At 73.1% G+C, this 47,789-nt stretch carries 44 protein-coding genes and 1 riboswitch (1 of these 45 only partly in view); of the genes, 14 read left to right on the top strand and 30 right to left on the bottom strand.

Annotation, left to right across the window (positions count from 1 at the left end):
• Positions 1–148 precede the first annotated feature (148 nt).
• The 5 genes from ACIF8T_RS03745 to ACIF8T_RS03725 all read right to left on the bottom strand — a co-directional run bounded on the left by ACIF8T_RS03745 (position 149) and on the right by ACIF8T_RS03725 (position 4,358).
• Entirely contained in the window at positions 149–1,102 is a 954-nt protein-coding gene (locus ACIF8T_RS03745; protein ID WP_400030747.1) for an ROK family glucokinase, read from the bottom strand.
• A gap of 110 nt (positions 1,103–1,212) precedes the next feature.
• Positions 1,213–1,716, bottom strand: coding sequence for a DUF5304 domain-containing protein (locus ACIF8T_RS03740; protein WP_400030745.1), 504 nt, complete (start codon positions 1,714–1,716; stop codon positions 1,213–1,215).
• 57 nt (positions 1,717–1,773) lie between these two features.
• On the bottom strand, positions 1,774–2,943 hold the full coding sequence (locus ACIF8T_RS03735; RefSeq protein WP_400030743.1) for an ArsA family ATPase: 1,170 nt from the start codon (positions 2,941–2,943) through the stop codon (positions 1,774–1,776).
• A gap of 81 nt (positions 2,944–3,024) precedes the next feature.
• On the bottom strand, positions 3,025–3,468 hold the full coding sequence (locus tag ACIF8T_RS03730; protein ID WP_400030741.1) for an SRPBCC family protein: 444 nt from the start codon (positions 3,466–3,468) through the stop codon (positions 3,025–3,027).
• A gap of 134 nt (positions 3,469–3,602) precedes the next feature.
• Positions 3,603–4,358, bottom strand: coding sequence for a metallophosphoesterase (locus ACIF8T_RS03725; protein WP_400031484.1), 756 nt, complete (start codon positions 4,356–4,358; stop codon positions 3,603–3,605).
• Positions 4,359–4,696: 338 nt separating this feature from the next.
• Here ACIF8T_RS03725 and ACIF8T_RS03720 point away from each other — a divergent pair, with 338 nt between their 5' ends.
• On the top strand, positions 4,697–6,493 hold the full coding sequence (locus ACIF8T_RS03720) for an AMP-dependent synthetase/ligase (RefSeq protein WP_400030739.1): 1,797 nt from the start codon (positions 4,697–4,699) through the stop codon (positions 6,491–6,493).
• A gap of 593 nt (positions 6,494–7,086) precedes the next feature.
• Here ACIF8T_RS03720 and ACIF8T_RS03715 read toward each other — a convergent pair.
• Entirely contained in the window at positions 7,087–8,229 is a 1,143-nt protein-coding gene (locus ACIF8T_RS03715; protein WP_400030737.1) for a glycosyltransferase family 4 protein, read from the bottom strand.
• Positions 8,230–8,374: 145 nt separating this feature from the next.
• Between ACIF8T_RS03715 and ACIF8T_RS03710 the strand changes: the two genes are divergently transcribed.
• Entirely contained in the window at positions 8,375–9,610 is a 1,236-nt protein-coding gene (locus ACIF8T_RS03710; RefSeq protein WP_400030735.1) for a glycosyltransferase 87 family protein, read from the top strand.
• 99 nt (positions 9,611–9,709) lie between these two features.
• Positions 9,710–9,973 (top strand): hypothetical protein, encoded by a 264-nt coding sequence (locus tag ACIF8T_RS03705; RefSeq protein ID WP_400030733.1) that lies wholly within the window; start codon positions 9,710–9,712, stop codon positions 9,971–9,973.
• On the opposite strand, the gene ACIF8T_RS03700 is transcribed toward ACIF8T_RS03705, so the two are convergent.
• From ACIF8T_RS03700 to ACIF8T_RS03680, 5 genes are all read right to left on the bottom strand, one after another.
• On the bottom strand, positions 9,949–11,151 hold the full coding sequence (locus ACIF8T_RS03700) for a hypothetical protein (protein WP_400030731.1): 1,203 nt from the start codon (positions 11,149–11,151) through the stop codon (positions 9,949–9,951). The genes ACIF8T_RS03705 and ACIF8T_RS03700 overlap by 25 nt on opposite strands.
• Before the next feature lie 20 nt (positions 11,152–11,171).
• The gene (locus ACIF8T_RS03695) at positions 11,172–12,188 is read right to left on the bottom strand and encodes an NlpC/P60 family protein (protein WP_400030729.1); all 1,017 of its coding nucleotides are present in this window, start codon (positions 12,186–12,188) and stop codon (positions 11,172–11,174) included.
• 211 nt (positions 12,189–12,399) lie between these two features.
• Positions 12,400–13,440 carry an NlpC/P60 family protein gene (locus tag ACIF8T_RS03690; protein ID WP_400030727.1) on the bottom strand — a complete coding sequence of 347 codons (1,041 nt, stop codon included), beginning with the start codon at positions 13,438–13,440 and terminating at the stop codon, positions 12,400–12,402.
• A 293-nt stretch (positions 13,441–13,733) separates the two neighbouring features.
• A complete protein-coding gene (locus tag ACIF8T_RS03685) occupies positions 13,734–15,083 on the bottom strand; it encodes an NYN domain-containing protein (RefSeq protein ID WP_400030725.1) in 1,350 nt (449 codons plus the stop codon).
• 36 nt (positions 15,084–15,119) lie between these two features.
• A complete protein-coding gene (locus ACIF8T_RS03680; RefSeq protein ID WP_400030724.1) occupies positions 15,120–15,359 on the bottom strand; it encodes a hypothetical protein in 240 nt (79 codons plus the stop codon).
• A gap of 157 nt (positions 15,360–15,516) precedes the next feature.
• Here ACIF8T_RS03680 and ACIF8T_RS03675 point away from each other — a divergent pair, with 157 nt between their 5' ends.
• Both ACIF8T_RS03675 and ACIF8T_RS03670 read left to right on the top strand, forming a co-directional pair.
• Positions 15,517–16,260, top strand: a complete 744-nt coding sequence (locus ACIF8T_RS03675) for a rhomboid family intramembrane serine protease (protein WP_400030722.1) — start codon at positions 15,517–15,519, stop codon at positions 16,258–16,260.
• Positions 16,257–16,538, top strand: a complete 282-nt coding sequence (locus ACIF8T_RS03670; protein ID WP_400030720.1) for an Lrp/AsnC family transcriptional regulator — start codon at positions 16,257–16,259, stop codon at positions 16,536–16,538. Before ACIF8T_RS03675 ends, ACIF8T_RS03670 begins: the two co-directional genes overlap by 4 nt.
• A gap of 99 nt (positions 16,539–16,637) precedes the next feature.
• On the opposite strand, the gene ACIF8T_RS03665 is transcribed toward ACIF8T_RS03670, so the two are convergent.
• The 6 genes from ACIF8T_RS03665 to ACIF8T_RS03640 all read right to left on the bottom strand — a co-directional run bounded on the left by ACIF8T_RS03665 (position 16,638) and on the right by ACIF8T_RS03640 (position 23,758).
• Positions 16,638–17,999, bottom strand: coding sequence for an aminotransferase class V-fold PLP-dependent enzyme (locus tag ACIF8T_RS03665; protein WP_400030718.1), 1,362 nt, complete (start codon positions 17,997–17,999; stop codon positions 16,638–16,640).
• 166 nt (positions 18,000–18,165) lie between these two features.
• Positions 18,166–18,282, bottom strand: a riboswitch (SAM riboswitch).
• 84 nt (positions 18,283–18,366) lie between these two features.
• On the bottom strand, positions 18,367–19,431 hold the full coding sequence (gene trpD, locus ACIF8T_RS03660) for an anthranilate phosphoribosyltransferase (RefSeq protein ID WP_400031482.1): 1,065 nt from the start codon (positions 19,429–19,431) through the stop codon (positions 18,367–18,369).
• A 124-nt stretch (positions 19,432–19,555) separates the two neighbouring features.
• Positions 19,556–21,193, bottom strand: coding sequence for a cytochrome bc complex cytochrome b subunit (locus tag ACIF8T_RS03655; protein ID WP_400030716.1), 1,638 nt, complete (start codon positions 21,191–21,193; stop codon positions 19,556–19,558).
• On the bottom strand, positions 21,190–22,248 hold the full coding sequence (locus tag ACIF8T_RS03650) for a Rieske 2Fe-2S domain-containing protein (RefSeq protein ID WP_400030714.1): 1,059 nt from the start codon (positions 22,246–22,248) through the stop codon (positions 21,190–21,192). Before ACIF8T_RS03650 ends, ACIF8T_RS03655 begins: the two co-directional genes overlap by 4 nt.
• Complete coding sequence (locus ACIF8T_RS03645) at positions 22,245–23,054, bottom strand: c-type cytochrome (RefSeq protein ID WP_400030712.1); 810 nt, start codon at positions 23,052–23,054, stop codon at positions 22,245–22,247. Before ACIF8T_RS03645 ends, ACIF8T_RS03650 begins: the two co-directional genes overlap by 4 nt.
• A gap of 83 nt (positions 23,055–23,137) precedes the next feature.
• Positions 23,138–23,758, bottom strand: coding sequence for a heme-copper oxidase subunit III (locus tag ACIF8T_RS03640; protein WP_344608606.1), 621 nt, complete (start codon positions 23,756–23,758; stop codon positions 23,138–23,140).
• A 145-nt stretch (positions 23,759–23,903) separates the two neighbouring features.
• Between ACIF8T_RS03640 and ACIF8T_RS03635 the strand changes: the two genes are divergently transcribed.
• Positions 23,904–24,305: a hypothetical protein gene (locus ACIF8T_RS03635; protein WP_400030710.1), complete on the top strand. Its 402-nt coding sequence runs from the start codon at positions 23,904–23,906 to the stop codon at positions 24,303–24,305.
• Between the two features lie 85 nt (positions 24,306–24,390).
• Here ACIF8T_RS03635 and ACIF8T_RS03630 read toward each other — a convergent pair whose 3' ends face one another.
• The 4 genes from ACIF8T_RS03630 to coxB form a co-directional block, all read right to left on the bottom strand.
• Positions 24,391–25,653: an Ig-like domain-containing protein gene (locus ACIF8T_RS03630; RefSeq protein WP_400030708.1), complete on the bottom strand. Its 1,263-nt coding sequence runs from the start codon at positions 25,651–25,653 to the stop codon at positions 24,391–24,393.
• A gap of 131 nt (positions 25,654–25,784) precedes the next feature.
• Complete coding sequence (locus ACIF8T_RS03625) at positions 25,785–26,183, bottom strand: cytochrome c oxidase subunit 4 (RefSeq protein WP_400030706.1); 399 nt, start codon at positions 26,181–26,183, stop codon at positions 25,785–25,787.
• Positions 26,180–27,916: a cytochrome c oxidase subunit I gene (ctaD, locus tag ACIF8T_RS03620; RefSeq protein ID WP_400030704.1), complete on the bottom strand. Its 1,737-nt coding sequence runs from the start codon at positions 27,914–27,916 to the stop codon at positions 26,180–26,182. Before ctaD ends, ACIF8T_RS03625 begins: the two co-directional genes overlap by 4 nt.
• Positions 27,913–28,872, bottom strand: coding sequence for a cytochrome c oxidase subunit II (gene coxB, locus ACIF8T_RS03615; protein ID WP_400030702.1), 960 nt, complete (start codon positions 28,870–28,872; stop codon positions 27,913–27,915). The genes ctaD and coxB overlap by 4 nt, the downstream gene beginning before the upstream one ends.
• A gap of 300 nt (positions 28,873–29,172) precedes the next feature.
• On the opposite strand from coxB, the gene ACIF8T_RS03610 reads away from it, so the two are divergent.
• Positions 29,173–30,552, top strand: coding sequence for a cysteine desulfurase/sulfurtransferase TusA family protein (locus ACIF8T_RS03610; protein ID WP_400030700.1), 1,380 nt, complete (start codon positions 29,173–29,175; stop codon positions 30,550–30,552).
• Positions 30,553–30,559: 7 nt separating this feature from the next.
• Here the strand turns inward: ACIF8T_RS03610 and ACIF8T_RS03605 are convergent, their stop codons facing one another.
• Positions 30,560–31,534 carry a carbohydrate kinase family protein gene (locus ACIF8T_RS03605; RefSeq protein WP_400030699.1) on the bottom strand — a complete coding sequence of 325 codons (975 nt, stop codon included), beginning with the start codon at positions 31,532–31,534 and terminating at the stop codon, positions 30,560–30,562.
• A gap of 130 nt (positions 31,535–31,664) precedes the next feature.
• Here ACIF8T_RS03605 and ACIF8T_RS03600 point away from each other — a divergent pair, with 130 nt between their 5' ends.
• Both ACIF8T_RS03600 and ACIF8T_RS03595 read left to right on the top strand, forming a co-directional pair.
• A complete protein-coding gene (locus tag ACIF8T_RS03600) occupies positions 31,665–31,874 on the top strand; it encodes a hypothetical protein (protein WP_400030697.1) in 210 nt (69 codons plus the stop codon).
• A 680-nt stretch (positions 31,875–32,554) separates the two neighbouring features.
• Positions 32,555–34,072 (top strand): hypothetical protein, encoded by a 1,518-nt coding sequence (locus ACIF8T_RS03595; protein ID WP_400031480.1) that lies wholly within the window; start codon positions 32,555–32,557, stop codon positions 34,070–34,072.
• Positions 34,073–34,184: 112 nt separating this feature from the next.
• On the opposite strand, the gene ACIF8T_RS03590 is transcribed toward ACIF8T_RS03595, so the two are convergent.
• On the bottom strand, positions 34,185–34,541 hold the full coding sequence (locus tag ACIF8T_RS03590) for an iron-sulfur cluster assembly accessory protein (protein WP_028422454.1): 357 nt from the start codon (positions 34,539–34,541) through the stop codon (positions 34,185–34,187).
• A 380-nt stretch (positions 34,542–34,921) separates the two neighbouring features.
• Here ACIF8T_RS03590 and nadA point away from each other — a divergent pair, with 380 nt between their 5' ends.
• On the top strand, positions 34,922–36,106 hold the full coding sequence (nadA, locus tag ACIF8T_RS03585) for a quinolinate synthase NadA (RefSeq protein ID WP_400030695.1): 1,185 nt from the start codon (positions 34,922–34,924) through the stop codon (positions 36,104–36,106).
• A 70-nt stretch (positions 36,107–36,176) separates the two neighbouring features.
• Here nadA and ACIF8T_RS03580 read toward each other — a convergent pair whose 3' ends face one another.
• The 5 genes from ACIF8T_RS03580 to ACIF8T_RS03560 form a co-directional block, all read right to left on the bottom strand.
• Positions 36,177–39,305, bottom strand: coding sequence for an efflux RND transporter permease subunit (locus ACIF8T_RS03580; protein ID WP_400030693.1), 3,129 nt, complete (start codon positions 39,303–39,305; stop codon positions 36,177–36,179).
• A 167-nt stretch (positions 39,306–39,472) separates the two neighbouring features.
• Positions 39,473–40,156, bottom strand: coding sequence for a response regulator (locus tag ACIF8T_RS03575; RefSeq protein WP_400030691.1), 684 nt, complete (start codon positions 40,154–40,156; stop codon positions 39,473–39,475).
• A complete protein-coding gene (locus ACIF8T_RS03570; protein ID WP_400030689.1) occupies positions 40,153–41,373 on the bottom strand; it encodes a sensor histidine kinase in 1,221 nt (406 codons plus the stop codon). The genes ACIF8T_RS03575 and ACIF8T_RS03570 overlap by 4 nt, the downstream gene beginning before the upstream one ends.
• 263 nt (positions 41,374–41,636) lie before the next feature.
• Positions 41,637–41,918, bottom strand: a complete 282-nt coding sequence (locus ACIF8T_RS03565; RefSeq protein WP_400030687.1) for a hypothetical protein — start codon at positions 41,916–41,918, stop codon at positions 41,637–41,639.
• A gap of 40 nt (positions 41,919–41,958) precedes the next feature.
• On the bottom strand, positions 41,959–42,762 hold the full coding sequence (locus ACIF8T_RS03560) for a PspA/IM30 family protein (protein ID WP_400030685.1): 804 nt from the start codon (positions 42,760–42,762) through the stop codon (positions 41,959–41,961).
• Positions 42,763–43,041: 279 nt separating this feature from the next.
• Here ACIF8T_RS03560 and ACIF8T_RS03555 point away from each other — a divergent pair, with 279 nt between their 5' ends.
• Together ACIF8T_RS03555 and ACIF8T_RS03550 are read left to right on the top strand one after the other, a co-directional pair.
• Complete coding sequence (locus ACIF8T_RS03555) at positions 43,042–43,671, top strand: DUF3043 domain-containing protein (protein WP_400030683.1); 630 nt, start codon at positions 43,042–43,044, stop codon at positions 43,669–43,671.
• Between the two features lie 83 nt (positions 43,672–43,754).
• Complete coding sequence (locus ACIF8T_RS03550) at positions 43,755–44,456, top strand: class I SAM-dependent methyltransferase (protein ID WP_400031478.1); 702 nt, start codon at positions 43,755–43,757, stop codon at positions 44,454–44,456.
• A 107-nt stretch (positions 44,457–44,563) separates the two neighbouring features.
• Here ACIF8T_RS03550 and ACIF8T_RS03545 read toward each other — a convergent pair whose 3' ends face one another.
• Entirely contained in the window at positions 44,564–44,776 is a 213-nt protein-coding gene (locus ACIF8T_RS03545) for a hypothetical protein (protein ID WP_400030681.1), read from the bottom strand.
• 115 nt (positions 44,777–44,891) lie between these two features.
• Between ACIF8T_RS03545 and ACIF8T_RS03540 the strand changes: the two genes are divergently transcribed.
• On the top strand, positions 44,892–46,091 hold the full coding sequence (locus tag ACIF8T_RS03540) for a bifunctional adenosylcobinamide kinase/adenosylcobinamide-phosphate guanylyltransferase (protein WP_400030679.1): 1,200 nt from the start codon (positions 44,892–44,894) through the stop codon (positions 46,089–46,091).
• 34 nt (positions 46,092–46,125) lie between these two features.
• On the opposite strand, the gene ACIF8T_RS03535 is transcribed toward ACIF8T_RS03540, so the two are convergent.
• On the bottom strand, positions 46,126–47,211 hold the full coding sequence (locus tag ACIF8T_RS03535; RefSeq protein ID WP_400030677.1) for a class I SAM-dependent methyltransferase: 1,086 nt from the start codon (positions 47,209–47,211) through the stop codon (positions 46,126–46,128).
• A 177-nt stretch (positions 47,212–47,388) separates the two neighbouring features.
• On the opposite strand from ACIF8T_RS03535, the gene cobT reads away from it, so the two are divergent.
• On the top strand, positions 47,389–47,789 hold the 5' end (the start) of the coding sequence (cobT, locus tag ACIF8T_RS03530; protein WP_400030675.1) for a nicotinate-nucleotide--dimethylbenzimidazole phosphoribosyltransferase. Its footprint extends 745 nt past the window's final position; the window shows 401 of its 1,146 coding nt (coding positions 1–401); the start codon lies at positions 47,389–47,391; its stop codon lies off the right edge, out of view.

Raw genomic sequence — 47,789 nt, 5'->3', positions numbered from 1 at the left:
ACGGGGGGGGGGGGGGTGGGGGGGGGGGGGGGGGGGGGGGGGGGCGGGGGGCCCCCCCCCCCCGGCCGGCCCGCCCCCCCCCCCGGGGGGGGGGGGGGGGGGGGGGGGGGGGGGGGGGGGGGGGGGGCACTCCGCGCCCGCCGGGGTGTCACATGACCGGGTCGGGCTCCCGGGCCAGGTCGGCGGCGCCGACCAGGCCCGCCTTGTTGCCGAGCTGGGCGGCCAGGACGTCGGCGACCGGGCGCCAGTTGCCGCCCACCAGCCAGCGCTTGTAGGACTTGCGGATCGGGCCGAGGACCAGCTCGCCCTCGTCGGAGAGGCCGCCGCCGACGATGAAGGCGGACGGGTCGAAGAGGGAGGCGAGGTCGGCCAGGCCCGCGCCGACCCAGCGGGCCAGCTCCCGGTAGGAGTCGACGGCCACCCGGTCGCCCTGGCGGGCGGCCATGGAGATGTGCTTGCCCTCGATGCCGTCGGGGGTGCCGTCTCCCATGCCGAGCAGCACCTCGGCGTTCTCGGGGGTGGCGTTGGCGCGCTGCTTGGCGTACCGGACCAGGGCGCGGCCGGAGGCGTACTGCTCCCAGCAGCCCTGCGAGCCGCAGCCGCACAGCAGGCCGTCCGGCACCATCCGGATGTGGCCGAACTCGGCGGCCACGCCGAAGTGGCCGCGGCGCAGCTTGTTGCCGATGATGATGCCGCCGCCGAGGCCGGTGCCGAGGGTGATGCAGATGACGTTGCGGTGGCCCTTGCCCGCGCCGAACTTGTACTCGCCCCAGGCGGCCGCGTTGGCGTCGTTCTCCACGACGACCGGGAGGCCCACGCGGGCCTCGACCTTCTCCTTGAGCGGCTCGTTGCGCCAGTCGATGTTGGGCGCGAAGTAGACCTCGGAACGCTGCCGGTTGACGTAGCCGGCGGCGCCGATGCCCACGCCGACGATGTCGTGACCGGCGCGCGCGCCCTCCACCGCCGAGGCGATCGCGTCCACGATGCCCTCGGGCGTGCCCGGGGTCGGCACCTTGTGGGTCGAGAGGATGTTGCCTTCCTCGTCGACCACGCCGGCCGCGATCTTCGTGCCGCCGATGTCGACGCCGATGGTGAGTCCCATGAATCCCTCAGTTTCGGTCGAGCCCCGCTACGGCCAACCGTACCCGAGGCCCTGCCGTCGGGGGCCCGTCGTCCGCCGGGCGGACGGGCCCGGTGGACGCCCCGGGGCGGTCAGTCCAGGTCGATGCGCTCGCCGGGACCGGTGCCGTCGTCGCGGCCGCGGCGGTCGCCGAGGTCGCGGGCGTCGTTCCCGCGGGCCGTCCAGCGCCGCTCCTGGGCCTCGACGGCGGAGCGGTAGGCGGCGAGCAGTTCACTGCCGGCGGCGGCCAGGTGGTCGAAGACGTCCGGGTTGCGCTCGATGACGGGTTCCACGGCGGCCTTGGCCTGCTGGACGACCTGGCGCACCACCTCCTGGGCGGCGGGCCCGGCGACCGCGCCGAACAGCGGCGACTGCGGCCCGGAGAGCTTGTCGAGCTTGTCGGCGACGGCGTCGACGAGCTTCCTCAGCTCCTCGGCGGCCGATCCGGGCGGCGGGCCGTCATGGCCGCGGCGGCGGGCCTTCTCCGCTGCCAGGTCCTCGGCGCACGCGGTCGCCCAGGCGTCGGCGTCGGCGGTCCGCGTCTCGTCCACGGTCTCGTCCCCGGCGGCGTCGGACGGGGGGAGCTCTTCGCTCATGACGGACTCCTGACTACGGTTCGTCCCTACGACGTTACCCGAACGGGCGCAGGCCGTTCACCGGCCGCGCGGCCACAGCCGCGGATCCGGCGCGAAGCGGATGCGCAGCTCGCCGTCGCGCAGGGCCGCCCCGGCGACGGTGCAGCGGCGCAGGGCGGACGGCAGCGGAACGATCCGGCGGAACGGCCCGGCGGTGACGACGAGTTCGTCGCCGCGCCGCACGAGGTCCAGGTCGTCCCGGGCGGCCCCGGGCAGCGGCAGGTGCCAGACGAGCACGCCGTCCTCGGCGAGCCGGTCGGTGACGGGCCAGTCGACGGGACCGGCGGGAGCGCCGGCGCCCGGGACGGCGAGCGCGGCGAGGTCGTCGGCGCCGCGCGGGTCGCGCCCCAGGTGGGCGACGGTCCGCACGTCGTACGCCTCCTGCCAGGCGTCCAGGACCTTGCGCTGCTGGGCGACGGGCCCGGCGAGCCAGGTGTCGCCGGACGCCTCGGGCAGGACCCGGTTGGCCACCAGCACGTCGGTGCGCAGCCCGCGCAGGGCGAGGCCGAGCGCGGCGGCGCGGACGGCGTCCTCGCCCGCCGGTCCCGGCTCGGCGACCAGCCGCACGACGGTGTCCCGGTCGGCGACGACCGCCTCGACGGCGGCGAGCTCCACGTCCCAGCGGGCGGCGGTCTCGTACAGCCACTCCGCGGGCATGGGGACGCCGGCGAGCCGGCCCAGCACGGGGCGCAGGGCGCGGGCCGCCTGCCGCTCGGGCGGGAGCAGGCGGCGCAGGTAGCGGCGCAGTTCCTCGGGCAGGGACAGCAGGTCGAGGGCGTGCGGGGCGGGCGGCAGGTCGACGACGAGCAGGTCGTACGCCTCCGACAGGGCGGCGTCCCGCAGGGCGCGCAGCAGGGCGAGTTCCCCGGCGCCGGGGAGCGGGGTGAGCTCCTCCGGGTCGAGGCGGGAGGCGCCGAGCAGGTCGAGGGCGGCGGTGGCGCGGTCCTGGAAGGCCGCGAGGTCGGCGCGGAAGCCCTCGGCGGCGTCGGGCCGCCAGGCGGTGAGGTGCTCGGCGGCCCGGACCGGGGCGGCACCCGTCCCGACGCCGAGCGCCGCGCCGAGGGTGTCGGTGCGGTCGGCGGACAGCACGAGGGTGGCCGTCCCCTCGCGGGCCGCCCGCAGGGCGGTGGCCGCGGCCACGGTCGTGCGGCCGCTGCCGCCCGGGCCGGTGATCAGGAGGGTGCGCATGGGGGTGAACGCTACCGGTCGGCGGCGGGGCGGCCGGGTCCGGCGCCGGCGGCGGGTCGGGCCCGCGGCCGGCGCGGCGGGTCATCTGCCCCCGGTCTCCACCCGCTTCTTCAGGCCGGCCAGCGCCCGGTCGATGATGACCTTCTCCGCCTTGCGCTTGATCATCCCGAGCATCGGGATCTTGACGTCCACCGTCAGCCGGTAGGTCACCTCGGTCGACCCCGCCCCGGCCGGCTTCAGCAGGTAGGTGCCGTCCAGCGAGCGCAGCATCTGGGACTTCACCAGCGTCCAGGACACCTCGTGGTCCCCGGTCCAGGTGTAGGCCAGCGTCTGGTCGTCCTTGATGGCACCGGCGTCCATGACCAGGCGCACCTGCTCGGCGCGGCCCTGCGCGTCGGTCCTGAGGACCTCGGCCTCCTTCACCTCACCGGTCCACTCCGGGTAGCGGGCGAAGTCGGCGATCACCCCCATGACGTCGTCCGGTGCCGCCTCGATCGTGATGCTCGAGCTGGTGTGTTCCGCCATCGGCGTGGCTCCTCCGGATGCGGGCCGGTATGAGGTCGTGGTGTGCACGTGAGTGCAGCGTGAAGGCTACCGCGCGGTGCCCGTACCGACCGCACCGCTACCTGCGCACACGCCGTCGGCCGCCGGGCCGGTGCTCACCACTGGAGCGCCCACGGCTTCCCGGTGCTCGCGAAGTGCCCCACGTTGACGCACTCGGTCGCCCCGATCCTCATGCGCCGCGCCAGCGGCTGGTGCACGTGCCCGAAGAGGGCGTACCGGGGCCGGGTGCGGCGGATCGCGTCGAGCAGGGCCCGGCTGCCGCGTTCGAAGCGGCGCGCGACGGTGTCGTAGACGAGTTCCGGGACCTCCGGCGGGATGTGCGTGCACAGCACGTCGACCTCGCCGACGGCCTCGATCTTCGCCGCGTACTCCTCGTCGTCGATCTCGTACGGCGTCCGCATCGGGGTGCGCAGCCCGCCGCCCACGAAGCCGAACACCCGGCCGCCGATCTCCACGCGCTCCCCGTCGAGCACGGTGGTGCCGGGCCCGGCGTACTCCGGCCACAGGGACGGCACGTCGACGTTGCCGTAGGTGGCGTAGGTGGGGGTGGGGAACGCGGCGAACAGCTCGGCGTACTGCCGGCGCACCGCCTTCTCGACGACGGCGGCCCGGTCCTCGCCGATGCCCGCCCACAGCCGGGCCCCGAACTCCCGCGCCTCCTCGAAGCGGCGCGCGGTGCGCAGTTCGACGATGCGGTCGGCGTTCTCGACGCCGAACAGGTCGGGGAAGATGCCGCGCGCGTGGTCGGCGTAGTCGAGGAAGAGGACGAGGTCGCCGAGGCAGATCAGGGCGTCGGCGCCCTCCATGGCGGTGGCCAGGTCACGGGCGTTGCCGTGGACGTCGCTGACCACGTGGACGCGCGTGGTGCGGTCACCGGCTCGTGTGGATGCCATGTCGATCAAGGGTAGGGCTGGGCGGCACATGTGAACAGAGGTGTCCTGACCTGCGCTCAGTGGCCAGTTTTCGGCCCTCTGGACTACTGTGCGCGAGGAAACACCCATCTGTGTGACGCAGCGAACATCTCGCCGGGACCCCCTGTCGAAGAAGCCATACCGACGGGTAACGTCCGGGCAGTCCAGTCGTGCTCAGGTTTTCAACAGCTGAATTCCCGAGCACTTGCCCGAGCCTTGGACCGTACGGCCGCATCACACAACGTCGTGGCGCCGGCGCCCTATGAGGAGCAGCAGTCTTGCGCGAGTTCAGCCTTCCGGCTTTGTACGAGGTCCCTGCGGACGGCAATCTGACCGACATCGTCCGCAGAAACGCCGCGCAGCACCCGGACGTCGCCGTCATCGCCCGCAAGGTGGGCGGCACCTGGCAGGACGTGACGGCCCGCGCCTTCTTCGCCGAGGTCCGGGCGGCCGCCAAGGGGCTGATCGCGGCCGGCGTGCAGCCGGGCGACCGGGTGGGCCTGATGAGCCGCACCCGTTACGAGTGGACGCTGCTGGACTTCGCGATCTGGAGCGCGGGCGCGGTCACGGTGCCGGTGTACGAGACCAGCTCGCCGGAGCAGGTGCAGTGGATACTCGGCGACTCGGGCGCCACCGCGTGCGTCGTGGAGACGGCCGGGCACGCCGCCGCCGTCGAGTCGGTCCGCGAAGGGCTGCCCGCCCTCAAACATGTCTGGCAGATCGAGGCCGGCGCGGTGGAGGAGCTCGGGCGGCTCGGCCAGGACGTCACCGACGAGACGGTCGAGGAGCGCGGCTCGATCGCGAAGGCCGACGACCCGGCGACCATCGTCTACACCTCCGGCACCACCGGCCGCCCGAAGGGCTGCGTGCTCACCCACCGCAGCTTCTTCGCCGAGTGCGGCAACGTCGTGGAGCGGCTGCGCCCGCTGTTCCGCACGGGCGAGTGCTCGGTGCTGCTCTTCCTGCCGCTCGCGCACGTCTTCGGCCGGCTGGTCCAGGTCGCGCCGATGATGGCGCCGATCAAGCTGGGCTGCGTCCCGGACATCAAGAACCTCACCGACGAACTGGCCGCGTTCCGGCCGACGCTGATCCTCGGTGTGCCGCGCGTCTTCGAGAAGGTCTACAACTCGGCGCGGGCCAAGGCGCAGGCCGACGGCAAGGGCAGGATCTTCGACCGGGCCGCGGACGCCGCGATCGCGTACAGCCGGGCGCTGGACACCCCGTCCGGCCCGTCGCTCGGCCTGAGGCTGAAGCACAAGCTCTTTGACAAGCTGGTCTACGGCAAGCTGCGCGCGGTCCTCGGCGGACGCGGCGAGTACGCGATCTCCGGCGGCGCCCCGCTGGGCGAGCGGCTCGGCCACTTCTTCCGCGGCATCGGCTTCACGGTCCTGGAGGGCTACGGCCTGACCGAGTCCTGCGCGGCGACCGCGTTCAACCCCTGGGACCGGCAGAAGATCGGCACGGTCGGCCAGCCGCTGCCCGGCTCGGTGGTCCGCATCGCCGACGACGGCGAGGTGCTGCTGCACGGCGAGCACCTGTTCAAGGAGTACTGGAACAACCCGGGCGCGACGGCGGAGGCGCTGGCCGACGGCTGGTTCCACACCGGTGACATCGGCACGCTGGACGAGGACGGGTACCTCAGGATCACCGGCCGCAAGAAGGAGATCCTGGTCACCGCGGGCGGCAAGAACGTCGCCCCGGCCGTCATCGAGGACCGCATCCGGGCGCACGCGCTGGTCGCGGAGTGCATGGTGGTCGGTGACGGGCGGCCGTTCGTGGGCGCGCTGGTCACCCTCGACGAGGAGTTCCTCGGCCGCTGGTGCGCCGACCACGGCAAGCCGGCGGGCTCCACGGCGGCGTCGCTGCGGGAGGACCCGGACCTGCTGGCCGCGGTGCAGGCCGCGATCGACGACGGGAACGCGGCGGTGTCGAAGGCGGAGTCGGTGCGGAAGTTCCGTGTCCTCGCCTCGCAGTTCACGGAGGAGTCGGGGCATCTGACGCCGTCGCTGAAGCTGAAGCGGAACGTGGTGGCGAAGGATTACGCGGACGAGATCGAGGCGATCTACGCGAAGTAGCCTGCGGCGCTTCGGGAGTGGCGCTTGAGTGCCGTCGGCGGGTGCGGGTGGGTTGTGGTTCTTCGCGCAGTTCCCCGCGCCCCCGAAAGGCGTCCCGCGAGAGCCGCCTGAGCGCCGTCGGCGGGCGCGGGTTCACTGGGGGTCTTCGCGCAGTTCCCCGCGCCCCCGAAGAGCGTCCCGCGAAGGCCGCCTGAGCGGCGTCGGCGGGCGCGGGTTCACTGGGGGTCTTCGCGCAGTTCCCCGCGCCCCCGAAGAGCGTCCCGCGAGAGCCGCCTGAGCGGCGTCGGCGGGCGCGGGTTCACTGGGGGTCTTCGCGCAGTTCCCCGCGCCCCCGAAAGGCGTCCCGCGAGAGCCGCCTGAGCGGCGTCGGCGGGCGCGGGTTCACTGGGGGTCTTCGCGCAGTTCCCCGCGCCCCCGAAAGGCGTCCCGCGAGAGCCGCCTGAGCGGCGTCGGCGGGCGCGGGTGGGCTGGGGTCTTCGCGCAGTTCCCCGCGCCCCCGAAAGGCGTCCCGCGAGAGCCGCCTGAGCGCCGTCGGCGGGCGCGGGTTCACTGGGGGTCTTCGCGCAGTTCCCCGCGCCCTTGAGGGTGTCGGGCTACAGCAGGTTTTTCAGTTGCTCCGCCAGGAGGTCCCAGCGCCACTTCTCCTCGATCCAGGCGCGGCCCCGTTCGCCCATGCGGCGGCGGAGTTCGGGGTCGGCGAGGAGGGTGACGATGCGGTCGGCGGCGTCCTCGGGCGCGTCGCCGCGCACGACCCAGCCGGTCTCCCCGTCGAGGACGGCGTCGGGCGCTCCGCCGGAGTCGCCGGCGACGACGGGCAGCCCGGTCGCGGAGGCCTCCAGGTAGACGATCCCGAGCCCTTCGACGTCGAGGCCGCCGCGGCGGGTCCGGCAGGGCATGGCGAAGACGTCCCCGGCGCCGTAGTGGGCGGGCAGCTCGGACCAGGGGACGGAGCCCGTGAAGCGCACGGACCCGGCGACTCCCGTCTCGTGGGCCAGCCGGCGCAGCTCCTTCTCGTAGGGGCCGCCGCCGACGATGAGCAGCACCGCGTCCGGCTCGGCGGCCAGGATGCGCGGCAGGGCCCGGATCAGCGTGTCCTGCCCCTTGCGCGGCACCAGCCGGGAGACGCACACGACCACGGGCCGGTCGGTGAGCCCGAGCCGCGCCCGGACCTCGTCGCCGCCGGACGCCGGGTGGAAGGTCTTCTCGTCGACCCCGGGCGGCAGCTGCACCATCCGCGCGGCGGCGTCCGCGGTGAGCGCCCCGGCGATCCGGGAGCGCGTGTACTCGCCGAGGTAGGTGAGCGTGTCCGTGGCGTCCCCGATGCGGCGCAGCAGCCGCCGCGCGGCGGGCAGCTGGGCCCAGCCGGCCTCGTGCCCGTGGGTGGTGGCCACGATCCGCTCGGCGCCCGCCCTACGCAGCGCCGGCGCCATCAGCCCGAGCGGCGCCGCCGCCCCGAACCACACCGACGTGCAGCCGTGCTCCCGCAGCAGCCCGACGGCCCGCCGGGTGGCCTGCGGTGTCGGCAGCAGCATGGTCGTGCGGTCGCGGACGACGGTGAAGGGCTGCTCGGCGTCGAAGGCGGCGGTCGCCTCGGCGCCCTCCCGGCCGCGCTTCCAGGTCGAGGCGTAGACGACCAGCCGGTCCGGGTCCAGCCGCAGCGCCATGTTGTGCAGGAACGCCTGGATGCCGCCCGGCCGGGGCGGGAAGTCGTTGGTCACGATCAGGGTCTTGTGCATCGCCGCAGACCCTACCGAACGGTTACCGTCGGACGACGGCCGAACCCGCTGCTCACAGCAGGGCGTGGCCGTGTCCATGGCAGATGAACAGCCGGCCGGGTCATCATGGCCCCCTCACGGCGGCGGCGGACGGGCAGGGATCACGGTGAAGACGACGGGCGTGCGGCGGTCCCCGGCCTGGCCCCTGCTCACCTGGGGCCTGACGAGGGCGCTGCTGCTGCTGTTCGTCCTCAAGGTGTACGTCTTCCCCGGCCCGGACGTCACCAGCGACGTGTCCGGGATCTACCGGGGCTGGTACGAGGTCCTGCGCACCGGGACGTTCCCGCTGGAGGACGTCACCTGGCAGTACCCGCCGGCCGCCGCCCTGGCGATCCTCTCCCCCGCGCTGCTGCCCTTCCTGGAGTACGCGACGGCGTTCTTCGTCCTGGCCTGCCTCGCCGACCTGGTGGTCCTGGCGCTGCTGCTGTACGCGGGCCGGCGCCCGGGCCGGACGCCGCGCGGCGCCTGGGTGTGGGTGGCGGGCCTGCCGCTGCTCGGGCCGACGGTGTACGCCCGTTACGACGTGATGGTCACGGCGGTGGCGGTCGCCGCGCTGCTCGCGGGTGCCCGGCACCCCCGGCTCATGGGGGTGCTGGCGGGCTTCGGGGCGCTGCTGAAGGTGTGGCCGGCGCTGCTGCTCCTGGGCGCCCGGCGGCGCTCCGCCTGGGGGGCCGCGGCGGCGGCCGGCGCGGGCGTGGCCGTCGTGTTCGCCGTGGCCATGCCGGGCGCGTTCGCCTTCCTGACGTTCCAGCGCGACCGGGGCACCGAGGTGGAGTCGCTGGGCGCGCTGGTCTTCCACGTGGCCCGGCACCACGGCTGGCAGGGCGAGGTGCTGCTCAACTACGGCTCGGTGGAGTTCCTCGGCCCGTACGTGGACGTGGTCAGCACGGCGGCGCTGTTCCTCACCGGGGCGGCCTTCGGCTGGCTGCTGCTGTGGCGGCTGACGGCCACCCGCTTCGAGGCCCACACGCTCGCCGACGCGGCGTTCGCGGCGGTGCTGATGTTCACCACCACCAGCCGGGTGATCAGCCCGCAGTACCTGGTGTGGCTGGTCGGTCTGGCGGCGGTCTGCGCGGGCTTCCGGACCACCCGGATGCGGCTGCCCGTCGCCCTGGTCCTCGCGGCGTCCCTGGTGACGGTGCTGGAGTTCCCGGTCTGGTTCGCGCACGTGGTGGCCAGCGACGGCCTCGGCGTCACCCTGCTCGTGGTGCGCAACGGCCTGCTGGTGGCCGCCACCCTCGTCGCCGCCCGCGCCCTGTGGCGCGCGACGGTCCCCCGCCCCGCCCCGGCCCCCCTGCCCGCCCGGCCGGCCCGCGCCGACGAGGCGCCCGTCTCCTCCTGAGCCGGGGCCCCCGCTGCCCTCGAGGACCCCGCCGAGCGCGGCCGCGAGGAACTCCGGGAGCGGCTGCGCCACGGAAAGCAGGCCGGGGTCACCGGCCAGGTGCGGTTCGGCGCGCTGCCGGCGTCCCTGTGCCGCCGGCCCGGCCCGGGCGAGCAGGCGGCGGTGCTGCGCCGGCGCCCGGACTTCCCGGAGACACCGGCGGGCCTCTTCCGCCGCGGCGGCCGGCCGGTGCGCGCCGAGGAGACGGACGACCCGTTCCGGCAGGGTCCGCCGCGGTCCGCGCGGGCGGCCGGGGAGGCCGAACGCGCCTGGCTGCGCGGGGCGGTCGCCCTGCCGGATCAGCCCAGCCGGGCCCGCAGGTAGTCCTGCCACCGCGCGGTGAACTCCCCGGGCGTCGTCCCGAGCACCGTCCGCATCGCGTCCTCGACCGCCCCGGACCGCTCCTGGTGCGCGCCGACGGCCCGGTAGAAGGCGACCAGTTCCGCCTCGCCCCACTCCTCGGCGATGAGCCGGCAGGCCGTCCAGCCGCTCTCGTAGGCGCGCGCGAGCCGCTCCCCGTCCCCGGAGAAGCCGAACTCCCCGTCGCCCGGCAGGCGGTCGGGCACCTCGCCCCGGCCCACCGCCCGGGCCAGTTCCGGCGCGGCCTGGGCCGGCGTGCGCCCGCTGCCGCGGTAGCCGACCCAGTCGGCGTACCCCTCGGAGAGCCACAGCGGGGTCGCGGCGGTGGTGGCGGCGCGGGTGGCGACGTGCGTGGTCTCGTGGGTGAGGACGACCTGCCTGCCGAAGGCGCCGAGCACCCCGTAGGCGTCCGGGTTCAGGATGACGCGGTCCGCGGGCGCCCGCTCCGGGTCGCCCGTCTCGCCGGTCGTGACCGCCGCGATCCCCCGGTAGGAGGAGGCGGGCGAGCCGAGCAGCCCGGCCATCGCCTCCAGCGACGCGGGGACGAGCACGACGACCCGCCGGGCCCAGTCCGTGCCCCACGCGCCGGAGACCGCCGGCACCGCCCGGTCGGCCAGGTCCGCGTACCGGCGCAGCGCCCCGGCGGACTGCCCGACCCCCAGCACCAGGCTCCGCGCACCGCGCACGACGCGCACCGCGCCCTGGTCCCACAGCTGCTGCGCGGACTTCGCGCCGGGCCGGTCGGAGTCGACGTACCAGCCTCCGTCGTCCCGCCGGGTCAGTGCCAGGACCCGGCCGACGGTGACCGGGGCCCTGTCGTACCCCTCGACGCGGTAGCGCAGTTCGGCGTCGGCGGTGGCCCGGTCGCCGCGGCGGTGCAGGGCGGTCAGGCGGTACGACCAGTCCGCGAGCGGCACCGCGCCCAGGTTGCCGAACCAGCCCGGCGCGCCGGTGCGCGCGAACGCCGCCCGGTCGCCGTCGAGCACGGCCCGCGCCCGCCGGTCCAGGGTGCGCTGCACGTCCACCGCGGCCGCGTCGGCGGACCGCCCGCCGCACCCGACGAGCGAGGCGAGCAGCAGACAGAGCACCACGACCCCGGACACCACGACTCCGGAACCCGGCACCCGCCCTCGACCAGCCACCTGCCGATCGTACGGGCGCGTCAGACTCTTGTGACCGACGAGACCGGCATCATCCCGACCGGGTCGTAGCGCACGGGCGCGCCGGGGTAGGGCGCGTGGATCACCTGGCCGTTGCCCACGTACATCCCGACATGGCTCGCGTCGGAGCGGTAGATCACCAGGTCCCCGGGTTGCGCCGCGGACAGCGGGACCTGCCGGCCGGCGTACCGCTGGGCCTGCGAGGTGCGCGGCAGGGCCACCCCCGCCTGCGCGTACGACCACTGCATCAGCCCCGAACAGTCGAATCCGCCGGGCCCGTTGGCGCCCCACACGTACGGCCTGCCGAGCGCGGAGCGGACCGCGGCGACGGCGGCTCCCGCGCGGCCGGAGGCCGGGGCGGCGTCCCCGGGAGCGGGCACGGCGGACCGGCCGGAGCGGGCGGCGCGGTCGTGGGCGGCGCGCTCGCCGTCCGGAAGGGAGTTGAGCAGCCGCCGCGCCTCGGCGAGTTTGCGCTCCACGGTCTTCTTGTGGGCGGCGACCGCCGTGCGGCTCCTCTCCAGCGCGCGCAGGACGCGGGACGCCTCCGCCCGTTCCTGCGCCAGGTCGCGCATCGCCGACTGCAACTCCCTCAGCTCGCCGGCCTGGTGGACGGTGATCCGGTCGAGGGTGGCGGCCTTGTCGAGGTAGTCGTCCGGGTCCTCGGAGAACAGCAGGGCCAGGGACGGGTCGATGCCGCCCGCGCGGTACTGGGCCCCGGCGAGCGAACCGAGCTTCTCCCGCATGGTGTTGATGCGCTCCTGCTGGCGGGCGATCCGGTCCTGCGCGGAGCCGACCTTCCCGCGCAGCGCGTCGGCGCGCTCGTCGGCCTTGTTGTAGGCCTCCGTCGCCTTCTCGGCCTCCGCGTAGAGGCGGTCCACCTCGGCGCGGGTGTCGTCGTGCGGCGCGGCCACGACCGCCGGTGCGGCGGCCAGGACGGCGGCCGCGAGGGACAGGAAGCCGACCGCGACGCTGGCGCCCCGGTCGAACCCGGACGATGCACGGCGGCGATGGAACCCCACGGGAAGCCGCTCTCCTTCCGCTGGCGGACTGGAAACGCGGCAGACAGTAACCCCGCGGCGGGGTGCCGACCAACGACCGCCGTGCGCACGCACGGTGACGCCCCGCCGCTGACGCAGGTCATCGGCGGGGCGTGGCATCAGGGCCCGGTGCCGTGATTCGCCCGAACGGCGGACACGGCGTCCCGGCGTGCGGGAAGGTCCGGAGGAGGACTCAGACGCGGACGCCCCACATGAAGGGGCCGCCGATGGTGTTCATCGACTCGTACCGCACGACCGTGCCGGTGCGCGGGGCGTGGATGATCTGACCGTTGCCCGCGTACAGGCCCACGTGGTGCAGGTCGTTGAAGAAGAAGACCAGGTCGCCGACCTTCAGGTCGCTCACCGAGTAGATCTTCGTGCCGTAGCCCGACTGCGCCTCGGAGGTGCGCGGGATGCCGACGCCGGCCTGGGCGTAGGCCCAGGAGGTCAGGCCCGAGCAGTCGAAGGAGGACGGGCCGGTGGCGCCGTAGACGTACGGGGTGCCGAGCTTGCTCTGGGCGGCGGCGAAGGCCGCGGCGGCCCGGCCCGAGCCGGTCGGGACGTCGGCGGTGAGGGCCTCGCGCTCGCTGGTGCGGCTGGCGCGGTCCTGCTCGGCGGCGAGCGCCGCCTTCTCCTGCGCGGAGAGGCTGTTGAGCAGCTTCTGCGCGGCGGCGAGCTTGTTCTGGACTTCCTTCTTCTTCTTGCCGAGTTCCTCGCGGGTGGAGGCGAGGTCCTTGAGCTTGTCGGAGGCCTCGGCGCGCTCCTGGGCGAGTTCGCGCTGCTTCTCCTGGATCTCCTTCAGCGCCTCGACCTGCTGGCTGCTCAGCTGGTCGAGGGTGGAGGCCTTGTCCAGGTAGTCGTCGGGGTCGGACGAGAGGAAGAGCTGGACGGAGGAGTCGATGCTGCCGGTGCGGTACTGGGCGGCGGCCGCCAGGCCGATGCCGTCGCGGAGCTCGTTGAGCTCCTCCTGGCCGCGGGCGACGTTGTCCTGGATGGTGGAGATCTCCTTCTGGAGCTTCTCCTGCTTCTCCTTGGCCCCGTTGTACTTCTCGGTGGCCTGCTCCGCCTCTTCGTAGAGCTTGTCGACCTTGGCCTTGACCTCGTCCTTGCTCGGCTTCTCGCTCGGAGCGGCGTTGGCGGCCTGCGAACTCAGGGCGACAGCAGCGGCCGCAGCGGTGGTCAGCACGGTCACACGTGCGCGGCTCGGCTGCTTGGGACGACGGTGGGACGCCACGAAGGCGAGCTCCTTCTTCCTCCAGCCGCCTACCGACACGCCGGTGGGCGGTGCCCTCCGCCGTCACTCACCCCTTGCGAGCGAACACCCGAGCGGAGGTTCGGAGGCAGACCCTAGTGACCTGCGCGTGATCAGATCAAATCCTCAGCTGCAAAATATCCCCCGCAAGGCTCATTGTTTACACGAAACTCACCAGCTGTCATACGCACTTGACGCTACGTCGCGCCGACACCGCCCCAATTCGGGCAAGCGGCCCGTACGTTGCGGCACGGACGTACCGGCACACGCCGGGCTCAGCCTCGTGAGAGCCGCCTGAGCAGCGCCGCCGACGGCACCGGGCGGGCACCCGCGCGGGCCACCCCGTCGGCGACCTCGCGGTCGGTGGAGGCGACGATGACCGGCCGGCCGGCCGGTTCGGCGCGCACCAGCTGGCGGATCAGCTCGTCGGCGGTGACCCCCGGCTTGGAGAACAGCACCCGCACCCCGCGCGGCGGCGCCAGCAGCACCGGCGCGGCCAGCTCGGCCCCGTCGAAGACGCACGTCACCTCGGCGCCGCTCTGCGCGGCGAGCTGGGCGAGCTGGCCGAGCAGCCGCAGCCGCTGCTTCTCCAGCGGCATCTGCGGATAGCCGGTCTTGGTCACGTTGTAGCCGTCCACGACCAGATGGGCCTGCGGCAGCGCCAGCAACTGGTCCAGGACCGCCGGGTCGTCCTCGGACAGCGCGCGGGCGGCGATGTCCTTCGGGCTCATCCGGCCCGGCTCGACGGCGTCCACGGTCTCCGCGGGCCGCACCGACACCGGCGGCAGCGCGAGCTCCCGGCGCAGCCCCTGCGCCGCCTCCAGGACGGTGTCCAGCAGCAGCCGCACCCGCATGTCCTCGACGCTGCGCCCCTCGCGGGCGGCCCGCCGGGCGGCCTCCAGGGCGGTCTCGCTCTCACCGAGCCGCGCCTTGAGCCGCCGGGTCTCGCTCTCGGCGGCGGACACCTGGGCCTGCCCCTCGGCGCGCACGGCCTCCGTCTCGGCGTGCGCCTTGCGCAGGGCGGCCTCACCGCGCTTGACGTCGCTGAGGGCCGCGCGCAGCTTGCGGTGCAGCGCCTCGGACTCCTTGCGGGCCGCTTCCAGCTCGCCGCGCAGCCGCTCGGTCTCGGCCCTGGTGTGCTCCCGGGCCCGGGCGAGCTCGGCGCGCAGCCGCTCCAGCTCCGCCCGGCTCTCCTCGTCGGCGCGCTCGGCGTCCGCGCGCTGTGCCTCCTCGCCCGCCGCCGCCACCAGCTTCACCCAGCCGGCCGGGCGCAGAACGTAGGCCGCGGCCGCCACGTCGAGCGGGTCCGCGGCCGGGGGCGGGGAGCCGGAGTCGAGGGCGCCGGCCAGTTCCGGCTGGGCCGCTCTGAGCTTCTCCCCGATGCGCTGCCGGAACAGCGCGTCGGTCTCCAGCGCCGCGGCCATGGCGTTGCCGGCGAACTTGGCCCGCCGGTTCGGGGCGAAGCGGGCGTACTGCCGCAGCTGCGCGGGCAGCTCGGCGACCGTCAGCGCGCCGAAGCCGTCCGAGACGATCTGCACGACCCGGCGCCGCACGCCGTCGGGCAGCGGACGGTCGAGCACCTCAGCGGCGCCGTCGCCCGGCCCCCCGCCTGCGCTCTCCACCATCCGTCACACCCCAATGCCTGTGCGGGGCCGGTTCCGTCAGGAGCCGGCGCCCGGCCTGTCCACGAGTTCCACCTGGTCCACGGCGTTGCACCAGCGGCAGCGCACGGACTCGATGGTCTCACTGAGCACCTCGCGCTCCTCGACCTGCGGCTCACCGGCCAGATCGAGGTGGACGTACTCGACGACCTTCGACGAGCGCGTCACGTCGAACCGGGTGAGGTTGCCGCAGAGGGTGCAGCGCCACCGCGTCGTGGCGGTCGGCAGGGGAACCGTCATCGTGACTGTTCGCCTTCCTTCTAGTGTCCGTGACGCGCCGGACTCCCCGGTGCGTGTGGCTCGTAACCCTACGGCCTGGCGGCTCCTCGCCGCCCGCCCGTCCACGGCGGCGAGGCGATCTGTCGGCTTGCGTCCCGGTACGTCATGCTCTGTGGTCATGATCAGCATGTGGAGCGCGTCGGCCGGCGGGGCGAGCGAGCGGGTCCGGGGTCCGTCGGCACCGGTGACGTACACCCTGATCGTCCTGTGCTGCCTGCTCTTCGTGCTCTCCCCGGCCTCGGGGCTCAACCCCGCGTACGGCTCCGGAGACGCCCTGCTCGCCGCGCAGCGCGCCTACTTCCGCCGCTGGGGCGTGATCCCCGCAGACCTGTTCGACACGTCCCCCGCGGCGGCCCTCACGCCCGCCACGGCGCTCTTCGTCCACGGCAGCTGGGTGCACCTGCTCGGCAACATGCTGTTCCTCTACGTCTTCGGGGCGATGACCGAGGAACGCATGGGCCGGCTGCGGTTCACCCTGTTCTACGTCGGCTGCGGCTACCTGGCGCTGCTGGGCTACGCGGTGGCCAACACGGACTCCGAGCAGTCCCTGGTCGGCGCCTCGGGGGCGATCTCGGCGGTCCTCGGCGCCTTCCTCTTCCTGTTCCCGCGGGCCCGGGTGACCAGTCTCCTGCCGTTCCTGTTCTTCCTGCCCGTGCGCTTCCCGGCGTGGGTCGTGCTGCCGTTCTGGGCGGTCCTGCAGTGGCTCGCGGCGGGACGGGAGTCCCGGGGGCCGGACGTGGCCTACCTGGCCCACCTGGTGGGATTCGGGCTGGGCTTCGCCTTCGCGTGGGCCCGGTCCGGCCGTGGGACTAGAGTGAGGGCCGCACCGGCCCCGGCGTCCGAGGGAGAGAACCAGCCGTGATCACCGCGATCGTCCTCATCAAGACCAGCGTGGACCGCATTCCGGAGATCGCCGAGCAGATCGCCGCGCTGGACAGCGTCAGCGAGGTCTTCTCCGTCACGGGGACCTACGACCTCATCGCGATGGTGCGGGTCAGCCGGCACGAGGACCTCGCGGAGGTCATCCCCGGCAGCATCAGCAAGATCCCGGGCGTGGAGGCGACGGACACGCACGTCGCGTTCCGCACGTACTCGCAGCACGACCTGGAGGCCGCGTTCGCCATCGGGCTCGACTCCTGACGCGGGCCGGCCGGGCGCCCGCGGGACGCGGCCGACGCGCGGCCGGCGGCCGGCCGCGCCGTTCCCCGCGCCCCTCCCGGACGCCGCCCCCGGCGGGGATCACACCGCCGGGACGCAGCGGCCGTCCTCGGTCCGGTAGGTCCACCGCGCGCCCTCGCGCACCAGCTCCCGCACCGCGCGCACGAAGCGGTCGACGTGCTCGTCGGGGGTGCCCGCCCCGAAGCTGACCCGGACGGCGTTCAGCGACTTCTCGCCGGGCGCGGCCTCGGGGGCCCCGCACTCGCCCTGCGTCTGCGGGTCGCTGCCGAGCAGCCGGCGCACCAGGGGGTGGGCGCAGAAGAGGCCGTCGCGGACGCCGATGCCGTACTCGGCGGACAGGGCGGCGGCGAAGTGGGAGCTGTTCCAGCCCTCGACGACGAAGGAGATCACGCCGACGCGCGGGGCGTCGTCGCCGAACAGCGACAGGATCCGCACCTCGGGCACGTCGGCCAGGCCCTCGCGCACCCGGCGGATCAGGTGCTGCTCCCGGGCGACCAGCGTCTCCCAGCCGGCCTCGGTGAGCGCCTTGCAGGCGGAGGCGACGGCGTAGGCGCCGATGACGTTGGGCGAGCCGGCCTCGTGGCGGGCGGCGCCCTCGTGCCACTCCACGTCCACGCCCCCGTCCGCGCGCCGGGTGACCTTGCGGCTGGCGCCGCCGCCCGCGAGGTACGGCTCGGCCTCCCGCAGCCAGTCGGCGCGGCCGGCCAGGACCCCGGAGCCGAACGGGGCGTACAGCTTGTGCCCGGAGAAAGCGATCCAGTCGACGTCCAGCTCCCGGACGCTCACCGGGTGGTGCGGGGCCAGCTGGGCGGCGTCCAGGACGATCCGAGCACCGTGCGCGTGCGCGGCGGCGGCCAGTTCCCGTACGGGCCACAGCTCGCCGGTGACGTTGGAGGCGCCCGTGACGCACACCAGGGCCGGGCCGTGGGGATCGCGGTCGGCCAGGGCGCGCTCCAGCGTCCCGACGGCCTCGTCGGGGCTGCCGGGGGCGTCCAGGCAGGTGACCCGGGCGTCCCGCCAGGGCAGCAGCGCGGCGTGGTGCTCGGTCTCGAAGACGAAGACCTGGCAGCCGGCGGGCAGCGCGGCGGCGAGCAGGTTGAGGGAGTCGGTGGTCGAGCGGGTGAACACCACCTGGTCGGTCTCCCGGCAGTCGAGGAACCCGGCGACCGTGGCGCGGGCGTTCTCGAACAGGTCGGTCGAGAGCTGCGAGAGGTACCCGGCGCCCCGGTGGACGCTGCCGTAGTAGGGCGCGTACGCCGCCACGTCGTCCCAGACCCGCTGCAGGGCCGGGGCGCTGGCCGCGTAGTCGAGCGCGGCGTAGGCGACCTCGCCGCCGGTGACGAGGGGGACGGTGACGTCCCGGCCCAGAACGGGCAGCGGGGTGCGGACGGACCGGTCGGCGGCAGCGCTGGAGACGGACATGGCGGAACTCCCGTGACAGAGCAGGTGGCATCACCGCGCGAGCGCACACGGCTCCGGCGCGGAGAAGAAGGAAAAGGGCGTGCGGAGGCGGGGCTCTGCGGCCCTAACGCATTCGCTTGCTCACGGAAGGCTCCCTCGAACGACCAGGACCCCTGGTGACGCGAGGGGTCCGCGCTTGCCGTGGACCCTGCTGTCCACGACCTGGTCCTCACCCGGGGCACCCCGCCACGGACGGAGGGTTGCCGGACAGCCGGCCGGGGCCGAATGGCTGTCGCTCATGACCTGTTCAGCATCTTGCCACACGATCATCGGCGCGCAAGGCGCAGTCCGGATCCTGGACTGCGCCTTGCGTCACACCGCGTGCGGTTCAGGCGTTGCTGGCCGCCACCCAGCGCTCCAGCGTCCGCTTGGCCGCCCCGGAGTCGATGGACTCGGCGGCCTGCGCCATGCCGGCCCGGATCTGCTCGGCCAACGGCGCGTCCGCCGGCCGCAGGGCCACCAGCGCCGCAGCGGAGTTGAGCAGCACCGCGTCCCGGACCGGTCCGCTCTCGCCGTCCAGCAGACGGCGGGCGACCTCGGCGTTGTACGACGCGTCCGCGCCCCGCAGCGCCTCCACCGGCACCAGTTCCAGGCCGACGTCCCGGGGGTCGAAGGTCTCCTCGGTCACCTTGCCGTCGCGGACGACCCACACCCGGGAGGTGGCGGTGGTGGTCAGCTCGTCGAGGCCGTCGTCACCGCGGAACACCAGCGAGGAGTTGCCGCGCTCGGCGAGGACGCCCGCGACGATCGGCGCCATGCGCGGGTCCGCGACGCCGACCGCCTGCGCCCCGACCCGCGCCGGGTTGGTCAGCGGACCCAGCACGTTGAAGGTCGTGCGGATGCCCAGCTGGCCGCGGGCGGCGGCCACGTGACGCAGCGACGGGTGGAACTTCACCGCGAAGCAGAAGGTGATCCCGGCCTGCTCGGCGACCTCGGCGACCCGCCGCACGGGCAGTTCCAGGTTGACGCCGAGCTTCTCCAGGACGTCCGAGGCGCCCGAGGCCGACGACGCCGCCCGGTTGCCGTGCTTGACGACCTTGGCGCCCGTCCCCGCGACGACGATCGCCGACATGGTGGAGATGTTGACGGTCTTGGCGCCGTCGCCGCCCGTGCCGACGATGTCGACCGTGGCGCCCGGCACCTCGATCACGTTGGCGTGCTCGTACATCGTCCGCACGAGGCCGTTGATCTCCTGGACCGTCTCGCCCTTGGCGCGCAGCGCCACCGCGAAGCCGGCGATCTGCGCGTCGGTCGCCTCGCCGCGCATGATCAGGTCCATCGCCCAGGCGGTGTCGTCCGCGGACAGGTCCCGGCCGGCCAGCAGGCCGTTCAGCAGGGCGGGCCAGGTGCGGGCCGCCGCGTGGTCGCCTCCGGCGGGGGTCACAGCGCTCATCAGCCGCTCCTGGTCGTCGTACGCCTCGGTGGTGGTTTCCACCCTATCCAGCCCGGGGCACGGCGAAGGGCCCCGTCCGGACATCGGACGGGGCCCTTCGGCCGTGGCGTGGCGAACGCAGCGATCAGTGGTGGCCGTGGCCGCTCGTGATCTCCCTGTACTCCTCGACGGTGGGCTTCGGGATCTGCGACTCCGGGCCGTAGTACGCCTTGCTGAGCTTGGCGCGCAGCTTCTCGGAGCCCTTGGCCTTGCGCTCGACGCCGTTCTCGTCGACCGCCGGGCCGATCTCGGCCGGCTTGTACTGCTCGTGTGCCGTGAGCGTGTACATCTGCTCCTGGCTGAGCGGCTCGTGCACCTCGATGAACTCACCGTGCGGCAGGCGCTTGATGATGCCGGCCTCGCGGCCGTGCAGCACCTTGTCCTTGTCCCGGCGCTGGAGGCCGAGGCAGATCCGCTTGGTGATGACGAAGGCGACGACCGGTCCGGCGAAGAAGCCGATCCGGACGAACCAGGTGACCGCGTTGATCGACAGGTGGAAGTGGGTGGCGATGATGTCGTTGCCACCACCGATCAGCATGATCATGTACGCGGTGATCCAGGCGACGCCCAGCGCGGTGCGGGTCGGGGCGTTGCGCGGACGGTCCAGGATGTGGTGCTCGCGCTTGTCGCCGGTGACCCACGACTCGAGGAACGGGTAGAGGGCGATCAGCGCCAGGAACAGGCCGAAGAGCACCAGCGGGACGAAGACGCCCAGGACCAGGGTGTGGCCCCAGAAGTTGATCTCCCAGCCCGGCATGGCGCGGACCAGGCCCTCGGCGAAGCCCATGTACCAGTCGGGCTGGGCGCCCGTGGACACCTGGTCCGGACGGTACGGGCCCAGGACCCAGATCGGGTTGATGGACGCGATGCCGGCGAGCACGGCGGTGAAGCCGAAGACCAGGAAGAAGAAGCCTCCGGCCTTGGCCATGTAGACCGGCAGCAGCGGCATGCCGACGACGTTGTTGTTGGTGCGTCCGGGACCCGCGAACTGCGTGTGCTTGTGGTAGAAGACCAGGATCAGGTGGGCCACCACGAGCCCGAGCATGATGCCCGGCAGCAGCAGGATGTGGATCGAGTAGAACCGGGCGACGAAGTCGTCGCCGGGGAACTCGCCGCCGAACAGGAACATCGAGATGTACGTGCCGACGATCGGCATGGACAGGATCGCGCCCTGCGTGAAGCGGACACCGGTGCCGGAGAGCAGGTCGTCCGGGAGCGAGTAGCCGGTGAAACCGGTGAACATGCCCAGGACGAACAGCAGGAAGCCGAACAGCCAGTTGATCTCACGCGGCTTGCGGAACGCGCCGGTGAAGAAGACGCGCATCATGTGCACGAACATGCCGGCCAGGAAGATGACCGCCGCCCAGTGGTGGATCTGCCGGATCAGCAGACCGCCGCGCACGTCGAAGCTGATGTCCAGCGTCGACTTGTAGGCCTCGCTCATCAGCTGGCCCTGCATCGGGACGTAGCTGCCGTGGTACTCCACCTCGTTCATCGACGGGTGGAAGAACAGCGTCAGGTACACACCCGTGAGGATGATGATGAGGAAGCTGTACAGGCAGATCTCGCCCAGCATGAAGGACCAGTGGTCCGGGAAGATCTTGCGCATGTTGGCCTTGGCCAGGGAGTAGATCCCCAGCCGGCCGTCGGCCCAGTCGGCGACGCGCTCGCCGGCCGGTGTCTTCCCGCGAGAGCGGGACTCGTTGGTGGATGTAGTGCTCATCCGCGCTCCCAGAAAGCAGGACCGACGGGCTCTTCGAAGTCGCCGAGCGCTTCGAGGTAGCCCTCGTCGTTCACGCCGATGCGCAGTTGCGGCAGGGCGTGGCCGGCGGGCCCGAAGATGACCCGGGCTCCGTCGGCGAGGTCGAAGGTGGACTGGTGGCAGGGGCACAGCACGTGGTGCGTCTGCTGCTCGTACAGGGAGATCGGGCAGCCGACGTGGGTGCAGATCTTCGAGTACGCCACGATGCCCTCGTGCGACCACTCGAGCTCGCGCTTGTCCTTGATGTCGTCCGGCTGGATCCGGACGATCATCAGGGCGGCCTTGGCGATCTCGTTCTGGAACCCGTGGTCGTGCTCCTCCAGGCCCTCGGGCTTGGCGAAGGTGAGCGAGCCCACCGCGACGTCGGAGGGACGCAGCGGCTCGTTCGTGTTCATGTTGACGAGCAGCTTGCCCTTGGACCACAGGGTGTGGCGCAGCTTCTCCTCGGGCAGCGGGCCGAGGTCGCGCAGCAGCACGACACCGGAGAGCGGCACCAGCGTGAGCGCGCCGAGCATCGTGTTGCGGATCAGCTTGCGGCGGCCGAGCTGCGACTCCTGGGCGCCGACCTTGAAGTCGGCGTGCACCTTCTCGCGGACCTCGGGGGAGGCCTCGATCGGGTGCCGCTCGTCGGCGATCTCCAGGTCGGACATCAGGGTGCGGGCCCAGTGGACCGCGCCCGCGCCGATGGTGAACAGCGCGATGCCGAGCGTCAGACCGAGCGCGAAGTTCAGCACGCTGACGTGCCCGAGCGGGAAGATGTAGGCCGTCCGCTCGACGGGGATCGCCACGTACGAGGCGATGAAGGCGATGGTGGCCAGCATCGACACCGTGAACAGCAGGGCGACCGTGCGCTCGGACCGCTTGGCGGCCCGCTCGTCGATGTCCTGGATCCGGTGCTCGTGGGGCGGCAGGCCCGGGTCGGCGAACGGGTGCTTCTCGTCCGCCAGGCCCACCGCGCCGTGTGCGGTGTCCTGCGCTACGGGCAGGTTCTCTTCTGGAATGTCTTGGCTGCTCATGACTTCTTCGCCTTTGCGGTCCGGGCGGCGACCCACACGGCGACGGCGATCAGGCCGCCGAGACCGAAGATCCAGCCGAACAGGCCCTCGGCCACCGGGCCGATGCCGCCCAGTTCGAGGCCGCCGTAGCTCTCGCTCTCTTCGCCGTTGACCGCGTTCAGGTACGCGATGATGTCCTTCTTGTTCTGCTCGGTCAGCGTGGTGTCGGGGAACGAGGGCATGTTCTGCGGGCCGGTCTGCATGGCCTCGTAGATGTGCTTCGGGGAGACGCCTTCGAGGCTCGGCGCGTACTTGCCGTGCGTCAGCGCGCCACCCTTGCCGGTGAAGTTGTGGCACTGCGCGCAGTTGGTCCGGAAGAGGTCACCGCCCTTGGCGATGTCCGCGCCCTCCGGTCCGTACTGCTCCTCGGTGGGGACGGCGGGACCGGCGCCCAGGGAGGCGATGTACGCGGCCAGCTGGTCGATCTCGGCCTGCGAGTAGATGTTCTTCTTGTCCGGCACCTGCGCGCCGGGCTGCTGGGCCGGCATACGGCCGGTGCCCACCTGGAAGTCGACGGCCGCGGCGCCGACACCGACGAGGGGCGGGCCGTCAGTGGTGCCCTGACCGCCGGTGCCGTGGCAGCTGGCGCAGCCGACCGCATAGAGCTTCTTGCCCTCCTCAATGGTGAGGGACTGGGCGGTTTCGTCGGCCTGCGCCTTGCTCGTCGGTGCGAGCACGGCGTACAGCCCCCCGGTGCATGCCAGCGCGAGGAGTAGGACGACGAGCGCCGCCAGCGGGTGGCGTCGTCGTGCGGAGAGCTTTTTCACGGATTACCCCGGTGTCAGGATCTTCTGCGTCGATGCTTCTGGGATGTGCGCTCGCGGAGGAGCGCTCGCGGATGCGGACCCGGCTACTTGATCATGTAGATCGTGGCGAAGAGGCCGATCCAGACGACATCGACGAAGTGCCAGTAGTAGGACACGACGATGGCCGCGGTCGCCTGCTCGTGGGTGAACCTCCGAGCCGCGTAGGTCCGGCCCAGGACCAGCAGGAAGGCGATGAGTCCGCCCGTCACGTGCAGGCCGTGGAAGCCGGTGGTCAGGTAGAAGACCGAGCCGTACGGGTCGGACGAGAGCGACAGGCCCTCGTGCTTGACCAGCTCGGTGTACTCGAAGACCTGGCCGCCGATGAAGATCGCGCCCATGATGAAGGTGACGATGAACCACATCCGGAGCTTCTTCACGTCACCGCGCTCGGCGGCGAACACGCCGAGCTGGCAGGTGAGGGAGGAGAGCACCAGGATCGTGGTGTTCGTCGCCGAGAACGGGAAGTTCAGGGCGTCGGCCTTCTCCGACCAGAAGTCGGGCCCGGTCACCGATCGCAGGGTGAAGTACATCGCGAAGAGGGCCGCGAAGAACATCAGCTCGGAACTCAGCCAGATGATGGTTCCGACGCTGGTGAGGTTCGGTCGATTGACCGACGGGTGCGCGTGCCCGGTTTCTACTGTCGTTGCTGTCGCCACGACCGACATTATGTCGGTCGCTTATCCCGCCCTCACTCCGGGGGGTGCCGTTCGGAGTGTCTCGACCGGTCGTACCGGTGTTGACGTGGTGTTCATGGGAGTAGCATCCGCCCCAACGGGCCTGTCCTTACGACGCTGACGTCACGGAGGAACAATGCAGCCGACCGCCACGGTGCTGGTCTACAGCGACGACTCCAACACCCGCGAACAGGTGCGGCTGGCCACCGGACGGCGGCCGGCTCCGGACGCCCCGGTCGTGGAGTTCGTGGAGTGCGCGACTCCGGCGGCCGTCGTCAGGGAGCTGGACAAGGGCGGCATCGACGTCTGCGTCCTGGACGGGGAGGCCGTGCCCATGGGCGGCATGGGGCTGTGCCGGCAGATCAAGGACGAGGTCTTCGGCTGCCCGCCGGTGCTGCTGCTGATCGGGCGGCCCCAGGACGCCTGGCTGGCCACCTGGAGCCGGGCCGACGCGGCGGTGGCGCTGCCCGTGGAGCCCGTGGAGTTCGCGGCGGCGCTGGCGTCCCTGCTGCGGCAGGAGCGGCTGCAGAGCGCCTGAGGGCCCGGGAGCCTCCGCCGGCCCCGGGGGCGGCCGCGGACCCCCGGGGCCGCGGGGCGGTTCCCCGGGCCCCTCGGGGCCCGTCCTACGCCGCTGCCGGGCGAAGGCGCGCCGCCTCCTGCTGTTCCGGGGCCTGCGGGCCGCCGGCCGTCAGGGCGCTGCCCGCGCGCCACTGGTCCCAGGTGAGGTTCCAGTCGCCGAAGCCGTTGCCGAAGGGTTCCATGGTGTGGCCGGCCGAGTTGACCACGCTGACGACGTCGCCCTCGCGGACCGCGTCGAAGAACCACTCGGCGTTCTCCATGCTCATGCCGGTGCAGCCGTGGCTGACGTTGGCGTAGCCCTGGGAGCCGGTGGACCAGGGGGCGGCGTGCACGTACTCGCCGCTCCAGGTCACCCGGGTGGCGAAGTGCACCGGCAGGTCGTACGCCTCCGACGAGCCCTCGGCTATGCCTATGGTCGTGCTGCGCATGCGTACGAAGGGTTCCTTGCCGAGGACGACCTTGATGCCGTTGCGGGTGTCGAAGCCGGGCTTGCCCGTGGTGACGGGGATCTTCCTGATCTCCTCGCCGTTCTTGAAGACCGTCATGGAGTGCGCGGCGGCGTCCGTGACGGCGATGACCTCGTCCCCGATGGTGAGGCTCAGCGGCGCGGTGGTGCCGCCGCGCAGCCGGTCGCCGATCTTGATGCCCGCCAGGTTGCTGCGCACCTGGACGGTGGTGTGCGCGGGCCAGTACTCCGCGGGGCGGTAGTGGAGCTCCTTGTCGTCCACCCAGTGCCAGGCGCCCTGCACCGCGGGCGTGGAGCTGACCCGGAGGCCGCGCTCGACGACGGCCCGCTGGGCGGGGTCCGTGACGGGATCGCTCAGTTCGGCCGTGAGGGGCTGCCCGACGCCGTAGGTGCCCGCCTCGGGCCCGAAGGCGACGTCCAGGCGCTTCTGGGCGCCGGGCTTGCCGGTGACGAAGGTGAGGACCTTGCGGCCGGGGGCCCCGTCCCCGTTCTCGGTGCTGACGCGCACCGTGTAGCGGGCGTCGGCGGCCAGCGGTGAGGTGCTGTGCCAGCGGCGGCCGTCGGCGGACAGCTCGCCGGCCACGTACCGGCCCGAGGTGTCCATCGCCGTGACGTCCGTGATGCGCCCGTCGGAGCCCTCGGCGACGACCTCCAGGGGCTTGTCCGGGTCGGCCTTCCGTCCGGCGCCGCCGGGGCCGCTGAACGAGATCTGGTCCGCCGCGTCGTAGGGCGCGGCGGCGAGCGGATTGTCGTCCCCGTCGCAGGCGGTGAGGCCCGCGCCGAGGGCGACCGCCAGCAGCGTGCAGCCGGCGACGGTGGTGGTCCGCGGTGTGTGGCTCATGGCCTCAACGTAGGAAGGCGCGTCGGCACCGGCGCTTTGGATCAGCCCGTACGGGTGATTGTCCCTGCTGCGAACGCGCGAACCCGGACGCTCCTGGCGGAGTGTCCGGGTTCGCGCGGCGCCGGTGTGTGCTACTGGGTGCGGTTCTCGCCGCGGTAGTACTCGAAGACCCAGCCCCACAGGCCGATCAGGATCAGCGGAGCCGAGAAGTACATCAGCCACCAGCCGAGGGCGATCGACAGGAAGGCGAAGGCGCCGCCGATGGCCAGGGAGAGCGGCTGCCAGCTGTGCGGGCTGAAGAACCCGACCTCGCCGGCGTCGTCCGCGACGTCCGCCTCCTTGTTGTCCTGGGCGCCCACGTCGACCCGCTTGGCCGTGAAGCCGAGGTAGAAGCCGATCATGATGGCCAGGCCGAAGGCCAGGAAGAGGGCCGTGGTGCCGGCCGGCTCCTTGGACCACCAGCCGTAGACGATCGCCATCACCAGGATGAAGGCGCTCAGCCCCATGAACATCTTGCCCTGGATCTTCACTTGCCGGCCTCCTTGCCGCCAGCGAGGGCCTTGTCACCGTGGCCGACGTTCTCGAGCTGGTCGAGAGCGGCGATCTCCGGGTGGTGCAGGTCGAACGCCGGGGATTCGCTGCGGATCCGCGGCAGGGTGAGGAAGTTGTGCCGCGGCGGCGGGCAGGAGGTCGCCCACTCCAGGGAGCGGCCGTAGCCCCACGGGTCGTCGACGCCGACCGGCTTGCCGTACTTGGCCGTCTTCCACACGTTGTAGAAGAACGGCAGGATCGACATGCCGAGCAGGAACGAGGCGATCGTCGAGATCGTGTTCAGGGCGGTGAAGCCGTCGGCCGCGAGGTAGTCCGCGTACCGGCGCGGCATGCCCTCGGCGCCCAGCCAGTGCTGGACCAGGAAGGTGCCGTGGAAGCCGATGAACAGCGTCCAGAAGGTGATCTTGCCGAGGCGCTCGTCGAGCATCTTGCCGGTGAACTTCGGCCACCAGAAGTGGAAGCCGGCGAACATCGCGAAGACGACGGTGCCGAAGACGACGTAGTGGAAGTGGGCCACCACGAAGTACGAGTCCGAGACGTGGAAGTCCATCGGCGGCGAGGCCAGGATGACGCCGGTCAGACCACCGAAGGTGAAGGTGATGAGGAAGCCCAGCGTCCACAGCATCGGGGTCTCGAAGGACAGCGAGCCCTTCCACATGGTGCCGATCCAGTTGAAGAACTTCACACCGGTCGGGACCGCGATCAGGAACGTCATGAAGGAGAAGAACGGCAGCAGCACACCGCCGGTGACGTACATGTGGTGCGCCCACACCGTCACGGACAGACCCGCGATGGCGATGGTCGCCGCGATCAGGCCCATGTAGCCGAACATCGGCTTGCGGGAGAAGACCGGGATGACCTCACTGATGATGCCGAAGAACGGCAGGGCGATGATGTACACCTCGGGGTGTCCGAAGAACCAGAAGAGGTGCTGCCACAGCAGGGAGCCGCCGTACTGGGCGTCGAAGATGTGCGCGCCGAACTTGCGGTCCGCCTCCAGCGCGAACAGCGCCGCGGCCAGGACGGGGAAGGCCAGCAGGACCAGCACACCGGTCAGCAGGACGTTCCAGGTGAAGATCGGCATGCGGAACATCGTCATGCCCGGGGCGCGCATGCAGATGATCGTGGTGATGAAGTTGACCGAGCCGAGGATGGTGCCGAAGCCGGAGAAGGCCAGGCCCATGATCCACATGTCGGCGCCGACGCCCGGGCTGCGGACCGCGTCCGACAGCGGGGTGTAGGCGAACCAGCCGAAGTCGGCCGCACCCTGCGGGGTGAGGAAGCCGGCCACCGCGATCAGGGAGCCGAACAGGTAGAGCCAGTAGGCGAACATGTTCAGCCGCGGGAACGCCACGTCCGGCGCGCCGATCTGCAGCGGCATGATCCAGTTCGCGAAACCGGCGAACAGCGGCGTCGCGAACATCAGCAGCATGATCGTGCCGTGCATCGTGAACGCCTGGTTGAACTGCTCGTTCGACATGATCTGCAGGCCCGGCCGGGCCAGCTCGGCGCGCATGACGAGTGCCATGACGCCACCGATGCAGAAGAAGATGAACGACGTGACCAGGTACAGCGTGCCGATCGTCTTGTGGTCCGTGGTCGTCAGCCACTTGATCACGACGCTGCCGCGGTTCTGGCGCCGGACCGGCAGCTCGTCCTCGTAGTGGGACCCTGCTGCCGCGGCACCCTGGGGTTCGTTGAGGATGCTCACAGGATGTTCGACTCCCGGTTCTTCTCAGGTCCCGCCTGCTCGATGCCGGCGGGAACGTAACCGGTCTGCCCCTTCTTCACGAGGTCCTTGAGGTGCTGCTCGTAGCGCTCCGGGGAGACGACCTTCACGTTGAACAGCATCCGGGAGTGGTCGACGCCGCACAGCTCGGCGCACTTGCCCCGGAAGGTGCCCTCCTTGTTGGGGGTCACCTCGAAGGCGTTGGTGTGGCCCGGGATGACGTCCTGCTTCATCAGGAACGGCAGCACCCAGAAGGAGTGGATGACGTCGCGCGAGGTCAGGACGAAGCGGACCGTCTTGCCCTTGGGGAGCCAGAGGGTCGGGCCGGGGTTGCCGTTCTGCGGGTTCCGCGTGCCGGGGACACCGCAGTCGTAGACGCCGCCGGCGCCGGCCGGGAAGTCGTCCCGGTAGCGGTCCGGGATGGCGTTCAGTTCCTTGGAGGTCGTGGCGTCACCGGACGAACCGTCGACGCTCTCGACGTAGTTGAAGCACCAGCTCCACTGGAAGCCGACGACGTTGACCGTCACGTCGGGCTTCTTCTTCATGCTGAGGAGCTCGGACTCGTCGCGGGCCGTGAAGTAGAAGAGGACCGAGACGATGATGAGCGGGACGACCGTGTACAGCGCCTCGATGGGCATGTTGTACCGGGTCTGCGGAGGAACTTCGACCTTGGTGCGGCTGCGCCGGTGGAAGAAAGCACTCCACAGGATCAGGCCCCACACCAGCACGCCCACGGCGAGCGCGGCAGCCCAGGACCCCTGCCACAGGGAGAGGATCCGCGGAGCCTCTTCCGTCGTGGGGGTGGGCATACCAAGGCGGGGGAAGTCCTCCCATGTGCAACCGGTGGCGGTCGCCAGGACCAGGCCCGCGGTCAGTGCCTGCAGCAGCTTCCGCCGCATCGGGCGCCGCGGCGAGCGGTCGGAGCCGTTGGGACTCACGTAGCGCCTTCCCGAGAGTCTCGCCCGCGCTGTTGGCTGCGGCCTTCTCGCTGGTCGGTCGCCGCCCTGCGTCGGGCAGGGGTTTGGATGTTTATGCGGACCAAACCCTAGCCGACGCCCTCCGGGGGTTCGCGGGGAGGGTGGCATACGCGCCGCGGGTCACCCCGAAGGGGTGGGAGCGGGGTGCCCGGCAGCTCCGTTCCGAAGGCGGTCAGGCGTCCGCGGCCGGTCGACGGCCGGTCGCGCGGTCCCCCGCGCCCCCGGCGGCGGGTTCCGCTTCCGGGCGTCTAGCGTTGCGGTGTGGGCTACTTCGATGCTGCTTCCAGTGCTCCCCTCCATCCCGTCGCCCGGCAGGCGCTGCACGCCTCGCTGGACGAGGGGTGGGCCGATCCCGCACGGCTGTACCGGGAGGGGCGGCGGGCCCGGATGCTGCTGGACGCCGCGCGGGAGGCGGCGGCGGAGGCCGTGGGCTGCCGGGCGGACGAGCTGGTGTTCACGTCCTCGGGGACGCGGGCGGTGCACGACGGGATCGCCGGGGCGCTGGCCGGGCGCCGTCGCGCCGGGCGTCACCTGATCGTGTCGGCGGTCGAACACTCCTCGGTGCTGCACGCGGCCGAGGTGCACGAGGCCGACGGGGGCACGGTCACGCGGGTCGCCGTCGACCGGGGCGGCCGGGTGGACCCGGCGGCGTACGCCGCCGCGCTGCGGCCGGGGACCGCGCTGGCCTGCCTGCAGTCCGCCAACCACGAGGTGGGGACCGAGCAGCCGGTGGCCGAGGTGGCCCGGGCCTGCCGGGAGGCGGGCGTGCCGCTGCTGGTGGACGCGGCGCAGTCGCTGGGCTGGGGGCCGGTGGAGGGCGACTGGTCGCTGCTGGCGGCCAGCGCGCACAAGTGGGGCGGGCCGTCGGGCGTCGGGCTGCTGGTGGTGCGCAAGGGCGTGCGGTTCGCGCCCCGGGGGCCGGCGGACGAGCGGGAGTCGGGGCGGGCCCCGGGCTTCGAGAACATCCCGGCGGTCGTGGCGGCGGCGGCCTCGCTGCGCGCCGTGCGGGCCGAGGCGGCCCAGGAGGCCGCGCGGCTGCGGGAACTGACGGAGCTCGTCCGGGCGCGGGTGCCGGAGCTGGTGCCGGACACCGAGGTGGTCGGCGACCCGGTGCGCCGGCTGCCGGGGACCGTCACCTTCTCGTGTCTCTACGTCGACGGGGAGGCCCTGCTGCACGAGCTGGACCGGGCGGGCTTCTCGGTGTCGTCCGGTTCGTCGTGCACCAGCAGCACACTGACGCCGAGTCACGTGCTGAAGGCGATGGGCGTGCTCAGCGAGGGCAACGTGCGGGTGTCGCTGCCGAGGGGGACGGCCGCCGGGGACGTCGACCGGTTCCTGGAGGTGCTGCCGCGGGCGGTGGCGGCGGTGCGCGGGAAGCTGGGCGCGCCGGCCGCCTCGGAGGTGGTCCGGGAGGCCGGCGCCGTCGTGGTGGACGCGGTCGGCCGGCGCTGCCCGATCCCGGTGATCGAGCTGGCCAAGGTCATCGGCGACGTCCCGGTGGGCGGCACCGTGCGCGTCCTCGCGGACGACGAGGCCGCCCGGCTGGACATCCCGGCGTGGTGCGAGATGCGGGGCCAGGAGTACGTCGGTGAGGAGCCGGCGGAGCGGGGCTCGGCCTACGTGGTCCGCCGGCTCTCCTGACGGCCGCTCAGCTCAGGTGGGCCTGCACCTCGGCGGCGGCCTCGTCGCCGTACGCCTTGGTGAAGCGCTCCATGAAGTGGCCGCGGCGCAGCTGGTACTCCTGGGTGCCGACGGTCTCGATGACCAGCGTGGCGAGCATGCAGCCGACCTGGGCGGCGCGCTCCAGGGAGACGCCCCAGGCCAGGCCGGACAGGAAGCCGGCGCGGAAGGCGTCGCCGACGCCGGTCGGGTCGGCCTTGCGCTCCTCCTCCGGGCAGCCGACCTCGACGGGGTCCTCGCCGGCCCGCTCGATGCGCACGCCGCGCGCGCCGAGGGTGGTGACGCGGTAGCCGACGCGGGACAGGATCTCCTCGTCCGACCAGGCCGTCTTCGTCTGGATGAGGCCCTTCTCGTACTCGTTGGAGAACAGGTACGTCGCCCCGTCGAGCAGGATGCGGATCTCCTCGCCGTCCATGCGGGCGATCTGCTGGGAGAAGTCGGCGGCGAACGGGATGGACCGCGAGCGGCACTCCTCCGTGTGGCGGAGCATCGCCTCCGGGTCGTCGGCGCCGATGAGGACCAGGTCGAGCCCGCCGACGCGGTCGGCGACGGTCTTCAGCTCGATGAGGCGGGCCTCGCTCATCGCGCCGGTGTAGAAGGAGCCGATCTGGTTGTGGTCGGCGTCGGTGGTGCACACGAAGCGGGCGGTGTGCAGGGTCTCGGAGATGCGGACCGAGTCGGTGTCGACGCCGTGCCGGTCCAGCCAGGCCCGGTACTCGTCGAAGTCGGAGCCCGCCGCGCCGACCAGGATCGGGCGGGTGCCGAGCTGGCCCATGCCGAAGGCGATGTTCGCGGCGACCCCTCCCCGGCGCACGTCGAGCTTGTCGACCAGGAACGACAGCGAGACCGTGTGCAGCTGGTCCGCCACGAGCTGGTCGGCGAAGCGGCCGGGGAAGGTCATGAGGTGGTCGGTGGCGATGGAGCCGGTGACTGCGATGCGCACGGCGTGGAATCTCCCGGAGGGCGGCAGGTTGACAGTTCACGCTACCGGGAAGGACCCCGGCCCTGAAGCAGGCAAAACTACCCGATAGTAGATCTTTCTTCGTGAGTCGCGGCGTGCCTACGGTGCCGCTATGACGAACTTCAAGGTCCACACCCCCGATCCGGCCGATCTCGAAGGCGGCCTGGCGGCGCTGCGCGGTGACTGTGCCCGGATGGCTCCCCACTGGGAGGCGCCCGAGCGGGCGGCCGCCGCGCCGGTCCCGCCGTCCCTCATCCACGGCGTGTCCGTGCCGCCGGCGTCGGCCCGTCTCCTGGACGCGATGTCGGACTACGGCGACTGAGCCGGCCGTCGCCCCGGCGGGGAACCGGGTGCTCCCCCGCTGCGTCCCATCGCTGTCCCCCGTTAAGAGGATGCGGGATACGACCCGTCAGCGGCCCGTTCGGAACGGGCCGGGGTCGTCCGGGACACGGCCGAAGGAGCGATGCGGTGAACACCGAGCGACCCGACCACGACGACGCCGAGACCGGGCCCGGCACCGCCGGGACTCCCGAGAGCGTCCGGGAGACCGGGGGCGCTGCCGGTGACGGTGGGACCGGGGCGTCCGTGGGTCCCCGCTCCGGGGCGGCCCAGGACTCCGGGGCGGCCCAGGACCCGGATACGGTCCAGGACTCCGGGGCGCCCTTGGACCCGGATACGGCTCAGGACTCCGAGGCGCCCTTGGACCCGGATACGGTCCAGGACTCCGAGGCGGCCCAGGACCCGGATGCGGCCCGGCACCCCGGCGGGCCGCGCTCCGTGCCGCGGGGCTCCGGAGCCGAGCCCGGCGACGCCGCGGCCGCGGACGGCGGGGGCGCGGACGGCGGGGGCGCGGACGCACCCGCCGACAGGGCCGGTGCGCCGGAGAGCGGCGCACCGGCCGCCGCCGACGGGGGCGGTACGACACGCTCCGGCGCCGGCGGCAGGGCCGGAGCCGCAGGTGGCGGCGCGGTCCGTGCCGCCGACATCGACAGCGACAGCGACATCGGCCGTGACATCGACGGCGGCAGCGGCGCGGCGCGGGCCGGCGGTCCCGGTGCCGGGCCGTCCGTCCGGCGGCGCGGGATCCCCGTGGTCGCGTCCGTCGCCGCGGCCGTGCTGCTCGTCGGGGGCGGCGGGGCCTACCTCGCCGCGAACGCGTTCGGCGGGGCGGACTCGGGGACGTCGTCCGGGGCGCCGGCCGGCGACGGCACTCCCCCGCCGCTCGTCCTGGACGGTCACACCGAGGGCGGCACGAACGGCATCGCGCCGGGCGAGCCCGACCCGTACGGCGCCACCTACCGGGCCGGCGCCCCGCTCCCGGACGGCCCGGACTCGGCGCCCGTGTACCGGGCGCGGGGCGAGGTCACCGAGGAGGAGGTGGCGCGGCTGGCCGAGGCCCTCGGGGTGGACGGGACACCCGTCGCCGAGGGGCAGACCTGGCGGGTCGGGTCCGGCAAGGACGGCCAGGGGCCGAGCCTGCAGGTGACCCGGCGGGCGCCGGGCGCCTGGACGTTCCACCGGTACGCCCCGGGCACCGACGACTGCCGGAAGCCGGCGGCCTGCACCGGGGAGCAGGTGCCCCCGGCCGGCGACCCGGTGAGCGAGCGGGCGGCACGCGAGGCGGCCGCGCCGGTGCTGAAGGCGGTCGGCCAGGACGCCGCGAAGGTGGACGCGACGCAGGTCATGGGCGCCCGGCGGGTGGTGAACGCCGACCCGGTGGTCGGCGGACTGCCGACCTACGGCTGGACGACCGGGGTCGTCGTCGGCGCGCAGGGCGAGGTGGTCGGCGGCAGCGGCCAGCTGAAGGCGCCGGTGAAGGGCGACACGTACCCCGTGGTCGGCGCCCGCGAGGCGCTGGACCTGATGAACGCCGGGACGGCGGGCGACGGCCGGGCCGGCATCGGCGGCTGTGCCACGCCGGTCCCGCTGGACGACGGGGAGCAGGACCCGTGCGCGCCCTCCACGGAGGTTCCGCGGAAGGAGGCGATCACCGTGGAGAAGGCGGTGTTCGGACTCGCCGCGCACCACGTGGGCGGCGGCCGGGCGCTGGTGCCGTCGTGGCTGTACACGGTGCGGGCGCCGGGCGCGCAGGACGTCTTCACGGTGACGTACCCGGCGGTGGAACCCGCGTACCTGGCCGCGCCGGAGGCGTCCGGGCAGCCGACCGACCGGCCCAGCCCGCGGCCGACCGGCCCGGGCGACGGGTCGGCGCCCGCCCCGCGGGACGTGGACGTCGAGGGCTACACCGCCGAGGGCGGGGAGCTCACCGTGGCCTTCACGGGCGGGGTGTGCGCGGACTACGAGGCGACGGCGAGCGAGAGCGCGGACCGGGTGACGGTCACGGTGCGCGAGACGCCCTGGCCGGGCAAGGTGTGCATCCTGATCGCCAAGCAGTACCAGCAGACCGTGCGGCTGGACGGGCCGCTCGGGGACCGGGAGGTCGTCGGACCGGACGGCGAGCCGATTCCGCTGCGCAAGGACGGGGCGCGGCTGCCGGCCCCGCCCTCGCGGACCCGGTAGCCCACCGGGGATCCGGTAGCCCACCGGGGACCGGGGAGCGGACAGCCCGAAGGCGGCGGCCCCTGTGCGCGGGGGCCGCCGCCTTCGTCGTGTCCGCCGTCCGGCGGGCGGCTCAGCTGAAGGAGTCGCCGCAGGCGCAGGAACCCGTCGCGTTCGGGTTGTCGATCGTGAAGCCCTGCTTCTCGATGGTGTCCACGAAGTCGATGGTGGCACCGCCCAGGTACGGAGCGCTCATCCGGTCGGTGACGACCTTCACACCGCCGAAGTCCTTCTCCACGTCACCGTCGAGGGAACGCTCGTCGAAGAAGAGCTGGTAGCGCAGGCCGGAGCAGCCGCCGGGCTGGACGGCGACGCGCAGCGCGAGGTCGTCACGGCCTTCCTGGTCGAGCAGGGCCTTGACCTTGGCCGCGGCGGCGTCGGTCAGGATGATGCCGTCGGTGACGGTGGTGGTCTCGTCCGATACGGACATCTACATCTCTCCCGGTTTGTACGGAGACTGCTTGCCGACGGTTGCAACCGGCGGGGCCTCGGATTCATTCCGGGGCGGGCGCGTGTCTTTCCGGTTCCCTCGGTCTCCCCTTCATGCTCGCACACGGCTCCCGCGGCGGAAAACGGCTCCGGCGGGGGCCTGCCGGACGCCCCGAAGGGCGCCGCAGGGGAATGAACGGCGGCTCTTCGGGATTCACGTCACATGGACGCTATGGCCATCGTCAATATGACGTGAAGCGGTTATGATAGATAGCGTCAAAACGACGAAAAGTCGCAACGGTGTCCCGCATTGTCCCGCCGGGTCCGCTCTGCCCCCGCAGTCCGGTCCCGGCGAGCCGCAGAACAGAAAGGGTGCGTGTCGTGACCACCGCCCAGACCCAGGAGCTCGACGTACAGCCGACGCCCCTCGCCCTGCTGCTCCTCGGCCGCGAGGCCGACCCGAGGAGCGAGCGCGGTGTGGAGTGTCCCGGCGACCTGCCCTCGCCGTCCGACCCGGACCTGGTGGAGCGCGCCCGCGCGGCGAAGGAGAAGCTCGGGGACAAGGTCTTCGTGCTCGGCCACCACTACCAGCGCGACGAGGTCATCCAGTTCGCCGACGTCACGGGCGACTCCTTCAAGCTGGCCCGGGACGCGGCGGCGCGGCCGGAGGCCGAGTACATCGTGTTCTGCGGTGTGCACTTCATGGCGGAGTCCGCGGACATCCTGACGTCCGACGACCAGAAGGTCGTCCTGCCGGACCTGGCCGCCGGCTGCTCCATGGCCGACATGGCCACGGCCGAGCAGGTCGCCGAGTGCTGGGACGTGCTGACCGAGGCCGGGGTGGCCGAGCAGGTCGTGCCGGTGTCGTACATGAACTCGTCCGCCGACATCAAGGCGTTCACGGGCAGGCACGGCGGCACGATCTGCACCTCCTCCAACGCCCGGCGGGCCCTGGAGTGGGCCTTCGAGCAGGGCGAGAAGGTCCTGTTCCTGCCCGACCAGCATCTCGGCCGGAACACGGCGGTGCGGGACATGGGCATGTCGCTGGAGGACTGCGTCGTCTACAACCCGCACAAGCCGAACGGCGGCCTGACGGCGGACGAGCTGCGCGCCGCGAAGATGATCCTGTGGCGCGGCCACTGCTCGGTGCACGGCCGCTTCAGCCTCGACTCGGTGAACGACGTGCGCGAGCGCGTCCCGGGCGTGAACGTGCTCGTCCACCCCGAGTGCCGGCACGAGGTCGTCGCCGCCGCGGATCATGTCGGCTCGACCGAGTACATCATCAAGACGCTGGAGGCGGCCCCGGCCGGCTCGAAGTGGGCCATCGGCACGGAGCTGAACCTGGTCCGCCGCCTGGCGAACCGTTTCGCGCCCGAGGGCAAGGAGATCGTCTTCCTCGACCGGACGGTCTGCTTCTGCTCCACGATGAACCGCATCGACCTGCCGCACCTGGTCTGGGCGCTGGAGTCGCTCGCCGAGGGCAAGCTCGTCAACCGCATCGAGGTCGACGAGGAGACCGAGGCGTTCGCCAAGCTCGCCCTGGAGCGCATGCTGGCCCTGCCGTAGGCGGCTCCCCGAGACGGAGGCCCACCCGGACACCTCGATGCCGGGTGGGCCTCCTTCCGTCCGGGCCTGCTCAGACCTCCGCGGGCTCCGGCTCGTCCGACGCCCGCGACGGGGCCGGCCCGCCGGACTTCCCCGCCTTCTTCGCCGCCCGCTTGCGCGCCCGGCGCTCCTTGCGGAGCTCCAGCATCGCGTAGAGCGTCGGGACGAGGAGCAGGGTCAGGAGGGTCGAGGTCACCAGGCCGCCGATCACGACCACGGCCAGCGGCTGGGCGATGAAGCCGCCCTCGCCGGTGATGCCCAGGGCCATCGGCAGCAGGGCGAAGATCGTCGCCAGGGCCGTCATGAGGATCGGGCGCAGCCGGTGCCGGCCGCCCTCCACGACGGCCTCGACGATGCCGTGGCCCTGGCTCCGGTACTGGTTGATCAGGTCGATCAGCACGATGGCGTTGGTCACCACGATGCCGATCAGCATCAGCATGCCGATCATCGCCGGGACGCCCATCGGGGTGCCCGTCGCCACCAGCAGGCCGATCGCGCCGGTCGCCGCGAACGGGACGGAGACCAGCAGGATCAGCGGCTGGACCAGCGACCGGAAGGTGCCCACCAGCAGCATGAAGACGATCGCGATCGCCGCCAGCATGGCCAGGAACAGGTTCTTGAACGCGTCGTCCTGGTCCTGCGTGACGCCGCCGATCTCGGCCGTGGCGCCCGCCGGGAGCTTCAGCGCGTTGATCTCGGACTGGAGCCGGGTGCTCACCGCGCCGGTGTTGTCGCCGGTCGGCTTGGCGGTGACGGTCGCCGCGCGCTGGCCGTCGATCCGGGTCATCGACACCGGGCCGTCCACCACCCGCACGGTGGCGATGTCGCCCAGCTTCACCGCGCCCAGGCGCAGCTCGCGGAGCTCCTTCAGCGTCCGGGCCGGCTTCGCGGGCGTGATGACGACGTCCCGCTCGGTGTCCCGCAGGACCGCCTTGGCGGCGGTGGTGCCGCGGACCGCCTGGGCGACGGCCGCGCCGAGGGTCTGGTCGTCGAAGCCCGCGGCGGCGGCCTTCGCGTTGGCCTTGACCGAGATGCGGGGCACGCTCTGCGCGAGGTCGCTGGTGACGTCGGTGACGTCGTCCAGGCCGGCCACGGCCGCGCGGACCTGCTCCGCCGCCTTGCGCAGCACGTCCGCGTCGGCGGCCTTCACGACCACGCTCAGGTCCTGGTTGCCGAAGCCGTCACCGGCCCCGACGGTGGTGGTGCCGACGCCGTCGAGCTCCTCCAGCCCCTTCTCCAGGCGGTCCTGCACGTCCTTCGAGGACGCCGAGTCCTCCAGCATCACCTGGTACGAGGCCTGGTTGCTGTCCGTGCCGCCGCCGAAGGCCGCCAGGAAGCCGGACGAGCCGACCGTGACCTGGTAGTCCTTGACGCCGTCCGTGCCGGCGAGCAGCTTCTCGACCTCCTTCGCCCGGGCGTCCGTCGCCGCGAGGCTGGTGCCGGGCTCCAGCTCCTGCTTGACGGTGAGGACCTCCTGCTCGCCCTGGTCGAAGAAGTTGGTCTTCAGCAGGGGCGCCATGCCGAACGTGCCGACGAGGACGACGAGCGCGATGGCCAGGCTCGTCAGGCGGCGGCGGGTCGCGAAGCGCAGGACCGGGACGTACAGGCGCTGCAGGCGGCTCCTGGCCTCCTTCTCCTCGGCGAGGCGGCGGGCCTCCGCCGCGTCCTCGGGGGTGCCCTTCGGGGCGCGCAGGAACCAGTACGACAGGACCGGCACGACCGTCAGCGAGACGAGCAGGGACGCCAGCAGGGCGGCCGTGACCGTCAGGCTGAACGAGCCGAACAGCTCGCCCACCATGCCGCCGACCAGGCCGATCGGCAGGAACACGGCGACCGTGGTGAGGGTCGAGGACGTCACCGCGCCCGCGACCTCGCGGACCGCCTTGAGGATGGCCTCCTGGCGCTCCTCGCCGTAGCCGAGGTGCCGCTTGATGTTCTCCAGGACCACGATCGAGTCGTCGACGACCCGGCCGATGGCGATGGTCAGCGCGCCCAGGGTCAGCATGTTCAGCGACAGGTCGCGGGTCCACAGCACGATCAGCGCCAGGACGACGGACAGCGGGATCGACACCGCCGTCACCAGGGTGGAGCGGATCGACGCGAGGAAGACCAGGATCACCAGGACCGCGAAGACCAGGCCGAGGGCGCCCTCGGTGGTCAGGCCCTCGATGGACTTGGACACCGCCGGGCCCTGGTCGCTGACGACGGTGAGGGCGGCGCCGGAGCCGAGGTCCTCGCGCAGCCCGGGCAGCTTGTCCTGGACGGCCTCGGAGATCGCGACCGCGCTGCCGTCGTGGTCCATGGTGACGGCGATCGACAGGCTCGGCCTGCCGTTGGTGCGGGTGATCGAGTCGGCCCGGGCCTCCTGCCGGCCGACCTCGGCGACGTCGCCGAGACGGACCGGCTTGCCCTCGCCGGACGCGGGCCGCACCCGCAGGTCCTCGATCTGCCGCAGCGAGGTGTAGCCGCCGCCCACCTGGACGGTGCGGTTGGTGCCGTCCTCGTCGAAGGAGCCGGCCGGGACGGTCGCGCCGCCCGCCTGCAGTGCCTGGACGAGGGACTGCGTGGTCAGGCCGGCCCTGGCGAGCTTCGCGGCGTCCGGGGTGACGGTGACCTGGAGGTCCCGCACACCGTCCACGGTGACCTGGCCGACGCCCTCGATGTCCTCCAGGTCGGGGACGACGGTCCGGTCGAGCTGGTCGGCCAGGGCCTGCTGGTCCTTGTCCGAGGTGACGGCGAGGACCACGGTCGGGATGTCGTCCGTGGAACCGGCGACGACCTGCGGGTCCACGTCGTCCGGGAGCAGGACGCGGGCCCGGTTGACGGCCTGCTGGACGTCGGCGACGAGCTGCTCGGTGTCGTTGCCGTAGTCGAAGGACGCCATGATCAGGGCGTTGCCCTCGCTGGCCGTGGAGGTGACGCCGGTGATGCCGTCGACCCCCTCCAGGCTGTCCTCGATGGGCTCGACGACCTGCTTCTCGACCACGTCCGGGGACGCGCCCTGGTACGGCGCCAGCACGGACACCACGGGCAGTTCGATGGTGGGCAGCAACTGCTGTTTGAGCTGGGGTATCGCGATCGCCCCGAAGACGAGGGCGATGAGCGACATCAGCCCGATCAGGGCCCGCTGCGCGAGGCTGAATCTGGACAGCCAGGACATGGGTTCAGGGTCTCTCTTCTGGGAGCGGCAGAAGCACACGGTCAGGGAGCGGAGCGCGAAGGAGCGCCCGCCCCTACACCCTGGGCCATGGCGGAGCGTGGATGTGTAGGCCCGAGGTCCATTTCCCGCGGCGGCGCGTACTCTCGGCGCAGTACGGCCCGCCGGTCTCAGTCCACCCTCGGGCGTACCAGCCCGGACTCGTAGGCGATGACCACGAGCTGCGCGCGGTCCCGGGCGCCCAGCTTGGCCATGGCCCGGTTGACGTGCGTCTTCACGGTCAGCGGGCTGACCTCCAGCCGCTCGGCGATCTCGTCGTTGGAGTGTCCGCCGGCGACCTGCACCAGCACCTCGCGCTCCCGGCCGGTGAGGGAGTCCAGCCGCTCGGAGCGGGCGGGGTCGCGGTCGCCGGCGGCGGTGCCCTCCTGGGCGAGGAAGCGTGCGATCAGGCCCTTGGTGGCCGCCGGGGACAGCAGGGCCTCCCCGCCGGCGGCGATCCGGATGGCGCTGAGCAGTTCCTCCGGTTCGGAGCCCTTGCCGAGGAAGCCGGAGGCGCCGGCGCGCAGCGACTGCACCACGTAGTCGTCGACCTCGAAGGTCGTCAGGATCACCACGCGGACGTGCGCGAGGGCCGGGTCGGCGCTGATCGCGCGGGTGGCCGCGAAACCGTCGGTGCCGGGCATGCGGATGTCCATCAGCACCACGTCGGGGCGCTGCTCGCGGGCGAGCCGCACCGCCTCCGCGCCGTCGGACGCCTCGCCCACGACCTCCATGTCGGGCTCGGAGTCGACGAGCACCCGGAAGGCGCTGCGCAGCAGCGCCTGGTCGTCGGCGAGCAGGACGCGGATCGTCATACGGGGTCCTCCGCGGCGGGGGTGCGGGTCTTGACCGGCAGGATCGCATGGACGCGGAACCCGCCTCCGTAGCGGGGACCGGTGGTGAGGGTGCCGCGCAGGGCGGTGACGCGCTCGCGCATGCCGAGCAGGCCGTGCCCGCCGCCGGCGGCGGGCGCGCGGTCCTCGCCGCCGCCGTCGTCGAGGACGGTGATCTCGATGTGCGGTCCCACCCGGACGACGCTGACCTCCGCCTTGGCCCGCGGGCCGGCGTGCTTCTGCACGTTCGTCAGGGCCTCCTGGATCACGCGGAAGGCGGCCAGGTCGACGGCGGCGGGCAGGGTGGTGTCCTGGTCGGCGCGGGCGACCTCGACGTGCAGGCCCGCGCTGCGGAAGGTGCCGGCGAGTTCGTCCAGCCGGTCCAGGCCGGGGGCGGGTTCCGTGGGGGCCTCGGGGTCGCCGGACTGGCGCAGCAGGCCGACGGTGGCGCGCAGCTCGTTGAGCGCGGAGCGGCTGGCCTCCCGTACGTGGGCGAGGGCCTCCTTGGCCTGGTCGGGGCGCTTGTCCATGACGTGGGCGGCGACCCCGGCCTGCACGTTGACCAGCGCGATGTGGTGGGCGACGACGTCGTGCAGGTCGCGGGCGATGCGCAGCCGCTCCTCGGCGACGCGGCGGCGGGCCTCCTCCTCGCGGGTGCGCTCCGCCCGTTCGGCGCGTTCCCGGATGGCCTGGACGACGGCGCGGCGGCTGCGGACGGCGTCGCCGGCGGTGGCGCCGATGCCGGTCCACGCGAAGATCGCCAGGTTCTCCTGGGCGTACCAGGGCAGCGGCCCGGCGAGCATGGCGGCGCCGGTCAGGACGGTCATGGTGAGCAGGCCGACGCGCCAGGTGGTGGGGCGGTCGGTGGTGGAGGCGACGGTGTAGAGGGCGATGACCGCGGCCATGGCCACGGGGGCGCGGGGATGGCCGGTCAGCGACTCCACGACGGTCAGGCCGCCGGTGAGGGCGAGGACGGTGCGGGGGGCGCGGCGGCGGAAGACCAGGGCGGCGGCGGAGAGGGCGATGAGCAGCAGGCTGAGCGGGTCGGGGGTGCGCAGGCCCCAGGTGACGCCGTCGGGGCCGTGCGGGTCGACGAAGGAGCCGGCGACCATGCAGGCCAGGACCCCTGCGGCCAGGGCCGCGTCCACGGCCAGGGGGTGGGCCTTGGCCCGGCATTTGGCCCGCTGGAGGGTGCTCACGGGTGTTTACGGTATCGGGGCGGGGGGTCCGTGCGAACACCGCCGGCGGTGCGGCCGGCCGGGAGCCGGCGCGGTACGGCCCTCTGCCCGGGCGGCCGGCGCCGCCGTCCGGACCGGGTGGGTCGCGCGGTCCGGCGCCGCGGGGCCCTGCCCGCGCCCGCCCGTGCCGCCCCGGGGACGTCTCCCGGCTCCTCGGGACACCGGGGAGGCACGACGTGCCCGCGGAGTGCGGGCCCGCGCCGCCCGGCGGCGTCCACGACCGGTCAGGTCCCCGGGATCAGCCCGTCCTCGCTCAGCAGTTCCCGGACCTCCTCCAGGGTGGCGTCCGGGGACGGCAGGATCAGTTCGGACGGCTCCAGGGAGGCGTCCGGCAGCGGCTCGCCCAGTTCGCGGACCCGGGACAGCAGGGCCTGGAGCGTGCGGCGGAAGCCGGGGCCGTCGCCGCTGCGCATCTCGGCCAGCAGCTCGTCGTCCAGCTTGTCCAGCTCGGCGAGGTGGCTGTCGGCCAGCACGACCTGCCCCTCCCCCATGATCCGTACGATCATGTCGCCCTCCTCGGCGTGGGCCCCGGCTCCGTCCGGCGGTCTACTGCTTGTCGAAGCGCGGGGTGTCCTGCGGCTGCTGCTGGGACTGGCCCTGGGACTGGCTCGTGCCACCCTCGATGGCCTGCTGCCCGGCGGCCGGACCGCCCGCCAGCTCGGCCTTCATGCGCTGCAGCTCCAGCTCTACATCCGTACCACCGGAGAGCCGGTCCAGCTCGGCCTGGATGTCGTCCTTGTGCATGCCGGAGGGGTCGTCCAGGGCGCCGGAGGCCAGGAGCTCGTCGATCGCGCCGGCGCGGGCCTGGAGCTGGGCGGTCTTGTCCTCGGCCCGCTGGATGGCCAGGCCCACGTCGCCCATCTCCTCGGAGATCCCGGAGAAGGCCTCGCCGATGCGGGTCTGCGCCTGGGCCGCGGTGTACGTGGCCTTGATCGTCTCCTTCTTCGTGCGGAAGGCGTCGACCTTGGCCTGGAGGCGCTGGGCCGCGAGGGTGAGCTTCTCCTCCTCGCCCTGCAGCGTCGCGTGCTGGGTCTCCAGGTCCGTCACCTGCTGCTGGAGGGCGGCGCGGCGGGAGAGCGCCTCGCGGGCCAGGTCCTCCCGGCCGAGGGCGAGCGCCTTGCGGCCCTGGTCCTCCAGCTTCGAGGACTGCTGCTGCAGCTGGTTCAGCTGGAGCTCCAGGCGCTTGCGGGAGGTGGCCACGTCGGCGACGCCGCGACGGACCTTCTGGAGCAGCTCCAGCTGCTTCTGGTAGGAGTAGTCGAGGGTCTCGCGCGGGTCCTCGGCCCGGTCAAGGGCCTTGTTCGCCTTCGCGCGGAAGATCATCCCCATACGCTTCATGACACCGCTCATGGGCTTCGCGCGCCCCCTTCTGACGTCCAGCTCCAGCTCTGCGACAGAACCCACAGTACGGGCCCTGCTTCCATTACCGCACTGTTCGGGGACGGATGCGCTCATCCCCAAGGACGACTGTGCCCGGTCCCGCTCCGGCGTGAGGAGTAGGTGGTCCCCCGGGGCGGGTCCCGTCGTGCTCCGGGGCCGCCGGCAGCGGACGGAGCCGTACCCGACGTCCTCTCTGTCCCCTTACAGACGACCGGTGTTGCCGGATCGTTCCCCGCGGGACTGGGGTCCATGCCCGTCAAGCCCTTACCCTTGGGTTTTGTGTTCCGTAGCCGTGCCAAGGAAGAGAAGGCCCCGACCGCCGACAAGGCGCCGGTGACCGACTCCAAGCAGCCCCGTCACCCGGAGGCCCCCAAGGGCCGCCCCACGCCCAAGCGCAGCCAGGCCCAGTCGCAGCGCCGCAGCGTCGCCAACACGCAGATGACGCGCAAGGAGGCCGCCAAGCGCAACCGCGAGGAGCGGCGTGCCGCGCTGGAGCGCCAGCGCCAGGCGCTGGCGTCCGGCGACGAGCGGTACCTGCCGGCCCGCGACAAGGGCCCGGTCCGCCGCTTCGCGCGCGACTTCGTGGACTCGCGGTTCAACATCGCGGAGTTCTTCCTGCCGATGGCCGTGGTCATCCTCGTGCTGAGCATGGTGCAGGTGCCCGCGCTGCAGAACGTCGCGCTGCTGCTGTGGCTGATCGTGATCGTGCTGATCGTGCTCGACTCGCTCGTCACCGGCTTCCGTCTGAAGAAGCGGCTCGCCGAGCGCTTCCCCGACGACCACAAGCGCGGCGCGGTCGCCTACGCGCTGATGCGCTCGCTGCAGATGCGCCGGCTCCGGCTGCCCAAGCCGCAGGTCAAGCGCGGAGAGCGGCCCTGAGCACGACGCCGTTCGCCGGGGACGCGGCGGACGCCTGGCTGAACGTGCTGGGCGGTCTGCGGGACGTCGTACGGCAGGAGCTGGTGGCCCGGCAGCTCGACGAGCAGATAGCCGGCCGGTTCCCGGTCGGGAAGCGGCTGCGGGTGCTCGACGTGGGGATGGGCCAGGGGACGCAGGCGCTGCGGCTGGCCCGGCTCGGGCACCAGGTGACCGGGCTGGAGCAGGACCCGACGATGATCGCCGCGGCCCGCGCGGCGCTCGCCGGGGAGCCGGAGGGCATCCGGGAGCGGATGCGGATCATGGAGGGCGACGGCCGGGAGACCGGGGTGCACTTCCCGCCCGGCAGCTTCGACGTGGTGCTCTGCCACGGCGTCCTGATGTACGTCGAGGAGCCCGACCCGCTGCTGGCGGGACTGGCGCGGGTGCTCGCGCCCGGCGGGCTGCTGTCGCTGCTGGTCCGCAACGGCGACGCGCTCGCGATGCGGCCCGGGCTGGCCGGTGACTGGGCCGGCGCGCTGGCCGCCTTCGACACCACCGCCTACCGCAACCGCCTGGGGCTCGACGTGCGGGCCGACCGGCTGGGCGCGCTGACGGCGACCCTCGCGGGGATCGGCGCCCCGCTGCACGCCTGGTACGGCGTGCGGGTGTTCACGGACACGGCGGCGGACGGCGCCGAGGTGCCGGCCGACCCGGAGACGCTGCTCGCGGTCGAGGAGAAGGCCGGGCGGACGGATCCCTACCGCGGGGTGGCGGCGCTGCTGCACCTGTGCGGCGTACGCGGCTGAGCCCGGCGCCGGTCCGGCCGCGGGACGGCGGGCGAGGGCCCCGGCGGCCCCCGCCCGGACCACGGGCCCGGACCACGGGCCCGGACCTCAGGCCCGGTCCGCGGCCCTCACGCCTCGTCCGCGTGCAGGCTCATCGGCCCGTAGATCTCCGTCGTCTCCTCGTACAGCCGCACCTGGTCGGCGCCGCCCTCGCGCAGGGCCTTCCAGTGCTCGCCGATCCAGGACTCGGCGTCCCCCTGGGTGGGGAACTCCTCCGGCGGCACCGCGGGCTGGACCTCCGTCCCGTCGGTCTTCTCGAACCGCCACGTCCATGCCGCCATGTACGCCTCCCATGTGTGTGAGCACACTGCACAGCGGAAGCCGGATCTTGGTCCGGCTCCTGCCCAGAGCCTAGCCGGACGCGCAAGAGCTGCGGGGACACGCGAAAATCAGGGCGTGGAACTGACTCTCCTCGGCACCGGTGCCCCCGCGGGACTCCCCCGCCCCGACTGTCCCTGCGCGGCCTGCGCCGCCGCGCTGGGCACGGACGCGCGGGCGGCGACCGCGCTGCTCCTCGACGGGGCGCTGCTGCTGGACCTGACGCCCGGCGCGGCGTTCGCGGCGGCGCGCGCCGGGCGTTCGCTGGGCGGCGTGGGGCAAGTGCTGCTGTCGCACCCCCACGACGGCCCGGCGCTGGAGGTGCCGGCCGGGGTGCCGCAGCCCGGCCGGGTCCCGGACGGGCGGGAGCTGGCACTGCTGACCGGGCACCGGGTGCGGGCGGTGGCCCTGGACGCGCCCGGGACGGGGTACGCGGTGACCGGCCCGGACGGGCAGCGGCTGCTGTACCTGCCGCCGGGCGGGGCGCCGGCGGGACTGGAGCGGCCGGCCGAGCCGTACGACATGGTCCTCGCGGACGTGGTGGGGCGGCCGGACGCGCTGGCGAAGCTGCGGGCGGTGGGCGCGGTGGGGCCGACCACCGACGTCGTCGCGGTCCACCTCGACCACGACGTGCCGCCGGGGCCGGAGCTCGCCCGGCGGCTCGCCGCGGCCGGGGCCCGGGCCGTGCCGGACGGGACGACGCTGGTGGTCGGCGTGTACGAGGACGTCCCCGACGTGCCGCGGCGGACGCTGGTGCTGGGCGGGGCGCGGTCGGGCAAGTCGGTGGAGGCCGAGCGGCGGCTGGAGGCGTTCCCGGACGTGCTGTACGTGGCGACGGGCGGGTCCCGCAACGGGGACACCGAGTGGGCGGCCCGGGTGGCCTCGCACCGGGAGCGGCGGCCGGGCTCCTGGCGGACCGCCGAGACCTGCGACCTGGTGCCGCTGCTGGAGGAGGACGGGCCGCCGCTGCTCATCGACTGCCTGTCCCTGTGGCTGACGGACGCGATGGACTCCGCCGGGGCGTGGGACGACGCCGAGTGGGCGGACGGGGGCGAGCGGTCCCTGCGGGTGCGGGTGCGGGACCTGACGGACGCGGTGCGGGCGACGCGGCGGACCGTGGTGGCCGTCTCCAACGAGGTGGGGTCGGGGATCGTCCCGGCCACCGCGTCCGGGCGGCGCTACCGCGACGAACTGGGGCGGCTGAACGCGGCGTTCGCGCGGGAGTGCGAGCACGTGGTGCTGGTGGTGGCCGGGCAGGCGACGGTGCTGCGGGGGTGAGGGGCGTGCCGGGCGCCGGGTCCCCGGCGTCCGGTCACGCCTGCGGCGCGCGGGCGACGATCCGGTAGGTGTTCGCGAACCGGGTGTGGCGCAGCACGGGCGCCAGGGCGTGGTCCGTCACCGCCGCCGCGGCCACCAGGGGGCTGCCCGCGCGCAGCAGGGCGGTCCGCAGGTGCTGCCGCAGGTGGCTCGGCGGGATGGCGCGCCACGGGGTGTCCGGGGCGGGCAGGGCGTGCGAGAGGGCCAGGGCGGCGGCGCCGGCGAGGTCGTGGGGGACGTGGGCGCTGTGGTGCTCGACGCCGACGACGGCGCAGCCCCAGGCCTCCAGTTCGATGCGGAGGTTGCGCGGCGGCATCAGGTGCAGGTGGCGGGGCTGGTCGTAGGGCAGCCACCACCGGCCGAACAGTGCGGCGAACACGCTCCTGGGGTCCAGGGTCTCGATCAGGAGGTGGCCGCCGGGGCGCAGCACCTCCAGGGCGGCGGCGAGCTCCGCGCGCGGGTCGGTGGTGCGCTCCAGGTGGTGGAACATGCTGACCACGTCGTAGCGGGCGCGCAGCCGGGCCGTGATCCGCGGGTCCGTCAGCCGGCCGACGTACGCCTCCTCCACGCGGCCGGCGACCCGGGCGCGTTCGACGCGCCGGGTGGGGTCCAGGCCGTCGAAGGCGGTGTACGGGAAGACCTCGCGGGCCGTCGCCGGGAAGCCGCCGTGTCCGGTGCCCACGTCCAGCCAGCTCTCCGGCTCGCCGAACCGCAGCATGGCGTGGGCCGCGGAACGGCGGCGGCGCCGGCTGCCGCGCAGGGCGAGGACGCGTTCGGCGGCGTGGTCGCGGGGCTCGCCGCGGACGGTGCGGCGGTACAGGGCCAGGCCCTCGGCGGTGAGGCGGGGGTTCTGGAAGGTGTGGCCGCAGTCGCGGCACCGGTCGACGGTGAAGGTGCCCGGCTTGTGGCGGAGCAGGTCGCCGCTGCGCAGCCGGGTGCGCAGCCGGAGCGAGCCGCACCAGGGGCAGTCCGCGCGGCGGGGCTCGTGGACGCGGACGGTCGCCCGCGGGACGGCGGGCGCGGTGAAGACGGCGGGGGCGGCGGGGGCGGAGGGGGCAACGGGGGCGGAGGGCGCGGGCATGGGCGGCTCCCGGGAAGAGGACGTACGGCGAACCACGGCAAAACGGTACGTAGGGGATGGCCGTCTCCGGTGGACCGGGGGCTTGACGGCGTGGTGACCGCGGGCCGGGGCGGGCGGTCCGGACGGGCCGCGGATGTGACGCCGTCCCGCGCGGCCGGTGCCGGTACTGTTCGGCGAATGAGCTCGCTTAATCTCGACGACTTCACCGATCTGATCGAGCGTCCGGACGGCGGGGTGCGCCGCGACGCCGAGGCGCGCCGGGAGCGTCAGATCGTGCCGCCCGGGTCGCTGGGCCGCCTCGACGACCTGGGTGAGTGGCTGGCGGCGGCGCAGTCCGCCGTGCCGGTGCGGCCGATCGAACGGCCGCGGGTGGTCCTCTTCGCCGGCGACCACGGGATCGCCGAGCTCGGCGTGTCGGCGCGCCCCGCGGGCACCGCCGCGGAGCTGGTGCGGCAGGTGCTGGAGGGCGGCCGTCCGGTGTCGGTGCTGGCCCGGCGGCTGGGCGTGCCGGTGCGGGTCGTCGACATGGCGCTGGACTGCGACCCGACGGGCCTCCCGGCGGACGTCGTACGGCACCG

The organism is Streptomyces sp. NPDC085946, from assembly GCF_044540485.1.
Lineage (GTDB): Bacteria > Actinomycetota > Actinomycetes > Streptomycetales > Streptomycetaceae > Streptomyces.
Note: the sequence above shows the minus strand (reverse complement) of the source record. Positions and strands in the feature narration are given on the sequence as shown.

Coding starts and splice junctions, on each gene's coding strand:
- ACIF8T_RS03745 (WP_400030747.1), bottom strand. CDS start 1,102: ATGGGACTCACCATCGGCGTCGACATCGGCGGCACGAAGATCGCGGCC.
- ACIF8T_RS03740 (WP_400030745.1), bottom strand. CDS start 1,716: ATGAGCGAAGAGCTCCCCCCGTCCGACGCCGCCGGGGACGAGACCGTG.
- ACIF8T_RS03735 (WP_400030743.1), bottom strand. CDS start 2,943: ATGCGCACCCTCCTGATCACCGGCCCGGGCGGCAGCGGCCGCACGACC.
- ACIF8T_RS03730 (WP_400030741.1), bottom strand. CDS start 3,468: ATGGCGGAACACACCAGCTCGAGCATCACGATCGAGGCGGCACCGGAC.
- ACIF8T_RS03715 (WP_400030737.1), bottom strand. CDS start 8,229: ATGCACAAGACCCTGATCGTGACCAACGACTTCCCGCCCCGGCCGGGC.
- ACIF8T_RS03685 (WP_400030725.1), bottom strand. CDS start 15,083: ATGGTGGAGAGCGCAGGCGGGGGGCCGGGCGACGGCGCCGCTGAGGTG.
- ACIF8T_RS03680 (WP_400030724.1), bottom strand. CDS start 15,359: ATGACGGTTCCCCTGCCGACCGCCACGACGCGGTGGCGCTGCACCCTC.
- ACIF8T_RS03675 (WP_400030722.1), top strand. CDS start 15,517: ATGATCAGCATGTGGAGCGCGTCGGCCGGCGGGGCGAGCGAGCGGGTC.
- ACIF8T_RS03665 (WP_400030718.1), bottom strand. CDS start 17,999: ATGTCCGTCTCCAGCGCTGCCGCCGACCGGTCCGTCCGCACCCCGCTG.
- trpD (WP_400031482.1), bottom strand. CDS start 19,431: ATGAGCGCTGTGACCCCCGCCGGAGGCGACCACGCGGCGGCCCGCACC.
- ACIF8T_RS03655 (WP_400030716.1), bottom strand. CDS start 21,193: ATGAGCACTACATCCACCAACGAGTCCCGCTCTCGCGGGAAGACACCG.
- ACIF8T_RS03650 (WP_400030714.1), bottom strand. CDS start 22,248: ATGAGCAGCCAAGACATTCCAGAAGAGAACCTGCCCGTAGCGCAGGAC.
- ACIF8T_RS03640 (WP_344608606.1), bottom strand. CDS start 23,758: ATGTCGGTCGTGGCGACAGCAACGACAGTAGAAACCGGGCACGCGCAC.
- ACIF8T_RS03635 (WP_400030710.1), top strand. CDS start 23,904: ATGCAGCCGACCGCCACGGTGCTGGTCTACAGCGACGACTCCAACACC.
- ACIF8T_RS03630 (WP_400030708.1), bottom strand. CDS start 25,653: ATGAGCCACACACCGCGGACCACCACCGTCGCCGGCTGCACGCTGCTG.
- ACIF8T_RS03600 (WP_400030697.1), top strand. CDS start 31,665: ATGACGAACTTCAAGGTCCACACCCCCGATCCGGCCGATCTCGAAGGC.
- ACIF8T_RS03590 (WP_028422454.1), bottom strand. CDS start 34,541: ATGTCCGTATCGGACGAGACCACCACCGTCACCGACGGCATCATCCTG.
- ACIF8T_RS03580 (WP_400030693.1), bottom strand. CDS start 39,305: ATGTCCTGGCTGTCCAGATTCAGCCTCGCGCAGCGGGCCCTGATCGGG.
- ACIF8T_RS03575 (WP_400030691.1), bottom strand. CDS start 40,156: ATGACGATCCGCGTCCTGCTCGCCGACGACCAGGCGCTGCTGCGCAGC.
- ACIF8T_RS03565 (WP_400030687.1), bottom strand. CDS start 41,918: ATGATCGTACGGATCATGGGGGAGGGGCAGGTCGTGCTGGCCGACAGC.
- ACIF8T_RS03560 (WP_400030685.1), bottom strand. CDS start 42,762: ATGAGCGGTGTCATGAAGCGTATGGGGATGATCTTCCGCGCGAAGGCG.
- ACIF8T_RS03555 (WP_400030683.1), top strand. CDS start 43,042: ATGCCCGTCAAGCCCTTACCCTTGGGTTTTGTGTTCCGTAGCCGTGCC.
- ACIF8T_RS03545 (WP_400030681.1), bottom strand. CDS start 44,776: ATGGCGGCATGGACGTGGCGGTTCGAGAAGACCGACGGGACGGAGGTC.
- ACIF8T_RS03535 (WP_400030677.1), bottom strand. CDS start 47,211: ATGCCCGCGCCCTCCGCCCCCGTTGCCCCCTCCGCCCCCGCCGCCCCC.